General features: G+C 34.0%; 47 protein-coding genes, 6 tRNA genes and 1 pseudogene (1 of these 54 running past the window's edge). 24 read left to right on the top strand and 30 right to left on the bottom strand.

Annotation, left to right across the window (positions count from 1 at the left end; translation table 11 throughout):
- Both QL232_RS26590 and tyrS read left to right on the top strand, forming a co-directional pair.
- Positions 1-217: the final stretch of a LysM peptidoglycan-binding domain-containing protein gene (locus tag QL232_RS26590; protein ID WP_281616433.1), read on the top strand. Its footprint begins 1,928 nt before the window's first position; the window shows 217 of its 2,145 coding nt (coding positions 1,929-2,145); its start codon lies off the left edge, out of view; the stop codon is at positions 215-217.
- Between the two features lie 67 nt (positions 218-284).
- Positions 285-1,589 (top strand): tyrosine--tRNA ligase, encoded by a 1,305-nt coding sequence (tyrS, locus tag QL232_RS26585; protein WP_281616432.1) that lies wholly within the window; start codon positions 285-287, stop codon positions 1,587-1,589.
- An 85-nt stretch (positions 1,590-1,674) separates the two neighbouring features.
- On the opposite strand, the gene QL232_RS26580 is transcribed toward tyrS, so the two are convergent.
- From QL232_RS26580 to dnaG, 6 genes and pseudogenes are all read right to left on the bottom strand, one after another.
- Positions 1,675-2,490: a hypothetical protein gene (locus QL232_RS26580; protein ID WP_281616431.1), complete on the bottom strand. Its 816-nt coding sequence runs from the start codon at positions 2,488-2,490 to the stop codon at positions 1,675-1,677.
- Positions 2,491-2,716: 226 nt separating this feature from the next.
- Positions 2,717-4,474, bottom strand: coding sequence for a hypothetical protein (locus QL232_RS26575; RefSeq protein ID WP_281616430.1), 1,758 nt, complete (start codon positions 4,472-4,474; stop codon positions 2,717-2,719).
- 125 nt (positions 4,475-4,599) lie between these two features.
- Positions 4,600-5,325, bottom strand: a complete 726-nt coding sequence (locus tag QL232_RS26570) for a hypothetical protein (protein WP_281616429.1) — start codon at positions 5,323-5,325, stop codon at positions 4,600-4,602.
- A gap of 240 nt (positions 5,326-5,565) precedes the next feature.
- Positions 5,566-6,822: pseudogene (locus QL232_RS26565) on the bottom strand (GTP-binding protein); the annotation flags it as partial.
- A gap of 18 nt (positions 6,823-6,840) precedes the next feature.
- Complete coding sequence (cysD, locus tag QL232_RS26560) at positions 6,841-7,746, bottom strand: sulfate adenylyltransferase subunit CysD (RefSeq protein WP_281616428.1); 906 nt, start codon at positions 7,744-7,746, stop codon at positions 6,841-6,843.
- A gap of 146 nt (positions 7,747-7,892) precedes the next feature.
- Positions 7,893-10,016 (bottom strand): DNA primase, encoded by a 2,124-nt coding sequence (gene dnaG / locus QL232_RS26555; protein ID WP_281616427.1) that lies wholly within the window; start codon positions 10,014-10,016, stop codon positions 7,893-7,895.
- Positions 10,017-10,094: 78 nt separating this feature from the next.
- On the opposite strand from dnaG, the gene recO reads away from it, so the two are divergent.
- Positions 10,095-10,790: a DNA repair protein RecO gene (gene recO / locus QL232_RS26550; RefSeq protein WP_168883936.1), complete on the top strand. Its 696-nt coding sequence runs from the start codon at positions 10,095-10,097 to the stop codon at positions 10,788-10,790.
- Between the two features lie 64 nt (positions 10,791-10,854).
- Positions 10,855-11,199 carry a hypothetical protein gene (locus QL232_RS26545; RefSeq protein WP_281616426.1) on the top strand — a complete coding sequence of 115 codons (345 nt, stop codon included), beginning with the start codon at positions 10,855-10,857 and terminating at the stop codon, positions 11,197-11,199.
- 53 nt (positions 11,200-11,252) lie between these two features.
- Here the strand turns inward: QL232_RS26545 and QL232_RS26540 are convergent, their stop codons facing one another.
- The 8 genes from QL232_RS26540 to QL232_RS26505 form a co-directional block, all read right to left on the bottom strand.
- Positions 11,253-11,732 (bottom strand): hypothetical protein, encoded by a 480-nt coding sequence (locus QL232_RS26540; RefSeq protein ID WP_168883938.1) that lies wholly within the window; start codon positions 11,730-11,732, stop codon positions 11,253-11,255.
- A gap of 100 nt (positions 11,733-11,832) precedes the next feature.
- Positions 11,833-13,311: a sodium:solute symporter gene (locus QL232_RS26535; RefSeq protein ID WP_281616425.1), complete on the bottom strand. Its 1,479-nt coding sequence runs from the start codon at positions 13,309-13,311 to the stop codon at positions 11,833-11,835.
- An 85-nt stretch (positions 13,312-13,396) separates the two neighbouring features.
- Positions 13,397-14,797, bottom strand: a complete 1,401-nt coding sequence (locus tag QL232_RS26530; protein ID WP_168883940.1) for a hypothetical protein — start codon at positions 14,795-14,797, stop codon at positions 13,397-13,399.
- A 103-nt stretch (positions 14,798-14,900) separates the two neighbouring features.
- Complete coding sequence (locus QL232_RS26525; protein ID WP_168883941.1) at positions 14,901-15,491, bottom strand: penicillin-binding protein activator LpoB; 591 nt, start codon at positions 15,489-15,491, stop codon at positions 14,901-14,903.
- Between the two features lie 37 nt (positions 15,492-15,528).
- Entirely contained in the window at positions 15,529-15,948 is a 420-nt protein-coding gene (locus QL232_RS26520; RefSeq protein WP_168883942.1) for a hypothetical protein, read from the bottom strand.
- 106 nt (positions 15,949-16,054) lie between these two features.
- The gene (locus QL232_RS26515) at positions 16,055-19,684 is read right to left on the bottom strand and encodes a PAS domain-containing hybrid sensor histidine kinase/response regulator (RefSeq protein ID WP_281616424.1); all 3,630 of its coding nucleotides are present in this window, start codon (positions 19,682-19,684) and stop codon (positions 16,055-16,057) included.
- Positions 19,681-21,312 (bottom strand): mechanosensitive ion channel family protein, encoded by a 1,632-nt coding sequence (locus QL232_RS26510; protein ID WP_281616423.1) that lies wholly within the window; start codon positions 21,310-21,312, stop codon positions 19,681-19,683. Before QL232_RS26510 ends, QL232_RS26515 begins: the two co-directional genes overlap by 4 nt.
- A gap of 128 nt (positions 21,313-21,440) precedes the next feature.
- Entirely contained in the window at positions 21,441-23,054 is a 1,614-nt protein-coding gene (locus tag QL232_RS26505) for a mechanosensitive ion channel family protein (protein WP_281616422.1), read from the bottom strand.
- Positions 23,055-23,154: 100 nt separating this feature from the next.
- Here QL232_RS26505 and QL232_RS26500 point away from each other — a divergent pair, with 100 nt between their 5' ends.
- The 7 genes from QL232_RS26500 to QL232_RS26470 all read left to right on the top strand — a co-directional run bounded on the left by QL232_RS26500 (position 23,155) and on the right by QL232_RS26470 (position 32,227).
- Entirely contained in the window at positions 23,155-23,784 is a 630-nt protein-coding gene (locus QL232_RS26500; RefSeq protein ID WP_281616421.1) for an HAD family phosphatase, read from the top strand.
- A 123-nt stretch (positions 23,785-23,907) separates the two neighbouring features.
- A complete protein-coding gene (locus QL232_RS26495) occupies positions 23,908-27,000 on the top strand; it encodes a DUF2723 domain-containing protein (RefSeq protein ID WP_281616420.1) in 3,093 nt (1,030 codons plus the stop codon).
- A gap of 196 nt (positions 27,001-27,196) precedes the next feature.
- Positions 27,197-28,003 carry an acyl-CoA desaturase gene (locus tag QL232_RS26490; protein WP_281616419.1) on the top strand — a complete coding sequence of 269 codons (807 nt, stop codon included), beginning with the start codon at positions 27,197-27,199 and terminating at the stop codon, positions 28,001-28,003.
- Positions 28,004-28,109: 106 nt separating this feature from the next.
- Positions 28,110-29,078, top strand: a complete 969-nt coding sequence (locus QL232_RS26485) for an AraC family transcriptional regulator (RefSeq protein ID WP_281616418.1) — start codon at positions 28,110-28,112, stop codon at positions 29,076-29,078.
- 268 nt (positions 29,079-29,346) lie between these two features.
- Entirely contained in the window at positions 29,347-29,496 is a 150-nt protein-coding gene (locus QL232_RS26480) for a hypothetical protein (protein ID WP_168883950.1), read from the top strand.
- Between the two features lie 201 nt (positions 29,497-29,697).
- Positions 29,698-31,014 (top strand): serine hydrolase, encoded by a 1,317-nt coding sequence (locus tag QL232_RS26475; protein ID WP_281616417.1) that lies wholly within the window; start codon positions 29,698-29,700, stop codon positions 31,012-31,014.
- 1 nt (position 31,015) lies between these two features.
- On the top strand, positions 31,016-32,227 hold the full coding sequence (locus QL232_RS26470) for a DcaP family trimeric outer membrane transporter (RefSeq protein ID WP_281616416.1): 1,212 nt from the start codon (positions 31,016-31,018) through the stop codon (positions 32,225-32,227).
- 64 nt (positions 32,228-32,291) lie between these two features.
- On the opposite strand, the gene QL232_RS26465 is transcribed toward QL232_RS26470, so the two are convergent.
- A complete protein-coding gene (locus QL232_RS26465; protein WP_281616415.1) occupies positions 32,292-32,525 on the bottom strand; it encodes a ferredoxin in 234 nt (77 codons plus the stop codon).
- A 16-nt stretch (positions 32,526-32,541) separates the two neighbouring features.
- On the bottom strand, positions 32,542-33,822 hold the full coding sequence (locus QL232_RS26460; protein ID WP_281616414.1) for a peptidase U32 family protein: 1,281 nt from the start codon (positions 33,820-33,822) through the stop codon (positions 32,542-32,544).
- A 144-nt stretch (positions 33,823-33,966) separates the two neighbouring features.
- Here QL232_RS26460 and QL232_RS26455 point away from each other — a divergent pair, with 144 nt between their 5' ends.
- Together QL232_RS26455 and QL232_RS26450 are read left to right on the top strand one after the other, a co-directional pair.
- Positions 33,967-34,545 carry an AraC family transcriptional regulator gene (locus tag QL232_RS26455; RefSeq protein WP_281616413.1) on the top strand — a complete coding sequence of 193 codons (579 nt, stop codon included), beginning with the start codon at positions 33,967-33,969 and terminating at the stop codon, positions 34,543-34,545.
- 165 nt (positions 34,546-34,710) lie between these two features.
- Complete coding sequence (locus QL232_RS26450; RefSeq protein ID WP_281616412.1) at positions 34,711-36,582, top strand: PAS domain S-box protein; 1,872 nt, start codon at positions 34,711-34,713, stop codon at positions 36,580-36,582.
- Positions 36,583-36,659: 77 nt separating this feature from the next.
- Here the strand turns inward: QL232_RS26450 and QL232_RS26445 are convergent, their stop codons facing one another.
- The 6 genes from QL232_RS26445 to QL232_RS26420 form a co-directional block, all read right to left on the bottom strand.
- Entirely contained in the window at positions 36,660-39,752 is a 3,093-nt protein-coding gene (locus tag QL232_RS26445; protein ID WP_281616411.1) for a CusA/CzcA family heavy metal efflux RND transporter, read from the bottom strand.
- Between the two features lie 11 nt (positions 39,753-39,763).
- Positions 39,764-40,897 (bottom strand): efflux RND transporter periplasmic adaptor subunit, encoded by a 1,134-nt coding sequence (locus QL232_RS26440; protein WP_281616410.1) that lies wholly within the window; start codon positions 40,895-40,897, stop codon positions 39,764-39,766.
- A 20-nt stretch (positions 40,898-40,917) separates the two neighbouring features.
- Positions 40,918-42,192, bottom strand: a complete 1,275-nt coding sequence (locus QL232_RS26435) for a TolC family protein (protein WP_168883957.1) — start codon at positions 42,190-42,192, stop codon at positions 40,918-40,920.
- Between the two features lie 198 nt (positions 42,193-42,390).
- Complete coding sequence (locus tag QL232_RS26430; RefSeq protein WP_168883958.1) at positions 42,391-42,777, bottom strand: hypothetical protein; 387 nt, start codon at positions 42,775-42,777, stop codon at positions 42,391-42,393.
- A 139-nt stretch (positions 42,778-42,916) separates the two neighbouring features.
- Positions 42,917-43,714: a class I SAM-dependent methyltransferase gene (locus QL232_RS26425; protein ID WP_281616409.1), complete on the bottom strand. Its 798-nt coding sequence runs from the start codon at positions 43,712-43,714 to the stop codon at positions 42,917-42,919.
- A gap of 22 nt (positions 43,715-43,736) precedes the next feature.
- Positions 43,737-44,675, bottom strand: coding sequence for an NAD(P)-dependent oxidoreductase (locus QL232_RS26420; RefSeq protein WP_281616408.1), 939 nt, complete (start codon positions 44,673-44,675; stop codon positions 43,737-43,739).
- 166 nt (positions 44,676-44,841) lie between these two features.
- Here QL232_RS26420 and QL232_RS26415 point away from each other — a divergent pair, with 166 nt between their 5' ends.
- The 4 genes from QL232_RS26415 (at position 44,842) to QL232_RS26400 (ending at position 50,055) form a co-directional block, all read left to right on the top strand.
- Positions 44,842-47,235, top strand: a complete 2,394-nt coding sequence (locus QL232_RS26415; RefSeq protein ID WP_281616407.1) for a TIM-barrel domain-containing protein — start codon at positions 44,842-44,844, stop codon at positions 47,233-47,235.
- Positions 47,236-47,375: 140 nt separating this feature from the next.
- A complete protein-coding gene (locus QL232_RS26410) occupies positions 47,376-47,639 on the top strand; it encodes a hypothetical protein (protein ID WP_281616406.1) in 264 nt (87 codons plus the stop codon).
- 90 nt (positions 47,640-47,729) lie between these two features.
- Positions 47,730-48,806: a DUF1573 domain-containing protein gene (locus QL232_RS26405; RefSeq protein ID WP_168883963.1), complete on the top strand. Its 1,077-nt coding sequence runs from the start codon at positions 47,730-47,732 to the stop codon at positions 48,804-48,806.
- Between the two features lie 49 nt (positions 48,807-48,855).
- Complete coding sequence (locus QL232_RS26400; protein WP_281616405.1) at positions 48,856-50,055, top strand: hypothetical protein; 1,200 nt, start codon at positions 48,856-48,858, stop codon at positions 50,053-50,055.
- Positions 50,056-50,126: 71 nt separating this feature from the next.
- Here the strand turns inward: QL232_RS26400 and rplL are convergent, their stop codons facing one another.
- The 7 genes from rplL to QL232_RS26365 all read right to left on the bottom strand — a co-directional run bounded on the left by rplL (position 50,127) and on the right by QL232_RS26365 (position 53,344).
- Positions 50,127-50,504, bottom strand: a complete 378-nt coding sequence (gene rplL, locus QL232_RS26395; RefSeq protein WP_168883965.1) for a 50S ribosomal protein L7/L12 — start codon at positions 50,502-50,504, stop codon at positions 50,127-50,129.
- Positions 50,505-50,617: 113 nt separating this feature from the next.
- On the bottom strand, positions 50,618-51,163 hold the full coding sequence (gene rplJ / locus QL232_RS26390) for a 50S ribosomal protein L10 (RefSeq protein ID WP_168883966.1): 546 nt from the start codon (positions 51,161-51,163) through the stop codon (positions 50,618-50,620).
- A gap of 2 nt (positions 51,164-51,165) precedes the next feature.
- On the bottom strand, positions 51,166-51,861 hold the full coding sequence (gene rplA / locus QL232_RS26385) for a 50S ribosomal protein L1 (protein WP_168883994.1): 696 nt from the start codon (positions 51,859-51,861) through the stop codon (positions 51,166-51,168).
- Between the two features lie 24 nt (positions 51,862-51,885).
- Positions 51,886-52,329: a 50S ribosomal protein L11 gene (rplK, locus tag QL232_RS26380; RefSeq protein WP_168883967.1), complete on the bottom strand. Its 444-nt coding sequence runs from the start codon at positions 52,327-52,329 to the stop codon at positions 51,886-51,888.
- A 1-nt stretch (position 52,330) separates the two neighbouring features.
- Positions 52,331-52,903 (bottom strand): transcription termination/antitermination protein NusG, encoded by a 573-nt coding sequence (gene nusG, locus QL232_RS26375; protein WP_168883968.1) that lies wholly within the window; start codon positions 52,901-52,903, stop codon positions 52,331-52,333.
- A 62-nt stretch (positions 52,904-52,965) separates the two neighbouring features.
- Entirely contained in the window at positions 52,966-53,157 is a 192-nt protein-coding gene (secE, locus tag QL232_RS26370; protein WP_168883969.1) for a preprotein translocase subunit SecE, read from the bottom strand.
- Positions 53,158-53,271: 114 nt separating this feature from the next.
- Positions 53,272-53,344 (bottom strand) — tRNA-Trp (locus QL232_RS26365).
- 220 nt (positions 53,345-53,564) lie between these two features.
- Between QL232_RS26365 and QL232_RS26360 the strand changes: the two genes are divergently transcribed.
- From QL232_RS26360 to QL232_RS26335, 6 genes are all read left to right on the top strand, one after another.
- The gene (locus tag QL232_RS26360; RefSeq protein ID WP_168883970.1) at positions 53,565-54,167 is read left to right on the top strand and encodes a hypothetical protein; all 603 of its coding nucleotides are present in this window, start codon (positions 53,565-53,567) and stop codon (positions 54,165-54,167) included.
- 169 nt (positions 54,168-54,336) lie between these two features.
- Positions 54,337-54,417 (top strand) — tRNA-Tyr (locus QL232_RS26355).
- Between the two features lie 13 nt (positions 54,418-54,430).
- A tRNA-Gly gene (locus QL232_RS26350) sits at positions 54,431-54,503 on the top strand.
- A gap of 181 nt (positions 54,504-54,684) precedes the next feature.
- Positions 54,685-54,757: transfer RNA gene (locus tag QL232_RS26345), tRNA-Gly, on the top strand.
- 181 nt (positions 54,758-54,938) lie between these two features.
- A tRNA-Gly gene (locus QL232_RS26340) sits at positions 54,939-55,011 on the top strand.
- Between the two features lie 181 nt (positions 55,012-55,192).
- Positions 55,193-55,265, top strand: a tRNA-Gly gene (locus QL232_RS26335).
- Positions 55,266-55,378: 113 nt separating this feature from the next.
- Here the strand turns inward: QL232_RS26335 and QL232_RS26330 are convergent.
- Complete coding sequence (locus tag QL232_RS26330) at positions 55,379-56,290, bottom strand: DUF368 domain-containing protein (RefSeq protein ID WP_281616404.1); 912 nt, start codon at positions 56,288-56,290, stop codon at positions 55,379-55,381.
- A gap of 56 nt (positions 56,291-56,346) precedes the next feature.
- Here QL232_RS26330 and QL232_RS26325 point away from each other — a divergent pair, with 56 nt between their 5' ends.
- A complete protein-coding gene (locus tag QL232_RS26325) occupies positions 56,347-57,261 on the top strand; it encodes an exopolyphosphatase (RefSeq protein ID WP_281616403.1) in 915 nt (304 codons plus the stop codon).
- The last annotated feature ends 410 nt before the right edge of the window (positions 57,262-57,671 follow it).

The raw sequence follows: 57,671 nt of genomic DNA, 5'->3' as shown, positions 1-57,671 counted from the left end.
ACAAAAGTTGACAATTCCACCTTCACCAAGTAGTGTTTTAAATACAAAAACTACTTCAACTGGAACTGATAATACGAAATATTATACAGTAAAAAGTGGAGATACATTATGGAAGATATCTCAGAATTTAGGCATTAGCGTAAATGAGATTAAGCAATTGAATGGACTAAAAAGTAATAATTTAAAGGTAGGACAACGTCTAAAGATAAAATCTTAAGCATCTTTAAATAATGATTTGATGATTTCCTTGTAAATTGCGCATTCAAATTTGAAACAACAGAAAAATGGCAGATATAAAAACAAATCTTATCGAGGAGTTGCAGTGGAGAGGAATGCTGCACGATATCATGCCAGGTACTGAAGATCAATTAAACAAAGAGATGACGACAGCATATGTAGGTTTTGACCCTACTGCAGACTCTCTTCATATTGGTCATATGGTATCTGTAATGTTGCTAAGACATTTACAAAAGGCAGGGCACAAGCCATTAGCTATTGTAGGTGGTGCAACAGGTATGATTGGTGATCCTTCTTTTAAAGATGCAGAAAGACAACTTTTGGATAATGACGCTATCCAAAAGAATATTGCAGGAATGAAAGGACAGTTGGAAAAGTTTTTGGATTTTGATTGTGGTGAAAACTCAGCTGAGATTCTAAACAACTATGATTGGTTCAAAGACTTTAGTTTTATCGACTTCGCTCGTGAAGCTGGTAAACACCTTACTGTAAATTATATGATGGGTAAAGAATCTGTAAAGAAGCGTTTAGCAACAGGTTCAGGTATCTCATTCACTGAATTTACATACCAATTGTTACAAGGATGGGATTTCTATCATTTATATAAAACGAAAAACTGTCGTTTACAATTTGGTGGTTCAGACCAATGGGGAAATATTGTAACTGGTACTGAGTTAATCCGTCGTAAGGCACAAGGAACGGCTTATGCTGCAACTTGTCCATTGATTACTAAATCTGATGGAACAAAGTTTGGTAAGACTGAAAGTGGTGCAGTATGGTTAGATCCAGAAAAAACATCTCCTTACCAATTTTACCAATTCTGGTTAAATGTTGCTGATGATGATGCAAAAAGATATATCAAGATCTTTACTTTCATTGAGAAAGAAGAAATTGATCAACTAATTGCTGATCATGACGAGGCTCCTCATACTCGTATTTTACAAAAAAGATTAGCTGAAGAAGTAACTAAAGCAGTTCATGGACAAGCTGAATTAGATACTGCTATAGCAGCTTCAAATATTCTTTTTGGTAAAAATGTAACTGAACAGTTAAAATCTCTAGACGAACGTACACTTCTTCAAGTATTTGAAGGCGTTATGCAGTCTGAAATTTCGAAAGCTGATTTAGAGGGAATGGCTGAAATGGCTGATTTACTATCTGCTGGAACAAATAATCAACTTTTTGCTTCAAAAGGTGAGGCAAAGCGTATGATCAAAGGCGGTGGTATTTCTATCAATAAAGCAAAATTACAAGGTAGCGAGCTTCCTAAAGAAGTTGAGTTACTTCAAGGTAAATATATTCTTGCTCAAAAAGGTAAGAAGAACTATTGCTTAATTAAAGTAGTAGACTAAACAGATTTATCTGTAATAAACGAAAAGGGACTTTTTTCAAATATGAAAAAAGTCCCTTTTTTATTTCGATGGTTAGTAAATAATGTTATTTGGCAATTTGAACTTCTCCGTATTGATCTTCAAGGAACGCTTGTAAATAAATTACCCTTGGAGAATCAGTAACAATTGAAGCTTTATATAATGATAATTGGGCCTCAGGCATATTACTATTTCTGTAAGCATGTACTGCTTGATTATAGTATTGTAAACCTGCAATGTCTATGATTGATAAATCTTCATTTAAGTTCATTCCATACTTCTCATATAGTAATGAATTTTGTAAACGAGATTCGTAAGATTTTATCTTTTCATTAATATCTCTCTCATTATTGATATATCCATATACATCTGTTGACTCGATTAACGTTTCACCTAAAATCGGATCTTGTAATAGAATATAAACATGACTATTTAGTTGCTTTATTTTATACTCGTAGCCAAGTTCTTCAAAGATATGAGCAAATAATAAAGTTCCTGTTAAACAGTCATATGTTCCTGTTTCCAACATATTAGAGAAAGTACTACACTCACTGTAATTTTTGAAAAACTGTTGACGTGTTTTGTTGAATAACTTTTTAACGATAGACTTATTTGTAGAAGCCTGTTCTGTTTTCCAATATGTTATCCAATTTTCTACTTCGTCTTTTAACTCTTTAAATTCTTTTCCTTTAATGTTCTCTTCTGGAGAAAAGAAAAGATTATATCGATCAATTTTCCAAGCTTCTTTAAACTGATTTAGAGTGTAATACTCTAACATAGATTTTGACTGTTGCTTAGAAACAAGAACATCTTGAGCATACACGGCACTTCCTCCAAATAGAGTGAATAATGTAAAGTATAATATGGCCGTGTATTTTTTCATGTATTAAGTAGAAATGTATTATCTACTTCTAATATACGGATATTATTCATGTTTAGTTAACATTGAGTTCATATTTAAATGAATAAATTAAAAAAATAGAAATATTATAGTCATTTCTACGGATTCTACAATCTGTTATGTGAATTTAATGTTACAAAAAAAAGGTTCTTGATATTTTCTATCAAGAACCTTAAAGTATGTATTGTTATATGTACTATGTGATGTATTAGAAATCGTAGTGTCTATTTCCAATGTTCCAACGTACAGCTGCACCAATGTAATTTTCATCTTGGTTATAGCTGGCATTGTCATCACTACTTACTTTTCTGAAAGTGCCTCTTAAGTCCACAAATATATTATGGAATGGAGAATAAGTTAAGATCGCATCAATATAGAGTGTTGATACTTTTTCACCTTGTAATAATGAGTTACCATAAGAATCAGGAGAACCTGGGGCAGTATTATAGTCAAGGAATATATTCGAACCATAATTAACAAGAGGATTACCATTTTCGTCATAAGTGTTCATTCCTTGCTCTCTCCAAATACCTTTAACAACGGCAGAAAGTTTCGGTAAGAAGTGAGGACGATATCTTACAATTCCGATTAATTCATAAAGGTTGGCACCATTAGGATGTGCTAACTCTTGATAATAATGAGCTTGGTTACCATATAACTGACCATTTGTGATCCCTTTTTCATTTTTATGAGAATAAGTATATGGATCAATCACGTTCATTTCACCTTGTAAATCGAGGTTAGGTAAACCAAATGCATCAATATATTTAGCACCAAACTGATACGCGAATTTATTACCATAATAACCTTTTCCAAAATCAGAAACACTCATATCATCAATCATTACTTGAGTGTAAAGTTGTACTCTATTCAAGATATTCCATTTGGCATCAAAACCTAATTGAACATTATCAACATCACCTAAACCATGCTCAATTGATCTATAAAAGATTAGTGGGTTGAGGTATGAAAGGTCAAAAGAGCCATTTCCTGTAGAATCAGCTCTACTAAAGATAACTTGTTCAAATAAACCAATATTAAAGTTTTTAGTCACATTCCACCCTAAGTGATGCATTGCACTATATTTTTTAGGAAGTGGGTATCCTGGAGCAACAGCTACATTACTTGCATTCATTTGTGCAAAGATGTTTGTGTACTCTAAATGCCAAACTCTTGTATTAAGTTTTAAATATGTATAGTCATTAGCATGTGTAGATAAGAACAATGATCTATAACCATTACCAATAAAGTTTTTTCCTCTACCAAATTCTGCTTGGATATATTTATCTACAAGCATAAAGTTTACATAACCTTGTGCATTGAAGTACTCGTATTTACCACCTCCATTGTCTTTATACCATTGTTGACCTGGGATGGTTCCATTATGAGTATCTGAGTATTGTTGAACATAAAAAGGTAGTCTTTCCATGTTGTCGCTAGCCTGGAAGTAGAATCCTACTTTATTGGCAATAGATCCGTACATAACTGCGCCTCTCTGATTAACCAATGGACGAGATGCGTTCAAATTGTCATCTCCTGTACTTAGATATAAAACAGGGTTGATATGTACTTCAAAGTCTTTCTCATCAACATTAACAAAATCAATTTTACTTCTATAAAAGTATTTAAGGAAAGGCTTCTTTACGTCTGCAATAGTAGTATCAGACATATACTGCCAGTTATCTAATGCTAAGTACGACAATTGATATTTATCTGCTTCAGATAATGTTCCTGTGTATGTTGAATCAAAATTTTCAACGAAGTTGGCAATATCTTGGCGACCGTAAGGTTTAATGTTTGAATAGATTTTACCGAAATCTTTCATTTTAATTTCGTATCTATCAATTAGATGATAATATTCAGGGTCGTACTGAACTGTGGCGGTCTGAGAGAATACATTTTGTAATGAAACAAAAAATAGAAGTCCGCATAACAGACCTTTAACAGTAAAAAAATATTTATTCATTAGGTAGAAATCTTGTGGTCAAACCAAAGACGAAGAATATGTCTATAAATAACTTATATAGAAATCAAATAACTTGCCAAGCTATAATTTCTGTTAAATTATAAATAGGTCTACCGCAATTAATGTTAAGCATATTCTTTATTGTTTGAGGTTATCATACTAGATAGAAATTGTTTACAAGATGAACCTATCTCTATTATTTCTTTTTTTAATCTATTTCGGTGATAATGTTTGAATGTTTTTGAGTTGTAAAAACCACTGTCATCAACATAAAATGTATTAGGGATTTTTTTCCAAGAACTATCATAGTATCTCACATTCTTGAATTTGAATAAAGATTCCAAGTTGATAAATGGGTAACGAATTCTCTTATGGTAATCTACTATTTTACCATTGTTACAATAGAATAATGATTTCGCTTCTGTTTCAAAAATTAGATTTATTCTTGTACTTTTTTGAATCTTATCTAATCTGTTTTTATGGTTATTTTGAGTGATCAATAATTCTTCTTTATTGACTTTTAAGAGAATAGAAGAATTGTATTTTGGTAATTGACGAACAAAATAATTAAGCTGACCATATAGTAGGTTGCAACTGCCTAAAATCCAATAAGTGTACTTTTCAATAAATGAAGACTTTTGTTCACTTAAGTAGTGAAGTATCTCTTTATTATTCTTGAAGTCAATAATTACTGAACTAATATTTTGAGGTAGTTGGATTGAGATATTAAAATTTGAAATTAATAATACATCAAGATTTTTTTGAAGTGATAACTGTTTAATGAAAAGTGGAAAATGTACAGGTAAGGTATCAGAAATAGGGATAATTAAGCAAATAGAAGAGTAGTGCATTTCGTATAATTTATAGATGAGAATGTTTCTGGGGAAAGTTATTTTTCTTTACGTAATAATATTTAAAAAGGTTAACAAAAGGTGCTAAGCCTTGATAGATTTAAACAATGGTTACAATAAAATATTAGAAAACATCAATTGTAAAAAAAATAGATCTTGTATTGGTTTGTGAAAATTTTCATATAAAAAAAGGTACTCTGAATTTCTTCAAAGTACCTTTTAAGTATTAATATATTGAGATTATTTGTCTCTTCTAATCATACCTGCAGCAACAGTGTTATGTGTCGCTTCATCAACTAAGATGATTGAACCAGTTACCCTGTTTGATTTGTAAGGATCAGCCAGAATAGGTTTAGTAGTTCTAATTTTTACTCTAGCAATATCATTCATATTTAATGATTTATCACCTTCGATTCTACTCAAAGTATTGATATTCATTTTATACGTAATGTCTTTAATCATACATCTAGCCTCATTAGTAGTATGCATAATGATGTATTTTGCTCTTGGTCTAGGAGGCTGATCATCCATCCAACATAACATGACATCAAGATCTTGAGTTTGTTGAGGTTGGTTATTTGGACGAACTAACATATCACCTCTAGAGATGTCAATGTCATCTTCTAATGTGATTGTTACTGATTGAGGAGGGAAAGCCTCTTTTACCTTTTCTTCTCCTAAAAAGATATCTTTAATCTTTGAAGAAAACCCTGAAGGTAAAGCTAAGATATCATCACCAGGTCTAAAGATACCTGAAGAAATACGACCTGCATAACCACGGAAATCATGGAACTCATCAGAATGAGGACGGATGATTGTTTGAACTGCAAAACGAGGGTCGATATAATTGTTATCACTAGAAATATAAATTGTTTCTAATGTATGAAGAAGAGTTTCTCCACTATACCAAGGTGTATTTTCAGAACGATTTACTACGTTATCACCTTTTAATGCAGATATAGGTACAAAACGAATATCTTTAAGGTTTAATTTTGCAGCAAATTCTTTAAAATCTTTCTGGATTTGCTCAAACTTCTCTTCACTATAATCCACTAAGTCCATCTTGTTTACACAAACAATCATGTGAGGGATTTGTAATAATGAAGCAATGATAGCATGACGGTGAGTTTGCTCAACTAAACCGTTACGAGCATCAACTAGAATTAAGGCAAGGTTGGCAGTAGATGCACCTGTTACCATATTTCTAGTGTATTGAATATGACCAGGAGTATCTGCAATAATAAATTTACGCTTTGGTGTAGCAAAGTATCTGTATGCTACATCAATTGTAATACCTTGTTCACGTTCTGCTTTTAAACCATCAGTTAATAAAGAAAGGTCAACATGCTCTAAACCTTTTCTTTTTGATGTTTCAGAAACCTGCTCAATTTGGTCTTCAAAAATTGATTTTGAATCATATAATAAACGGCCAATCAATGTACTTTTTCCGTCATCGACAGAACCGGCTGTTGTAAATCTTAAAATTTCCACTTTTTGATGATGTTTTGTTTGATTCTAGAAATAACCCTCTTTCTTACGATCTTCCATAGATGTTTCAGAACGTTTGTCATCCGATCTGTTACCTCTTTCAGTTTGACGCATAGCTGATACTTCTTCAACTACTTTTTCAACTGTGTCTGCTTCAGACTCGATACCACCAGTGATTGTAATATCACCTAATGTTCTAAAACGAATCTTTTTTGTTTCTACTTTTTCACCATCGCGAAGTGTAGTGTATTCAGATATAGGCAACCAAGTGTTGTCTCTCCAAATCACTTCTCTTTCATGAGCTAAATACAATGATGGAATTTCAATGTTTTCTCTCATGATATATTGCCAAACATCAAATTCAGTCCAGTTAGAAATAGGGAACGCTCTGAAGTGCTCACCAGGACTGTATTTACCGTTGAATAAGTTCCATAATTCTGGGCGTTGACGTTTTGGATCCCATTGTCCAAATTCATCTCTATGTGAGAAGAAACGTTCTTTAGCTCTCGCTTTTTCTTCATCACGACGTCCACCACCAATACATACATCAAATGCTTCGTCTTCGATAGTATCTAATAGTGCAGTAATTTGAAGTTTGTTTCTACTAGCATTTGCACCAGTTTCTTCAACTACTCTACCATCATCGATTGCTTCTTGAACAGAACCAACAGCAAGACGAACACCTAAATCTTTGATTAAGTCATCACGGAATTGAATTGTTTCCGGGAAATTGTGACCTGTATCAACATGCAAAAATGTAAAAGGAATTTTCGCAGGATAGAATGCTTTCTTAGCTAAATGTGCGACTGTAATTGAGTCCTTACCTCCTGAGAATAATAGTGCAGGATTTTGAAATTGGGCAAAAACTTCACGTAATACGTAGATCGCTTCTGCTTCCAATTCGTCCAAATGTGAAAGTTGATAATTACTCATTTGATATATGTAATGTAAATAATCGTTTTTCGTATGAATTTGCTTTTCCTAAAGTATAGACGTAATACTAGGACATAAGTTACAAAGATATACCCTAGTAATTTACTATGGAAATAATCAGAACAAAATTAAGTGAATAGATCAAATTATAATTTGATTGTAATACCTAATTGATTGGCAATATCTTTACGTTGTTGAGTTAATAGAGTCATTAGGTGTAATGCCTCCATCATTTTCTCATCATCCATATTTTTTTCAGCTTTTGTTAAACCATCATGACACTTGTCAATTAGATCTGTTAGGTATGTCATTTTGTAGTGTAATAAAGAATTATAGGCTAAGCGACCTAAATTCTCATCTTTATTTGGTATAACAATCCTATGGCGCTTGAACCATTCCACACTAGGTTGATGACCACCTGTATTGGTAATTCTATTTAAGTTTCTTAGATCATTTTCACTACTATATCTTTCTTTAAAATGTTGTAGTGATGGAATTTCTCCCATGGCGGTTTCATTTTTATAATCAACAAGAATTTGTTGGCAGAATTCATCTTCCAACATCATTGATCCTAATTCATTGAAAAGGTATTCATAGATATACCCAACATTTTCATCTACATATTGGTCGCCATATAACAATAAGATACGAATAAATTCCTCTTCATGAATACCAAGTTTAACGAACTTACCTTTAGGATTAGATGAGTCTTGTTTTTTATTAGCTTTCTCATGTTCTTCACCTAATGGAGGAAGAGTAGGAGGTTGAGCATCTATAAATTCGGGAGAAAAATGAGTATCTGGTTCTATAGCCGGAGGAGGCATATCCATTGGAGGTGGCATATCCGATGGAATATCAGAAGGGCTCATTGGAGGAGGTATTGATGCTACAGAATTTCCTACCGAACCACCAGTAGGATTTTCATACGGTCTTCTTGCTCTATTCTTTTCTTTCTCAATACGCTCTATTTCTCTCTGTTTGATCTCGTTTAAGTTGTTGATCAAGCTTTCGACAGAAATATCAAATACGTCAGCACATTCCTTAATAAAAATTTCTTGTTGAATTGTGTCCGGAATAACCGCAATACTTTTAAGTACTTCACGTATCTTCTCAGCTTTATTTAAAGGATCATTTTTAGCTTCTTCGCTGTATAGTCTCGCCGTAAATAAGATAAAATCAGTTTCTTCCTTCTTAAGAAATTCAGCAAACTTTTCGCCTCCAAGTGTGTCACAGTAACTATCAGGGTCTTCTCCTTCTGGTAAACGAACGACTCTAACATTAAGCCCTTGTTGTAAGAGCATATCAACACCTCTAATTGCTGCTTTTAAACCTGCCGCATCACCATCAAAGACTGCGGTAACATTATTGGTGAATCGCTTGATCTGCTTTATTTGTCCTTCAGTCAGAGCTGTTCCAGAAGAAGCGACAACATTTTTTATACCTGCTTGATGTAGAGAAATTACATCGGTGTAACCTTCAACTAAGTAACAACGATCTTTTACTCTTATCGCATCTTTGGATTGATATATACCATATAGAGCATCACTTTTATGGTAAATTTCAGTTTCAGGAGAGTTTAAATACTTAGGTTTTCCATCCTTTTTAAGGGTTCTTGCTCCAAAGGCGATAACTCTACCAGAAAGATCATGAATAGGAAACATCACACGACCTCTAAAACGGTCATATTTTCTCCCCTTTTCATTTTCAGATCTTAACCCTGCTAGTTCTAATGCTTCAATTGTATACCCCTTTTGAGTGGCATCTTTTTCTAGTGAGTCCCAAGAGTCTAGACTGTAACCTAAATCAAAAGTATTAATAGTATCTCCATTGAACTTTCTATTTTTGAAATATCCTAAACCTAAAGACTTTCCTTCATCAGAAGTTTGCATCATTCTCATGAAATAATCTTTAGCATAGTTCATGGTTACGAAGATACTTTCTCGCCTTTTATGTTTTTCCTCTTCCTCAGGTGAACGTTTTTTCTCAACAATTTTGATCCCATATTTTGCAGCTAAGTACTTTAAGGCTTCAACATAGGATTTTCCCTCTTTCTCTTGAACAAATTTAATAGCATCACCAGAAGCACCGCATGAAAAACACTTGTAAAGGTTCATGCTTGGTGTCACATACATTGAAGGAGTATTATCTACATGAAAAGGACATAGTCCAATCCAAGATTTACCTTTCTTTTTTAAAGGCACAAAATCTTCGACAACTTCTACAATATCCAGTGTACGTTTTATTTCTTCTACGGTCTCTTGAGGGATCATTTTTTAGATTCTAAAGGGTTGAGTTACAAATTTAGGATTTTGTAGTTAACTTCATCAGTAGAATTAGTTAAGAAACTTATGATTGCATCGACAAAGGGTATAGTTTTAAGTAATATGAGGTATCAGGAGTCTTCTTTGATCGTACATATTTACACTAAAGAATTTGGAAGAAGGGATTATATAATAAAAGGAGCTTACAGTAAACGTTCGAATAAAGCATCTTTCTATCACCCTTTAAATATCTTGGATTTACAGGTGTATGAAAGACCAAATATGAATCTACAGATGGTGAAAGAAGTCCGCATTGATCAAGCTCTATTATCTTTCCAAATCCAACCTCAGAAATCGATGATTCTTACGTTTCTTTCAGAATTACTCGAAAAAGTATTAAGATCAGATGAAGTAGGTAGTGATGAATTATATGAATTTCTAAGGTATAGCTTGGTATCTCTAGATAAGATGTCTAGTAATTGGAACTGTTTTACTTTACAGTTTATGTTGAGGTTAAGTCATCATTTAGGTATAGGTATTTATTCCGCTGAAATGTTGTTGATAGAAACCGAGGTGTCTGCTCATGTAGATGAAGTATTAAAGGGACAAATAGATCAGTTGATTAAGCTGGATTATCATGAAGCTCCCGTTCTACCTTTGGTAACTAGAAGAGAAATTATGGATAAACTTGTGAAGTTTTATTCTATGCAATTACAAAACTTCGGAGAGTTGAAAACTTTAGAGGTATTAAGGAATATTGGCAATTCTCTTAAGAGGAATTAACGATGTATTTACAGTTGTGATGAAACATTTTATCGTATAAACTATTGAATTAAAATTAAATACGATGAAAATAATCACAAATCTTTCTAAGCTATTTCTAGGTGTTCTATTGTCATTAATGTCAATCATCTCTTTTGCTTCAAGTGATGATGTTGGGATTTCATCAACCATTAATACAAAAAAAGTAGACAATCCTGAGCAATTAATCACGTCATTAGAGAAAGCAATTGATACTCAATATATCTTGTCTTACAGTGATCAAGAAAAAGCAATATACAGATCTGAAAAGAATGTTGTGATATTTAATACATCAAAAGAGGAAACATCAATTCAGGTTTTATGTGGATCAAGAAAGCCAAATAAAGAATACCATTCTACTTTGGAATTCTTTGGAAAAGAGTTAGAATAAAAGTTCTTATATAGATAAAAAAGCCATTTGAGTTTAAATTCAAATGGCTTTTTTTAATATGCATTGATTACAATTTCTTTCTGATAGATTTCAGTTTCTTTGTTCTCATTACTTTTATTTCTCAAAGTAAGCGTTACAGTATGCTTTCCTTCTTCTTGTATTTTCTTATTGATTAAATTTTTAAGATTAATAATTGTAGCCCTTTGATGATTTATTAATGGAAATGTTAGCCCAATCAAATAAAGGTTAGCATTTGATTCATCATGCGAAGCAGCATGAATCGTTGCTTCATTTATAGAAACATCAAGTAGTTTAATTTCATTGGTACTTGAAATTTTAATAAACACATTATCAAACTCACCAACTTTTCCTGAGATAGCCTCAGAAAGGTTCAAATTGATACCAGAAACCCGTATGGATTCGTTATTTACTTTGTAAGAAAAGTGGTTATAAAAATTACCTTTTAAGAAGAATAAGTTTGTTGTTACGAGCCCAATGACAATACTACTCATCAAAATATGGAGTGATTTCATAGTTTGTCGTTATTAAGAAGTTAAGTATAATTCTACTATGTATATATAAAACGATTAAGAATTGCTTCTTGACAAACCATTGAGTATCAATTCACAAATATTAGCTATTTATAGCATTTTTATTAGGTTTAATAAGGCATGAAACCCAAAGGCCCAAGAAGGTAAGAAGTCCATTTAATAATAGTATCTCATAACCAAATTTATAACCATTGAACCAATTACTAGAATTTGTTTGTAAAAGATAACAAAGAATTGGAGCCACTAAGCAAGTAATAGGAATCCATCTTGGTTGGTATTTTTCCTTCATGAATATCCCAAAAGAGAACAAACCTAATAACGGACCATAAGTAAAAGAAGCTAATTTTAAAATTGTATCCATCGCATTTGAGTTATTCATAGCATCAAATGAAATAACAAAAACAAATAATATAAAAGCGATTAAGAAATGTATATTCTTTTTCGTTTTTTCCATATTTTCTTCACTAAGTGTTCCTTTCCCAAACTTCAAAAAGTCAACACAAAATGCTGTGGTTAATGAAGTAATGGCTGAGTCTGCACTAGAAAACGCAGAGGCAATAACACCTAATAAGAAGATACTCGCTCCTAAGATCCCTAATTTATGTTGGGCGATAAGAGGATATAATTGATCTGATTTTTTTGGTAATTCAAATTGAATGCTATCCGTATATAAGTATAAAATAGCTCCTAAACATAGAAATAGAGCAAACGTTACAAACAGAATAAAGCTAAAAGAAACCATATTAAGTTGTGCTTTTTTTAGCGTCTTAATTGTAAGGTTTTTTTGCATCATATCTTGATCTAAGCCTGTCATCACAATGGCAAGAAATGCACCTGAAATGAATTGTTTCCAGAAGTAGCCAGGGGAGTTGATATCCCAATTGAAGATGGTAGTATATGATGTTTCCTCATGTGCTTTATACATCAATTCAATAGGAGTAGAATCCAATACATTAGAAATGATATATATGGTAATAATCGCAGCAGCTAACATAAATGTAGTTTGAACTGTATCTGTCCATACTACCGTTTTTATTCCCCCTTTTAGAGTATATAAACTAATAATTAAGAGAAGAATAGCTGTGTTGACTATATATGATATTCCAAGAGGTTCATAAATAAAAGTTTGCAAAACTGTAGCCATAATAAATAGTTTACCGGCAGCTTGTAAAGCTCTAGATACTAAGAAAAATGACGATCCAGTTTTATATGCTGTTGTATTAAACCTTTCTTCTAAATACCCATAGATAGAAATTAAGTTTCTATTATAATAGATGGGCATAAGTACGTAAGCGATTACAAAATACCCTAGGATATAACCAAAACAGACTTGTAAATAACTAAAATTGGCAGCTTTCACCATTCCGGGTAAAGAAATAAAGGTCACTCCAGATAAAGTTGTTCCGATCATGCCATAAGCAACAGCATACCATGGAGAGTTTTTATTACCATTAAAAAAGGTGTAGGCAGTGCTTTTTCTACTTGACAAATAAGCGATCAAGAATAGAAACACTACGTACACCGTAAATATTGTTAAGCTTTGTAAAGGTGAAATTATCATTTGATTGTTAGATGTGATCTAAGCTACAAATTAGATGAAGATTTTTTTAATCCTCAAATTTCCCTTTAGTTAAAACTCAAAATTATTAGAATCCGTAAGAAGCAGTTTGCGGAGCAAAAGAAGACAATGTGTAATAAGGTAATACTACTGTTTCACCTTTTACAAATTTAGGTAACTCGATTGTTCTTTTTTCCTTACCACCTTTGATGTTGGTAAGCTCAATATCAATACTTGTTTGTCCTTCTTTTAGTGGAACTCTTACGTAAGAAATATCTTTAGGAAGCGATTGCCATGATCTAGTATCCGCAGATTCAGTAGCAGAACCAAGAATACTTAATGCGGCACCCCAACCTTCATTCTCTTGTGATACTTTTGCAGCAATACTTTGTTTCATTGCCACTCGTAATAAAGTTTTAGAGAACTCCAATAACATTCTTTCTTCTAAAACTTTAAATGAAATCGCATTAATATCTTCTGCATGAGAGAACAGATAGGTATGGTCCTGATCTGATAACTTGGCACTTTTATAAAAGCTTTTTCTTTCAACATATTTTGGGAATACAGCTTTTACCCAAGTTACAGTAGGCTTATCGTTACCACAGTAGAAAGGGAAGCTCATTCCTAGCTCTTTATTAACGAAAGTAACCCAACCATTTTTACCTTGGATGACGGCAAAGTTAACCCCCCATTCATCTTTTACAGGAGACATACCATTATTCCAAAGTAGCACTAAATTGGCATACGATTCATCTTTACCAACTTCTAATTTGAATTGTTTTGAATATCTGGCAGCATCATCATAAAGTCCAGTTTCTTGGGCTGTTCTTACAAGGTCCAATTTCAACTGTTGAGGTACTGGAGTATTAAATAATGCAGCGTATTCATTTTGGTAAATGTCTAATGCATTTCTGTAAGCGATAAATGCATTGTTTGGATCATTAAATGCTTCATAGATAATACCCATCATGACATGGATAAAAGCATCTTTCTTGTATTTTTTATCTGATTTGTATTTATCACTAAGTTGCTGAAGACGTAGGTTCATACGCTTACACTCTACTAAAGCTTCATTGTATTGTCTCATTTCAAGGTAGTTTAAGGCCTTGAAATAGTTGATCATTAGCTTTTCGTGGTCTTCTCCAGGATAAGTAGTTAGATTTGGATTGAGAAGTAGTGCCCCTCCTTCCTCAAATACATTTTTTTTGTGATCCTCTACAAATAGATCAGCTTTTTGAAAATACTGATTACTTTGATCGAAATTCTCTTGCAATGAAGCGACCATACCGGCATTTACATAGTATAGGAATTCCAAACGGCCAGAGCTCATTTTCTTTTCACTCTGCTGCATAATAACAGCTGCCTGATCGTAGTTCCCTTCTGCTAGTGCCTTGTTAAGCTCGAATGTCTTTTCATAAAAAGTAGGAGCACAAGCCACAACAATACATGCTACGATTGCACAAATAAGAATACGTAGGTAATACTTCATCTATTTTTTAATTGAGGCAGAATTACGGTAGAAAAATAAATAGTGAAATCTCCTTACTGTTCGAAAACAATAAGGAGATATCTAATTTTAAGGGTAATCAAGATTAGTTCTTGATGTATTTCTTAATTTCTTTGTCACCAATCCAAACCTTCTCAGTAGATTCTAGATCAGCTAACTCTAAGTTGATTTTGTAGTTCACCAATTTTTCTTTTTTCAATTGGTCAACTGTAGAGTTGATAGTACCGAACATGATAAAGTCAGCACCTAACTCTTGAGCGATTCTTTTTTGAGTTTCCTCAGAAGCATTTACTTGTTGAGATTGTTGCTCAGCTCTGATTTGAGCTCTGAACTGATCATTTTCAACAACTCTTACTTTACCAGAGTTAACGAATTCACGCTCGATATCTTTAATAAAAGTTTCAGCCTCGATGTGCTCATGAGATTTATTGATAACACCTCCAACAATCACTACAGGCTTTCTATTTTTTGAATTTTCAAAGTTTGGTAACCACGGACGGCTCATTACATCAGAGATCATATCTTTTGATACTTGTCTTGAGTCAGTATCATTCCATCTACCACTAATGTCGATTTGCTGATTAGGATCAACTCTTGTAACAGATCTAGAGCAAGCTCCAGCAAATAATAAAGATAGAATTGCGATAGCTAATGTAAATGTTCTAGTGAACTTCATTGTGTATAAATTTTATAAATTTAGGATTGATAGATTTTTATTGTAAAACGAATTTGCCCTTCGGTTTATCCAGTTTTTTCAAAATGATTTTACTCTCAGAAATCTTTACTATTTTGAACCTTGATGAAGCAGTATCGTTGGAACCATCACCTTTACCATGTGTTAATAAAAGTTCTTTTTTGCTTCCCATGATCCATTTTCCTGCTAAATATTCATTGGTATTGTTCTTAAAACCAAATTTCTTATCAATAGAAAAATGTAAATGATTACCTGCATCTAAAGCATATACTTCTTGTTCTGTTAGCTTGTCACGCTTTACCTCAGTAATTGTCCAATCTTTACTGATCAATATCTTTTTTCTAGTTTCAAGGTCTTGGGCCTTGCTCTCAATTGATGACAATAAGGTTAAAACAAAAAGAAGAGTAAAAACGCCTCCGAGTTTAGTAAATGTTTTCATAGTAATTGATTATTATTTTTAAAGCGAAACGGTTAAACCGCAATTATGTTACACAAGAAAGGATTATTAACGTTTAATTGTTAATATGAAGTTATTCAAGATTATGTTATTCTCCTAAATTTTTATTCCAAGTTATCTTAAACTCTTCATAAAGCGAGAAGACATCATCGATATCAGACATTAAATTTGTTTGATCATTGTTTTTAAGTTTTTGTTCAGATTGTTTCGCTTTATCTGCCAACTTCATAATACCTATGGTTGCTGCAGTACCTTTAAAGGTATGCATCACAGATCTTATTTCTTCAATGTTCAGGTTATTTTTTGCTTCTATCAAATCGTGTATTAGTTGATCACCTTCTGAGATAAAATCATCAAAAGAAAGTTGTATCAACTCTACTCCTCCATATTTAGCTAACTCTGCAGAAATAGCATAATCAATAATTACAGCACCATTTAGATCAACGTCTTGATCTGTTCTTGGACTGTCTTCTGCTACTGCTGCTAATTCTGATTCTTGAATTTCTTCGTATTCTACTTGTTCACCACTATTTATAGAAGTGCTATCGTTAGAGATAATCTCTTCTACTTTTTGTAACAGGTCATGGGCTTTAATAGGTTTTGGTAGGAATCCATCCATACCGGCATTTAAAAATTCTTGTTGCTCTTCTACCAAAGTAAATGCAGTCATTGCAATAATTGGTGTAGGAAGAGTAGGAAATAATTCATGTATTTTTTTCGTTGTTTCCATTCCATTCATATTAGGCATCTGAATGTCCATAAATATGATATCAAATGTATTCCCTTCTTCTAGAATTTCAATGGCCCTATTTCCACTATTGGCAGATGTCGTATTACATCCTGCTTTTTTAAGGATGCTTTCTGCTACCATTACATTGACACTGTTATCATCTACGACAAGTATGTTCGGCTGTTGGACAGCAATTTGGTTAGAAAATATTTCCTGAACTTCTTCTGTGGAGTTAGTAGGTGTTAGATGATTTACTTCTTTTATCTCTATGGTAAACCAGAATGTACTACCTTTTCCTATCTCAGATTCTACACCAATATCACCATTCATCATATTACATAACTCCTGTGATATTGAGAGACCTAGCCCTGTTCCTCCTTTTGTTCTATTGTAAGAATCCTCTACCTGACTAAACTGTTTAAAGAGGCGTTCTTGACCTATCTCAGAGATACCACATCCGGTATCAATGACATCAAACATAAGGGTGAAAATTCCATTAAATTTTTGAACCCCGTTGATATTAATTGTAACAGATCCATTTTCTGTAAACTTAATTGCATTCGAAGTAAGGTTAGATAAAATCTGTAGAAGACGTGTTTCATCAGCTAATATTACTTGAGGAACAGTTTCGCTTACATTCGAACTGAGAATAGTATTTTTATTTTTAGCATTCTGATGGAAAAGAGCAATCAACTTAGAAATTGTAGTTCGAATATCTATTGGTAGAGGACGTAATTCCATCTTACCAGCTTCAATTTTCGAAAGGTCTAAGATGTCATTCAGAATATTTAATAGAATCTCTGATGAACGTTTGATTGTAGAAACATATTTTTTCTGTTCTGTACTAAGAGAGGTTGTTGTTAATAAGTCAACCATACCAATGACACCGTTCATAGGAGTTCTAATCTCATGTGACATATTGGATAAGAATTGTCTTTTCACTTCAAGCGACTTTTCTGCTAAGTCTTTTGCTTCTCTTAATTCATGCTCAGATTGCTTAATAGGAGTGATGTCTCTTGCAAGTCCTTCCACTCCCATAGGCTCTTTATTTTTATTATAAATCAGACGGAAGTTGGATAGAATATACCTAACTTCTCCTTTTTTATTCCTTACTGTACTTTCATAGTTCTTTACAAAACCTCTTACAGCAAGTTCTTTCATTAGTCGAGATAAGTGAGATTCACTGATATAATATTCTGTGACGTGTTTGTCTACAACATCAATGGCCTCTTCACCTAACATATCCTTAACTGAAGGAGAGATTAGAGTGAACTTACCTTCTAAATCTGTTCTGAAATAAACATCTTGTAGCGTCTCAAAAATATTACGGAAAAGTTCCTCGCTATCCGCAAGGTGTATTTCCATTCTTTTTCTATGCGTAATATTCTGAGTTACACCGGCAATTTCTTGGATGATTTCACCATCACCACTATGCATTCTAACCGGATTTAACGTGATAGAATGCCATTGTTCATCGCCAGTGAAAGTAGTGAACTTGTATTCGAATGTTACAGATTCACCATCAAACACTCTTTTTAGAATACCTTCCCAATCGTCCTCTAGAGTTGGAGTGAACGGAATGATATTTTTTAAAAGCATCCCTTGCATCAACTCAATATTCGAATATTGCTTGATGTAATCAGAAAACTGTTGATTAAACCTAGTGATTGTACCACTTTTATTGAAAGTCCATATTGCTTGAGCTCCACTTTCGAAGATTGCTTCTAACTGAGCTCTTTGTGTACGTACTTTCAATTGACTTTGATCCCTTATAATCGCTGCAGCTAATAAACCGGTGGCTAAATCAAAAAGGTTTAAGTCAGGTTTACTAAATGCTTTTCTATCAGTAAACGATTGAACGACAATCATACCCATTTTCTGATTATTAGTAATCAGTGGGAGTCCCATCCATATTTCGGGGACCTGATTGAGCTTTATATTGTATTGTTTTGCTAACCTTTCAATCACTTCTTTGTACATAAACATAGGTCTGTTTAGTACATCTACCATGGCTAAAGCAAAATCTCCGGCAGGGATTTCAACACTTTTATTTCCTGCTCTTGTATGGCTACTGAAAGGAATGTGCATTCCAACACCTGATACTTTTCTTCTAATCAATAAAAAGCTATCCATATCCACGACCATTTTCATGGCTAGGAATACTTTTTCATAAAGCTCTTTGATATTGAAATTTTGTTGAAGCAGTTTCGCAAAAGTGATACTTACTTCTTGTTCTCTTTCTTTACGTTTCTTGTCAGTAATATCAAAGAGGTGAAGACGATAACAATTTTTAGAATCAGGACGATAATTTATATGGCAGTCAGTAATTCTCTTCTGAGAATCATTTTCCAACGTTAGTTCCATTTTGTGTTCGATAACAGATTCCTCTGCCATTTTCAACCCGACCAATAATCTTGATTGTTGTTCGGATGGAACTAAATCTATAAATCGATGTTGCTTTAATTCAGTATCTGAAAGTTTTACCAAGTTTTTAAAAGGTTCACTGGCAAAACTGATGTTTCCTTTTCTGTCAAAGACAACAACCATTTCTCTAGAAGAACTAAAGAGCTCTTTCATGAGAATATTGTTCTTCACTAATTCCTGAACGTGAAATGTCTCTTTTGTAATGTTTTGAACATTGATGTATGCGTGTTGTACATCACCATTGAAAACAGGAACACCTCCAATTTTTAACTGCAAAACTTGTCCTTTTCGGTCTTTAATTTTTGCAGGTAACGATTGCATTAAACCATTAAGAGAAAATTTCTGCTCAAAATGGAAAATATGTAAGTAGTCTGAGTAATGTTTTCCAACCGTTTCTTCTGGATAGAAATCAGATAAGTTTACCATTGCTTCATTCCAGAATACAATAATCCCATCCTTATTCAAACCAAATGTTGGTAATTCACTTGATTGATAAGCTTCCTCAAAAATTTTAAAGGTATTGGTAGAGGTGTTTAGATTGGGTGATTGATCTGTTTTATTCATTGTTGTTGATCAGCAATATGGATGTCGTTATCATGATTTTGAGCAATATGGATAGTCTGCGTAGGAAATGCAAAGTCAATTCCTATTTGCTCAGCTATACGTAAAATCTTAAGCATCAGGTACTCCCTAGCCTGTAATTCCTCGCTCCAATCTTTTGTGATAAAGAAAATATACAAAAGAATATCCAATGATGAGCTAGAAAAGTTGTTCAATCTTACTTCATAGAAATCTTTTCTTGTTTTAGGGTGGTCTTCTACAGCCTTTTTTATGGACTTGATAAACAATTCTATCTGATCCGGAGGCGTACCGTAAGGAATAGAAAGGTTTGTTTTAAACCTTCTAAACTGTCGTTTTCCAAGGTTATCAATATCACTATCTGCCATAGAACCATTAGGAATATTTAAAATGGAATTGGCAAATGTTCTAATTCTAGTTGTTCTAAAGCCAATCTCTTCCACTATACCTTCTTGTCCTCTTACATTCACCCAGTCTCCCACTTCGAACGGTTTATCTGCAAAAATCATCACAGAACCGATGAAATTTTTCAAGGCATCTTGTGCGGCGAAAGCAATTGCTACACCACCAAATGAAATACCTGTAATTAGGTGTGTAATATCATACCCAAGAAGATTCAGAATAAATAAGATCCCTAAGGAAATAGCAATAATCCTGAATATCACTTTAAGAATCGGTAGTAGGTTGGTATCTATTCTTTCAGACTTTTGTGAAAACGAACCAATTCTAATAATGATGATATCCGCTAATTGATATAATAATATTCCACAGTTTACTCCAAAAATGATTTTGAAAAGTAAGGTGAGTATGTATGATATATTGTTGGGTAATAGTAAAAATGCGATAGAATAGTAAGCAATTAACATGATACTAGCCCATGCGATTGGTTGTCTGAGTTTTGGGATAATAATATTGGCCAACTGTTCTTGTTTAATGCGAAGTAAAAGACGCTGAACAATCTGCTTTGTAAACCAAATACTAAAAAAATAATAGATGTAACTGATGATTATAAACCCTAGGAAAGACATCCATTGCCATACTTTTAAGCCAAGAAACTTTTCTTGAGATCTTTGTAATTGAAAGGTATAGACAATGACATTTCTGGTAAAAGAGGGGTAGGTATCAACAAACAATTGGTGTATTGCTTTGCAAGAATAGTTGGAATACTTCCATCTACCATTTTGATATTCTAAATAGATACTTGGAATCTTAGAACTGACCTGAAACCTTTTCGTTTTTGTCTTGGGATCTTTAAAGTCTTTTGTTAGAGGAAGCTCTATATTATTTATATAAATATTGTTGGCTAAATATATCATTTTGAGTTCTATAGCCATTTTTTTACGCTCTTCTAAAGTTCCTACAGAAAGAGGAAATACTTGTGCAGCTATTTTTGGGTAATAACTATCGTCCTCTAAATTATCAATATGTGTATGGAAAGAATGATAGGGAGTACTCAAAGAGTATTCAATACTATCCAAGGTGAGAAATTGATAGAAACTATGGTCATTAGGGTAACTTTCAATAGCATTAGCATCGTCCTTTTCGATAGGTTCTTGTGCTTGAGCTATGAATGAAAACAGTAATAAAAAGAAACTAATCAGCAATTTATTCATGTAAAATGATTGTTCGTAAAAGTTCGTTTTTTTCGTAAAGCTTCTTGAAGTAAATATACTTGCAAAAATAAAAAAATACTCTTCATTTACTCAATACTGTCATTTAAAGTAAATGAAGAGCAGAACTTCTAAACTTCTTTGTCTTCTGAGCTCAGGTGAATAGTTTGTGTAGGGAAGGCAAAATTGACACCTACTTTATCAGCTATTTCCATGATGGTAAACATGAGTTCTTCTCTTGATTTTAATTCGATGTCATAATCGTCAGTCACAAAAAATACATTGAGTAAAACATCTATCGAACTAGGAGCAAATTGATATAATCTAACTTGATACCCTTCTTTTTTTGTGATTTCATGTTCATCAATAGCAGTTCTAATTTGTTGAATAAACTCTTTTACTTTATGTCTGTCTGATCCATATTCTAACGAAAGCATAGTTCTAAATCTTCTGAAATGCCTTTTTCCCATATTATTGATGTCATTGTCTGCAGCAAGGTTATTGGGTAGACTCACTAAAGAGTTGTCGAAGGTTCTGATCTTGGTCGTTCTAAACCCAATTTCTTCAACAATTCCTGATTGTCCTTTGACAATAATTGAATCGCCAACTTTGAAAGGTTTGTCTGTAAACAACATAATGGAACCAATGAAATTCTTAACAGTATCCTGAGCAGCAAAAGCAATAATTAAACCTCCGAAAGAAATACCAGTAACCAAGTTATTGATATTGTATCCCATCACTTTTAAAATACTTAGGATACCCAACATCAATGCGACTAATCTAAATGAAGACCTTAGAACTGGTGCTAAATGTCTGTCAATTGAAAACCGCTTTCTTGAAAACATCAATTGAGCAACTAAAATATCAGCGGTTCTAAATAGGAAAGTGGCTATACAAAGTCCAAAGACAAATTTTACGGCAATAGACAGTCCCAACATAATGTAACTATCTAAAAGTAGTAATGGTAATGCTAAATGGAAGAGTAGACAGAGTAGTGCAATAACAACAGGAGAGCTATATTTCTTTATCAGTAAATGGATAATATTAGGGTTTTCCTGTTTAGAAAATAAGACCCTAATTATAACCGAGAATAGCCATTGACTGATGTAATATGTCAAGTATAATGCAAGTAGAAGCACTAAAATTGCTCCCCACTGCCACACTTTGAGCCCTAAGACATATTTTTGTCCTTTATGAACTGAGGAAATAAATTTGATGAACTCTCTGGAATAAGAAGGATAAACTTCTTCAAAGATTGACCTCACCTTTAAAGCAGAATAGCTCGAATATCTCCAACGATCTCCGACTTTTATCAAGTAGATATCGGGTATTTTGCTATCTATGATATAACGCTTTTTCTGTGTGTTTTTTTCTATATAATTCTTCTCTAATGGAAGATCTAGAGTATTCACATAAATTCCTTTTGCAGCAAAGACTAGTTTTAATTCATTGGCCAATTCGATACGATAGTCTAGGTTTCCTACTTTGGTTGGAAAAACGCGAGCAGCAACTTTAGGATGGTAATTATCTTCTTTCAGAAAATCTAAATGAGTGTGTAAAGCGTGGTAAGGAGTACTCTGGGAATACTCTACACTATCATAGATATAGAAGTTGTAAAAATCATGGTCATTGGGATAGCTTTCCATTAAAACTTCTTCTTCATCGCCTGTACTATTTTGGCCAATAGATGTGAAAGGGATAAGAAAACTTAAAACACATAAGAGTGTCAATAAATAATTAGTCATAAATATGAAAACAGTGGTATCTTTAAAGGGTTAAATAGAATTGTTTCAATTCTAACATATTGATTTTAAATAGACAATAATTTTACTTTAATATATTAAAATGACTTACGAAACGATCATTTTTGATTTGGGAGGAGTAATTCTCAATTTAAGATACGAAAATACATTAGAAAAATTCTCAGAAATTATCGGAAAACCAGTAGAACCTTTCTATACTCAAAAGGAACAAACTGAACTTTTTGATGAATACGAAAAAGGAAATATTTCTTCTGATGCATTTAGAAAAGGAATCAAAGAACTACTAAATGAACCCCTTACAGATGATCAAATAGATGAAGCTTGGAATGCCATGTTATTAGATTTACCAGTTGAAAGGGTAGAGATGTTGAAGGAAGTGGCAAAAAACTATAGAATATTCTTATTGTCAAATACCAACGATATTCATATTCAGGCTTTTGATAAAATCGTTTCAGATACTTTAGGAAATGATTTTGGAGACTTTAGAGGTCTTTTTGAAAAAGGGTACTATTCATATGAAATGTCGGATAGGAAACCTCACCCAAGTATTTTTGAAAAGGTTGTCACAGAAAATAACCTTGATAAATCAAAAACATTATTTATTGATGATTCTATTCAACATGTAGAAGGAGCCAAAAAGGCAGGCTTACATGCACATCATTTATCGGATTTAAATGTCATTGGATTTTTAAAATCTATTGGTATTTATTAATAAAGTATGTTAAAAAACTTCAAACTAGACCAAGAAACAAGCGATTTTGAATAGGTAACTGTGTGCAGGTGTTATCAACTGCAGAAATTCCCCTATTTTCGCTCATTGTAAAAAGCAAAAAGAATGAACGAATTCAAGCGACTAAACAATTTGATTGGTTGGACAGCCTTTCTAGTGTCACTAGCTGTCTATACTATTACTATGGAAGAAACTGCATCCTTCTGGGATTGTGGTGAATTTATTGCCGTATCTTATAAGTTAATGGTTCCTCACCCTCCAGGTGCTCCATTATTCTTATTGATCAATAGACTATTTTCTTTCTTAGCCTTTGGTGATGTATTAAAAGTAGCCTGGTGGATTAATTTCCAGTCTGCCTTTATGAGTGCACTTACTATTCTGTTCTTATACTGGACGATAGTAATGTTAGGTATGAAGATTCTTAAGCCTAAAAAAGAAGGATACGATGCAAAAGATAAAATTATCTTATTTGGATCAGGCCTTGTTGGTGCTTTAGCCTACACTTTCTCAGATTCATTTTGGTTCTCAGCAGTAGAGGCAGAGGTATATGCCATGTCTTCAATGTTTACAGCATTGGTATTCTGGGCTATCTTAAAATGGGAATATATCGAAGATAGTGCGTCTTCTAATAGATGGTTAATCATGATTGCATATATCATCGGTTTATCTATTGGTGTCCACTTAGAAAACTTACTTTGTTTACCGGCTGTAGCAATGATTTATTACTACAAAAAGTATCCAAATAATATTACTTGGAAAGGTACGATAGCTTCAATGGCTGCAGGTGGTGCTATTATTCTTGGTATCATTATCATTATAATTCCTGGTTTACCATCATTTGCCTTCTTTATTGATCGCATTTTTGTTAATACATTTGGAGCATCTTTCGGTACAGGTGGTTTATTCTTCTCATTTACTTTAGTTTTTGCTTTAGCTTACGGTATATATTATACTCAGAAGAATGAGATGATTACCTTGAATAACTTACTTCTAGGTACAACTTTCATTTTAGTGGGCTACATGAGTTATACATTGGTTATTATTCGTTCAAACCAATTGACTCCAATTAATGAAAATGCTCCCGATGACCTTTTAGGTTATGTATCATATCTTAAACGTGAACAATATGGTGACAGACCGTTGTTATATGGTCCAACATATGATGCTGAACATGTAGATACTGAGATTGTCGGAGATAAATATAGAGAAGCAAATAGAGCTGGTCAGGATTATTACGAAGTATATGATCAAAAGACAAAAGCTGTATATGCTAAAAAAGATATGATGCTGTTACCTAGAATGTATTCTAGACAACCGCATCATGCAGAGCTATATCGTCAATGGGCAGGTATAGAGCCAGGAAAGAAACCAAATATGGTGGATAACCTGAAGTTCTTATTTAGATACCAGATTGGACATATGTATCTAAGATACTTTATGTGGAACTTTGCTGGTAGAGAAAGTGATGAAAAAGACGCAGCTTTCTTATACCCATGGGATGATATGCAAAAACTCCCTGAATTATTAGAGGAGAATAAAGCAAGATCCAATTTCTATTTCCTTCCTTTACTTTTAGGATTATTGGGAGTAGTATTCCAATACAAAAAGGATGAAAAGAATTTCTATGTAGTAGGCATCCTATTTATTACAATGGGTGTGGCCTTGGTTGGTTACTTAAACTCACCTCCAGTAGAACCTCGTGAACGTGATTATATTTATGCGGCCTCCTTCTATGCATTTGCCATGTGGATTGGATTTGGTGCTTTTGCATTAGCAGAAATACTATCCAATAAGATGGGTAAAAATGGAGCCATTGCAGGTGTTGCAATAAGTTTCATTGTTCCAGTAATTATGGCATTTAATGGATGGGATGGTCATGATAGATCTAACCGTTGGCATTCAGTAGATCAAGCAAGAAATACTTTAGCTTCATGTGCTCCAAATGCTATTTTATTTACAGGAGGAGATAACGATACTTTCCCATTATGGTATGTACAGAATGTAGAAGGTTTTAGAACCGACGTTCGTGTAGCTGTATTAAGTTACTTTAGTACAGGTTGGTATTTAGATCAGATGAGAGAGCAACAATATGAATCTGCTCCTCTTCCATTATCGATATCACCAGAGAATTACATTGAAGGTAAAAACGATTATATACCACTAGTAGAAGATGATAGAGCAAAGAATGGTGTAAACCTAACTACGTTCTTACATTATGTAAATGAAAACAATCCTGCAGTTCAAGTTCAACTTCAAGGAGGATCATCTACTACTAAATATCTATCGAGAACATTTATCTTAGATGTTGATAGTGCTGCTGTAATTAAGAGCGGTATTATTCCAAAAGGAAAAGAAGCTCTAGTAAGACCAAAAATGGCTTGGCAGCTGAAGGGCAATAAAACGTATACATTCAAAAATGAATTAGCATTATTGGATTTAATCTCAACGAATAATTGGGAACGTCCAATCTATTTCAATAATACTTCAGCGAATACAATTAATATGGACCTAAGAAGATACTTATATCTTGAAGGTATGACATATAGATTGTTGCCAGTACCAATTGATGGTGTTGGAGGTGAAGTAGGTGAAGTGAACACTGAAGTGATGCTTGATAATATCAAGAAGTTTGCTTTCAGAGGTTTACAAGATGAAAGTGTTTATTATGATGATGAGTACCGTAAGTTTGGTGCAAATACTAGAAATAACGTTTATCGTCTTGCTGAAACACTTTACTATGATGCATTAATCGAAGACTCTCCAGAAAAGCGTAAGCAATCTAAGGAAGTATTAGACTGGATCTTAGAAATGGTGCCAGATACTACAATTCCTTATAGTTTCTATGCTCCGAAATACATGGACTTGTATTATAGATTGGGAGAAATTGAAAAGGCGAATGCCATCTTCAACCTTTTAGTAAATAGAGATGCAGAGAATGTAGCTTACTATTCACAAACAGGTAAAGGAACTGAAAACGTAGCAAGAAGAAGCTTGATTACATTACAACAACTTTCTCAAATTTTTAAATCTAATGTAAGTGATATTACAGAACGAATCAAAGCTGTAGAAAGTGGTCAGGAAGATGTTGAAGGTAAGAGCCTTACTGAATTGACGAAGTTGAAAGAAGTTTATCAAAACAACTTAAAAGTAGCTCAATCTACTTTCCAAACTAGCTATCAAGATATGATGGGTAGATAATTGATTTGATAAAAAATAAAGGAAAGACCTACTCTAATAGTATTGGAGTAGGTTTTTTTGTGTCTAATTATGAGTGATTTATGAAAGGAAGATGAAAAAAATCATCCTTTTTGTCACAAATACGAAACCTATACTGTTTTAGGGTAGAATCAGTTCATTAATTGAAACGACTTTCTGTTCCTTAAACACTATATTTATGTATGTAATTATCGCATTTTTCATAATACATTGGTACACTTCTTTATTCTTCCAAACATTTTTCTTGCATAGATATGCAGCACATCAAATGTTTACAATGTCTAAAGGGTGGGAGAAAGTATTCTTTGTACTTACGTACATTTTCCAGGGCTCTAACTATTTAAGTGCCTATGGTTATGGAATTATGCACAGAATGCACCATGCATTTGCGGATACTGAAGAGGATCCTCATTCACCGAAGTATTCACCATCGTTATTTGCAATGATGTGGACAACAAAAAATATTTACACTGATATTTGCAAAGGTAAAGTTGAGGTAGATCCTAAATTCACGAAGAATGTTCCAGAATGGCACTCATTTGATAAAATTGCAAGTAGCTGGTACTCTCGTTTAGGGTGGAGTTTTGCATACATTGGATTTTATGTATACTGTTACTCTACATTCGATTTATCTCCATGGATCTTTTTATTATTACCAATCCACTTCTTAATGGCACCAGTACATGGAGCAATTATTAACTGGTTTGCTCATATCTATGGTTACAGAAACTTTGAAGTAAGTGATACATCGACAAACTTCTTACCTTTTGATTTCCTAATGATGGGAGAGTCATACCATAACAACCACCATGCACATGGTTCTAGACCAAATTTTGGAGGTATTAGATGGCATGAAATCGATCCAACATATATTGTTATCAAAATACTAGATGCAACAGGAGTGATCCAGTTGAAAAAGAAAAAATCATCAGGCAAAGAAAAGGCAGCAGAACCGAAAAAAGGAAATGTTGCAGCAGCCGTTTAGATAATATAAAGGTCAGGTTTAAGTTTTAAGCCTGACCTTTTTTTGTTAGAGATTCAATAAACTAATTATTTTTATTAATTTCTTGGGTGAAATAGATACCAAGAAAATGAAGAATTATAATATAGAATCCAGTGAGTATACACCTCATAATAGCTATGAGATCTTAGCAGATGATTTTGAGGGTACTTGGAATGGAGAAGAATTAGAAATAGATAATGAAGACCTCAACATAAAAATAACATCCTTCAAATACATGGATGGAATGTATGTTGGTTACCTAAACTTTCATAGTAATATACAAGTTACTTTCTCTAATGAACCCAACGACGATAAACACTTTATCATTTTAAGAATTGGCTATTCTGGTACTTACTCTAAAGAGGATAAGTTTAGAAAGTTTAATCATGATGGCATTTTTATTTATAATGCTAATCAACAATTTAATATCGAGTATCCTTATCAGATCAATTGTCAGTGGGTAACAATTCGATTTCCTCTTGATGTTTTTAATTTTTTTGATGAAGGCTTTGAATCTAAACTAAAAAAACTTCTTAGCACTGAAGGGACGTGGTTTCATTACTTTACACTAGATCCTGAGATTGAAGGTTATGTCAATGAGTTAGTAAAATCGAATGAGAATAAAGTGAAACGGAAATTTTCTTTTTTCTCTAGAGCCTTAGATATTCTAGGAGCTTTAAAAGAAAAAATGGAAAATGATCTGATGACAAAATCTAATATCAAGATCCACCCTGATGATTTTAGTAGTATGGTTTTATTAAAGGATAAAATCCTAACAGATTACACCGAACCACCCAACTTAAATGACCTTAGTATGGAACTAGGTATGAGTGTGTCTAAACTCAATAGAAACTTTAAAGCTGTTTATCAATTACCAATTCTTCAATATTTCAATCAGCATAGAACGGAAGAGACCTACAGACAAGTAAAATATACGGATAAAAGTCTAACAGAGATTGCTAGTGACTTAGGCTATAGCCATGTAGGACATTTGAGTAGAACATTTAAGAAGCATTTTGGTTATGCTCCTTCTAGTATAAGAGGAACGTTAAAGTAAGGAAACCCAAAAAAGTATCAACTTAACCGTTTTGATTTTTTCATGTAAATAGATTTTTATTTTATGTAAATCATTCTATACCAATTTATTGACTTTTGTATCAAGGGAAATAAGAAGCCTCTTTAATAAAATAGAAGTCAAAAAGTAATAGAATGAAAAATCATAAAAAAAATTTCTCAGTAGTAAAGAAGCATATAGTATAGAATGGACAGGTGAAAAAGGAGAAAGAAATTCTGCACAATGGGACCATGTATGGGCAGATGGAAGTATGTTCAAACATGGAAATATGCACCAAGGTATTTATGTAGATGCCGATAGAGATTTCTGTGCCTTTGTATTTTCTAATACACCAAATGAAAGATCTGACAAAGCTCCAGGTTTTATGAGAGCAGTAGCTAAAAAAGTAGCTGGAAAATAAAATAGATTAAATGTTTAGATAGGTAAATCGCTCATTAGAAGAGGTATTCGTACTGATTTTAATGGGCTTTTTTATACAGCAATTAATACGTAGTCAAATTGCTGTAATTTGATTAATACGTGTAATTTCTATCAATTTTTGTGCAATTGATTGGTCGTTTAGAGTGAGATATTTGTTCTATCAATCAATCTTAATTACAAAATGAAAAAAACACTATTATCCTCATTGTTAGTAGGAATATCTATTTCTCAACTGTTCGCACAAGGAGCTAATATTCATGAGCAAAAAGGAGATTATAGAACTCCAATTTCAGAATTTAGAAATGGTTTTACTCAAAATCAAGTTCAAAAATTTAGAGAAAATTATAACCTGTCTCATTTATTAAAAGGTGGAGATGATGCAGTTTGGTGGGGCTTAAGAACGTCAGAATTATTTCCTACATCCATCTTGGAACCTACACAAGAAACAATGGAGCTAGGGATTAATCTAGATACTAAAATTGGAGAAGTTAAAGCCAATACAAAGCACTTCGGAGAAATATCTTTAGATGATTTTATGGTGCATCCTCACAGTTATGCGCAAGGGTTTCTTGTAGTACATAAAGGTGAAATCGTTTATGAGAATTATCAGGGGATGACTGAAAAAGACCATCATGTGTGGATGTCATGTGCTAAAATAATTCCAGGTTTAGCCGTTGATCTATTGATCTCAGATGGAAAAATAAATGAAGAATTACCTATAGAACATTATATCCATGAATTTAGGCATACTGCTTATGGTAAAATTAAAGTGAAGGATATAATGGATATGACAGCAGGGCTTAATTCAGGAGAGAATGATCTAACACGTTCAGATTCAAATTCTATTGCGACAAGGTTATTTCTAGCAGGGTTTGGTTTACCATTTAAAGGAGAGCATCAGAAAGTAAAAGATGTACTAAAAAGTGCAGAATATCAGAATCTGGCAGGGATGAAATTAGAATACAGTTCATCAAATACTGAGATGCTAGTTTTATTGGTAGAGTCTGTGACAGGAAAACCATTTTCAGCATTTGTAGATCAAAGGATTTATTCAAAAATAGGAGCTGAATCCTCTTTAAATATTCACTTATCACCTGATGGTATAGCATTAGGACATGGTGTCGTTTCAAGTAGATTAAGAGACATGGCTCGAGTGGGTATGTTGTATACGCCTAGTTGGAATAAAATAGCTACTGAGCAAGTTGTGTCATCAGAGATTTTGGAGAAAATACAAAAAGGTACAAGGTCGAAGGAATTTTATAGGAACGGATATGATGGTCCTGTTTTTATAGATCGATTAGAGGATGATAGCATGATTTCTAATTCAAGACAATGGGATGCAGTCTGGTCCAATGGTGATTTTTGGAAAGCAGGATTACAAGGTCAAGGTATTTATGTTTCTCCTGAAAAAGACCTGGTTATCGTATTTTTTTCAACAAATGGACAAGATGATTCTGTTCATAGGTATGTTCGTCAAATCGCTAATGTAATACAGTAATATGAAAAAGATTCAACTATTCATTATTGCCTGTTTACTATTCGCAGGTGATATATATGCACAAGGCTTCGTGTCTGATCAACTAAACAAAAATAAAGATACAGTAGAATGGGAAGATCCTTCTTTTCCAGGTTCTTGGTCCGTTTCAGGGAATGGAAAGGTAAGAATGAAAATCGGAGGATATATGAAAAATGATTTTGTCTATGATGTTAATGGAACTAGAGATAAAACTCAATTCCTCATGTCAACTATTCCTGTTCAAGGAGAAGCGGATTATGGTAGTTCTGGTTATATCAGTTTCTTTTCTAAAGAGACAAGAATCAACCTTGATGTAAGAAGTAAAGTCAATAATACGCCTGTCCAAATGTTTGTAGAAGGGGATTTCTTTTCTGCTACAGGAAATCAGTTTAGAATGAGACATGCTTATATAAAAGTAGGAGGGTTTACTTTCGGACAAACTTGGACCAATCTTACATTCTTAGAAACCCTTCCTTTTATTATCGATTTTGCTGCAGGTGATGCATTATTTGGAGGGAGATCAAATCAGATTAGATATGAGACTGATATCAATCAGAATTGGATGTTTGGAGCAAGTATTGAATACTTGGAAAATATGGGTATAGAAAACCCTAATTCATTACATGGTGTTGCCCAAGCACAGTTACCTCTTATCTCAATGAAATTTGTTTACCATAAGAAAAACACAAAGCTATTCTTCGGAGCAAGTGCAGCTCAATTAAATTGGACTGGAGGCCCAGAGGGAATGAATGCTTCTACTCCACAATTGGATGTAATTTTTGGCGGTAAGCGACAAATTGATAGAAAAAATTCTGTTTCTTGGAATGTAAACTATGGTATTGGCTCTGGTGAAAATATCTTAGCCTTTATTGGAAGTAATGCCAATGCTGTTTTAACCCAAGACGGGCAGTTAGTTTCTATGCAGTCTTTCTCTGCATTAGTAGGATACACCCATCATTGGAATGACAAATTATCTTCTAATTTCTCTTATGCTTACGGTTGGTTAATGGATATTCCTGATTCAAGAGATCCTTTTGCACTAAAAGCAGGTGGTATTTCACACATCAATTTAATTTGGCAACCGTTAAAGTATTTTTCAACAGGTATTGAATACATGAGAGGTACGCAGCGAACAGCCAATAGTAATTTGGGAACAGCGAATAGATTTCAGCTGATGACAAAATTTGATTTCTAAACGAATAAAAAAAAGAGGTTGATATTATCGAAATATCAACCTCTTTATATAAATCAAAACAGTTCTAAAACTCTTTGACTTTTATGATTTTTACAGGACATGCTTCTGCAGCCTTTACATTTTCGTCTAGTTCAATAGGACTTATCTTTGTAGTGTAGAACCCTTTTTTATTGACTCCACCAACCAAAGTAGCTTTCCCATCTCTTTTTGACATCACCCATCTGTCTGGAGCAAACTCCACACAATAGTTACAGCCAATGCATTTATTTCGTTGATGCGTAATTGTAATTTTACTCATGATCGTTTTTAACGAATTAAGCTTCTACAGTTTCTGCATCCACTAGTTTATACAATTTATCAGAAGGACGAATTTGTGTATCCAATTTGATACTGAAAGTATCGCCTTTTACAGCCATTTCTTTCTTACCTTCATCGTTTACATGTAATTCTTCAACCACAGTCTCAACAACTCCAGTAGTCGGTCCAGTGATTAATAGTTTATCACCTACTTTTACTTTTTGAGTTTCCAGTTGGAATTCAGCCACTTGGATATTTTTGAAATAACGACGACCGTTACCCAAGAATACTTTTCTAGTTTTGGCTTTAGAACCATGCTGGTCAGTCCACTTACCCATTTCTTGACCAAGGTAGTAACCACCCCAGAATCCACGGTTGTAAACTTCAGTCATACGCTCTTTCCACTGCTCACCTTTTTCTTTAGTGTAAGTACCATCAAAGTAGCTGTCAATTGCTTCTCTGTAACATTGAGCAACTGTTTTTACATATTCAGGTCCTTTACCACGTCCTTCGATTTTTAATACTCTTACTCCTGTATCTAATAATTGATCTAGGAAGTCGATAGTACATAAATCTTCAGGAGACATGATGTATTCGTTATCGATTTCTAACTCATGTCCGTCTTCGATATCGATTACCTTATATTTTCTACGGCAGTTTTGTACACAAGCACCTCTATTGGCTGATGAGTTTTGTGTATGTAGTGATAAGTAACACTTACCAGAAACAGCCATACACAATGCACCATGAGCAAATACTTCAACTTCTACTAATTCGCCAGAAGGACCAGTGATATTCTCATTTTTGATCGTATCACAAATAGTCTTCATTTGAACCATAGAAAGCTCTCTTGAAAGTACCATTACATCTGCAAATGTTGAGTAGAAACGTACTGTCTCTGCATTTGTAATATTTACTTGAGTAGAAATATGAACTTCTACACCTACTCTGAAAGCATAGGCAATTACTGCTTGGTCAGAAGCGATAATTGCTGTAATACCAGATTCCTTAACACGGTCAACAACTCTACGCATAATTGATAAATCATGTTCGTAGATAATTGTGTTCAGAGTTAAATATGATCTTACACCGTTTTCATTACAAATACGGGCAACTTCCTCAAGATCATCAAGAGTGAAGTTCATAGAGGCACGCGCTCTCATGTTGAGTTGCTCTACCCCAAAATATATAGAGTCGGCTCCACCTTGAATGGCAGCCATCATTGAGTCAAATCCTCCTGCAGGAGCCATTAGCTCAACGGGTCTCTTTGTTGCAGGTTTTTTAAATTTCTGATCCACTTATCGTTAATTTTAAAATTCGGAATGCAAATTTAGGTTGAATTTTTAAGGCAATCAATTTTTATTTAAATTAGATTACCTTTATTCTATGATAATCAATGCAATAGTACGAAAAACTGTTCTTGAAACCATATTTATTCACAAATGATAGACCTTTTAACCCTGAAAATCAAAAACATGGTATGCGATAGATGCATTCATGTAGTCTGGCAAACATTATTAGATATCGATGCTTCAGTAGATAGAGTAGAGCTTGGAACGGTCTATTTACAAGTGCCACTATCGAAAGATCAACAAACTTTATTAGAACAAAAATTAGGGGCATTAGGTTTTGAAATTCTTAATGATAAACAGAAAGAGGTAGTGGAGAGTGTTAAGAATTTTATCCACGATAAGTTTCAAAATCTCTCAATGACCACTTGGAATGAAAACTTCTCAGATCAATTACAAAAGCATATAGGAAAGGATTATTCTTATGTGAGTAAACTATTTTCGCTTACAGAAGGGGTGACAATAGAAAAATTCTTATCTAAGCAAAAGATCGAAAAATCAAAAGAATTGATCTCCTATGATGAAATGTCGTTAGCCGAAATTGCTGATTTATTAGGCTTTAGTAGTTCGCAGTATCTTTCGAGTAAATTCAAGCAAACAATTGGTTTAACACCTTCCGAATTTAAAAAGCAGATGCATAAACCAATGCGAAAAAGTTTGGATGAAATATAACTATTTCTTGATTACACACGTTATTATTCTTATATTAAAACTCATTAACTAGAATAGTTGCTATGAGCAAATTTTTGCCCTGATAAGAATTGAATGACTAGAAAAGATCTACTTTATAATAATCTACTTAGGTTACAACAAAGATTTTTCGAACAAAAACCTAATATGAAAGATTTCATGGAATCTTTGCTTGATAACATTATGGATTATCAACAAGCATATTATGGATCTGTTTGTCGCCTACTTACTGACGGTACAGTGGATAACTGTATCATACGGTTTAATAAAAGAAAAACTTCATCCCCTAACTTAGATCCACTTGTTCGAAAAGTATTTCATACCAAAGAAATTCTTCAAAATGAAGAAGGACAAGTGATATGTCCCATAATTAACTCAAAAACCGATGAGGTTGAAGCCTGTTTTGTATTATTAATTCCCAAAAATGGCAGCATATTAGATGATAATGCTCTATCTCAGGTAAGAGCAATTGCAGAAATGGCTCTGTCTCAAGCTTCATTAGAAATGGAGGAAGTATCAACTACAATTCATCAAAAAGGTGATTTTGAAGAAGATGATATTACTTACAAGCCATTTTTTACTGATACAGTAGGTTTATGTGCCATTGTGGAACCACATACTTGTGATTTTTTGTTCTTAAATAAAACATGGGAGAGAATCTTAGGCTATTCTATAGAAGAATTAAAGTCTTACCCTTTCATGAATTGGTTGCATGTGGATGATATCAATGATTCTTTGGCTGTTTTTCAAGAAGTATACGAAGGAAAAGCAGTGAAATCATTTATCAATAGGTACAGAACCAAATGGGGAGAATACAAATATTTTGAATGGGATATTACCCGTAACATTGATAATGGACTGATTTATTGTATCGGAAAAGACATTACGAAACAACATGAAAATCATGAAAAATTATTTTTCCAATCTACAATCCTAAGAGGTGTTCAAGATTCAGTATTAGTGATCGATTTGGAAGGAAAGGTTTCGTTCGTCAATGATTCAGTAATTCAACTTACAGGTTATCCAAGAAACTATTTACTCGGGAGATCATTAAATGTAATATTAAAGGGGCTTGATAAGAGTAATTCTTTTAGTATTTCAGCTGAGGATGTACTCAAAAATGATAATACCATCGAGCTTCAAATTCAGAATAAAAACGATGAGTTTATCTGGGTAGAAGTTAGAACGTCAATCTTATCAGATGTCTATGGTGATTCTATTGGGTTCTTAGGTATCATTAAAGATATCACACCAAGAAAGGAATACGAAGAGACACTAATGAAGAGAAATGAAGCATTGAGTAAAGCCAACAAAGAGTTGGATAACTTCGTTTATCGAGTTTCTCATGATTTAAGAGCTCCAATTACTTCTGCTTTAGGGTTGATCGAACTATCAATGGATGCATCACTAGAGCAAGTAAAAGAATACTTGGAGTTACAACAAAGAAGTTTAATGAAATTGGATAGCTTTATTCATGATATTCTTAATTATTCTAGGAATAACAGAATGGAATTGCGTCCAGTTAAGATAAATATAAAAGAGCTTTTACATTCAACAGTAGATCAGTATAGATTTATCAATCAATACATTGAAACTACTGTAAACATCAATATAGAGGTACAAAATGAATTGTATTGTGATGAGTCCAGATTGTCTGTGATTCTAAATAATATTATCTCTAATGCTTTTAAGTTTACCTCAAGAATTTTAAAACCTACGATTAATATAAAAGCATTAGTAGAACCATCTGATTTGATATTAACGATTGAAGATAATGGTATAGGCATTAAAAATGAACATATAGAAAAGATCTTTGATATGTTCTATAGAGCTACTGATATGAACAATGGTTCTGGTTTAGGACTTTATATTGTTCAAGAAGCGGTTAAAAAATTAGGAGGAGATATCACTGTTGATTCTGTGATTAACGAAGGGACTACTTTTCAGATTGTGATACCTAATTTATGGAGTATTTTTCCAACCGGCATCATGGTATCAAAAGAAAAGGCCACCAACTAGGTGACCTTTCTAAATAGATTTGTGATAATTAAACAGTAGTTAGAATAAATAGTAAAAGAGGCCTTTATATACCGAATTTAAATTGATTTCTTTTTGTAGAATACACTGAAAATAACAGGGAAGACGATCAGTGTTAGAATAGTGGCTGTCAAAATACCCCATACAATTACTACGGCCAGGGGCTTCTGTGATTCAGAACCAATACCCGTTGACATCGATGCAGGCAATAAGCCTACGAAGTCAGTAACGGCAGTCATTAACACTGGTCGGATTCTCGATTTTACACCTTGATGAACTGCATCATCTAAGGACATACCTTCCTGTATATTTGATTTGAATTTGGAGACAAGTAATACTCCATTTTGTACACAAATACCGAATAATGCGATAAATCCTACTCCTGCTGAGATACCAAAGTTTATAGTAAAGAATGTTAGTCCTAGAATACCACCTACTAAGGCAAAAGGTACATTCATCATGACTAAACTAGCATCTTTTACATTGTTGAAAGTCGTTAATAAGACAAGGAAAATAAGTACCATAACAATAGGCACAACTTGCTTAAGACGATTTTGAGCTCTTTCCATATTTTTGAACTCACCATCCCAAGAGTAGTACATTCCTTTGTCTAGTTGTAGAGTACTTTCTACTTTTTCTTTTGCTTCGGCTACTGCACCGCCAAGGTCTCTACCTCTAACAGAGAAGGTAATGGCTACGAATCTCTCACCACCACTTCTGTAAACAAAAGCAGGTCCTGTTTGAGTAGTGATATCAGCAATTTCCCTTAATTGAACCATTCCGCCATCTAGAGTTGGTACTTTAATATTTCCAATCTCTTGAATGTCTGAACGATATTCTTCTTTATATCTAATACGGATATCGAATCTTCTTTCTTCTTCATATAATTGTGTTGCAGCTTTACCTCCAATGGCCATTTCAATAACAGATTGGGCATCAGCAGTCGCTACACCATACATGGCAAGGCGTTCTTGATTTAAATCGATACGTAATTCAGGTTGCCCAATGAGTTTAATTACATTAAGGTCGGCGATACCTTCTACTCCTTCCATAATGTCTTTTGCCTCTTCGGCTAATTCTTCTAATTGGAAGAGATCATTACCATAGATTTTTAATGCTAGGGCTCCTTTTACACCAGTAACGGCTTCCTCAACATTATCCATGATAGGTTGTGAGAAGTTAAATGAAACTCCTTGGTAGTCGTTTAATTTTTCTTCTAGCTCACTAATTATTTCTTGCTTGGTTAAACCTCTATTCCATTCTTCTTGAGGATATAAGTCGACATGGAATTCAATATTAAAGAATCCTGTTGGGTCTGTTCCATCATTAGGTCTACCAGTCTGAGATAATACGCCTCTAACTTCAGGTATAGTTCGTATTTCTTCTCTTAACTTCTGTGTCATATCATAAGACTCAGTAAGACTGACACTGATAGGCATAAATGCTCTAATGTAGATAGCACCTTCATTTAATTGAGGAAGAAACTCTGTACCTAGTTGAGAACCGAAGAACATTCCGATAGAAAATACAGCTCCTGAGATCATTAAGGTTAATTTCTTGCGAGCATATGCCCAGGAGAAAGCACCATAGAATATTTTCTGCATGAAGCGGGTAAAGAAATTCTCTTTTTCTGAGACATTTTTATTCAATAACACACTTACCAAAACAGGTACTAACGTTAATGACATGATCAATGCACCTAACAAGGCAAAGCCAAATGTAAATGCAAGAGGAGAGAACATTTTACCTTCTACTTTTTGGAAGGCGAAGATGGGAACTAATGCTAGAATCGTAATCATCTGAGAAGAGAAAAGATTAGCACCTAATTTCGATCCAGCTTCCTTAATTAATCCAAGTTTAGAAAGTTTATTAAACCTTTCCATCCCTAAAGATTTTGCCTTTCGGTCTAATATGACAAAGAGTCCTTCTACCATTACAACGGCACCGTCAATGATAATACCAAAATCTACTGCACCTAATGATAATAAGTTGGCAGACATACCTTTGATACGCATACATACCAACGCAAATAAGAGCGATAATGGAATTATGATGGAGACAATGAAAGTAGTTCTCCAATCTGCCATAAATAGAAGTACAAAAACAACGACGAAGAAGATACCTTCAGCAAGGTTTTTTGTAACAGTATTCGTGGTAAAATCAATAAGCTCTGAACGGTCATAGAACGGATCAATACTTGTACCTTCAGGTAAAACTCTTTCGTTGAGTTCTTCGATTTTAAGTTTTAATCGTTCGATGACTTCACTTGGATTTTCACCTCTACGCATGACCACAATACCTTCAACCAAATCGGGGTCATCATTTAGTCCAACAATACCTAATTTTGGAGCAAAAGTTTCTTTTACTTGTGCAACGTTCTTTACAAGTACAGTCGTATTGTTATTTCTCTCGATGATAACATTTTCGATTTCAGCTTTATTGTTAAGTAATCCAAGGCCTCGAACTACATAGGCTTGATTTCTTTTTTCGATAACATCACCACCAACATTTACATTACTTCTTTCTAAAGCTTCAAATAGCTCTAAGGAAGTAATATCGTATTGCTGCATAAGATGTGGATCCGCAGAAACCTCAAAGATCTTTACTTCACCACCAAAACTGACAATATCAGCTACCCCTGGAACGGCACGAAGTTTACGTTCAATGGTCCAATCTTGTAATGTTTTCAGTTCTCGAACACTTAATTTATCAGACTTTAAAGTATACCTGTAAATTTCGCCTGTGGGGCCAGAAGAAGGTTCCATTTCTGAATCCACTCCTTCTGGTAAGTCCACATTCATAATTCTATTAGCAACTAGTTGCCTAGCTTTAAACTCGTCTACATCATCACCAAAAGCAATAGTTACTACAGAGAGACCAAATAACGAAATAGATCTCACTTCGGTTTTTCCTGGAGTAGAATTGACTTCAATCTCAATAGGCAGGGTGACTAATTTTTCAATTTCTTCGGCACTTCTACCTGGCCATTGAGAGATAATTCTTACTCTTGGATTGGTAACATCTGGAAAGGCTTCTATTGGTGTATTCTGATAGCTAATTACTCCTGAGACAATTAGTATCAAGGTCATAAAGAAAACAAAGAATCGATTTCTTAATGAAAACCCAATTATATTCTGAACAAAGTTTCTCATGATCTAAAGGTCTAGTTATTAGCGATATCTTGGTTTTGAATTAACTCATTGAAAAGCAATAGTGCTTTTTCAGATACAACAAAATCTTGGGCTTTAAGGTCCCCTCTAACTAGAACTTTTTTATGATCGTTTTCACCTAAAACGGTAACAGGTAAAATACTGTACTCATTGTTTTTTGCTTTTACTACAAACTCTTTATTGTTATGAAAAACGACAGCATTTTCAGCAACAGCAAAAACGTTTTCTTCTTTATCTTCCGTAACGGTGATATTCATGGCCATATTTGGCATCAATAATCCATGTTGATTATTCACAGCTACTCTTGCAGACATGACTTTAGTTTCGGGGTCAATAAACTTACTTATTTTTTTGATTTCCCCTTCAAACACCTCATCAGGATACGCCATTGCTTGTGCTTTTACATTCGCTCCTAATTTTACTTTTTTGATGTCCGACTCAAATACATTGATTTTTACCCATACATCACTTAAATCTACTACAGTGAATAATGCCTCTTCGAAGTCTTCTCTCAATAGCATATTTGTAGTAATATTTCTTTCAGTGACAGTACCTGAAATAGGAGCTCTTACGATATGAGTAGCATTATTAGACTCACCCATTAATTTTAATTTCTGGTTAACCTTGTCTAATTGTGCATTAGCTGCTTCTAATTCACTTTTTGCTTGCTGTATTTCTAATTTAGAACTTAATCCAGCTTCAAATAGTGATTCTGCAACTTCAAACTCTTTAGTTTCACGATCTACATTTGCCTTGGCTTCAATCCATTCTTGCTTTACTTCTGCCATATCAGAAGAATAAATTTTGGCTAAAATCTGACCTTTTTTCACTTGGTCTCCTTGGCTAGCATAAACGGCAGTAACTCTACCTGATACAATTGCAGGAATACTAATTTGTTTGTTTGGTAAAGCTTCAACAGTTCCTGTTAACTTAACCTTATTAGTTAGAGGAGCCAAAGAAACAGCTTCTGTAGTAACAATTTTCTCCATACTTTTCGATAAAGAATTCGAAGAAGGTTTGTCTTTACCTCCACTGTCCTTTGCTGTTGAATTGTGATTTGTGATAATTAGTAAACCGATTGTAGTAGTTAGAATTATACTGAAAATAACTTTATATATTGATTTCATGATTTCGTCTTTTATAATGATTATTGGATAGGATAGATGTCTTTGCCCACTGTGTAGTTTACATTCTCTTGGGCATTGAATAAGGACATTTCAGTATCAAACCATTGTCCTAGATTGTCTCTGTAGCTTTCAAAAAAGTCAATAAATTCGAGTAAACTCAATTGTTTGCTTTGGTAACTTCTAGTTACAGAATTCATCACTTCTTTCATTTCTGAAGAAAGTTCTGGATCCAATTGTTCATACAATGTTCTTACTTGATTTAACTTTTGAGCTGCAGTATAAACATCAATAGTTAACTGCTTTTCTGCTTCATTTAGCTTTACTTGTTGTTGCTCTTGCTCTATTCTTGCAGCTTGAATGCCACCTTTATTTCTATCCCATACAGGAAGATCAAAAGCTATTTGTAAAGCCCAATAATCACTTTGGTGAGCACCCCTTCTGTCGTACATTGTTCCGATATGAAGGTCTGGTACTGCTTCGGCTTTAGCTAACGCAAGACTTTCGGCAGATTGATTCAATCGAATATTTTCAATTTTAAAATCTACTCGATGATCCTGCGCTAACGTCGACCAAAGTTCTGGGTTTGGTGTAGAATCATTCGGTTGGATTGTTGGTATAATAATGTCTAAGGAAACATTTGGCTGAACATTGAGTAACATTTTAATGTGAGCTTCAATGTCAGCGGACTCTTGGACAATATCTAGCCACCCTTTTCTGGCATCTAGTAACAAGGCTTTTAATCGAACTAATTCTGCTCTTGCTACATTACCTTTTTCAGCTTGTTCTTTGTAGACTTCAACTAATTTCTCAACAGGCTCGATAGCGATTAAATAACTATCTGCTTTTTGTTGGGCATAATGAAGCTCTACTAACTCTGTTCGTAATTCCGAACGAAGTTCTCTGAGAGTATTGTAAAACTCATATTCTGTAATTTCGGCTTCTATTTTTGCTATGTTGGTACGCTTTCTTCTTTTTCCAGCGGTTTCAATCATTTGAGAGATATCAACAACCCTTTGAGCATCTGTATCAGTTCTAAACCAGATATTGTCTTGGTTGTCATACATGGCGATTTCAATTCCTACTTCAGGATTTGGCCATGCTTTAGCCTGAATAATTTCGGCTTTAGAAATTTCGATGTTTTGTTTTTCAGCAATTAACTGTAGGTTGTTTTCTAAGAATATTTCCTCTGCCTGAGGAATCGTTAATTGCATTGATAATGTATTTTCCCCGTTATCTTGAGCGACTACAACAATGTATAGGAACGTCAAGATTACTCCAAAAATGAACTTTTTCATGAACGTTAGAGTAAGGAGCTAAGGTATAGTTACTAAGAATCGTAGTCTATTATAAAACAGACTTATCCTAATAAGAATCCATAACTCGATTGGATAGATTATTTTAGTATAGGAGATAATCAACCGTCAGAATAGACGGTCCATAAAGATGAAATATGAGTAACGAGAATATAATCGAACTATATTTCAAGAAACGTTCTAAGCCACTTTTGGTGGAGGGGTATCAATAGAATAGGAAGGATTTGTGTAGAATAACGGACGAGAAATAGGGAGTGCTTCATCCGTAGGTAAATCAATAGGGTCTACTTCTGGTGCAGGAGCAACCAAGGGAGTAGAATTCATAAACCATGTAATATTGATTGTACCAACTACTGTTTGATGTTCGTCGTCCATAGGGTTATCTGGGAGAGCTCCCTCTGCATCAAAAAACATTAATGACACAAGTTCGACGATACTTTCAATTTCGTTATCAAGATCATTAGGCAATTGACTGTCATTTACGTTTACACTGACATTAAGTAAGTGAAACGTCATCAGCATACAAATGCTTTGTAAAATGATGCTATGTGACAGAAATTTCTTCATTGTTTGATTTGAAACGAAATGCTTCTTATACATACAATCTTACGGAAGAAATACTATTAAGGTCAATACAATTAACAGCTGTTTAAAAAAAACTCCTCGAAATCAATGAGTAACATTGTTTACGAGGAGTCTTGTTTACTTATTTTTGAAATTTCACTTCTAATAAGTAAGGTATATTGACTTTAACATCTTTAAAAACAAACTCATCTTTAGCTCTTTCTATCATGTTATCAAAGCAATTATAAGTTTGGTAATCATGCTCTCTAAATTTTGTCATGGAGAGTCCTTTCTTCATTAAAGAATTGATGATTTCATCTACAGAATGTACCCAGAAGTATTCCGTTAATTCCATAGGAGTATCATCAGCATAACTTGATGTCACTGTCTCTTTGTAAACTCCTTTATTGTAGTAGTGATATTCAGGTGTAAAGCGATCCCAATCTAATGTATAGATGTATGGATGCATTTCTACCATATAAAACTCACCACCCTTTTTTAAGTATGAAGCAATTATATCTGCCCATGCAGTAAGATCTGGTAACCAACAAATTGCACCATATGAGACAAACACTAGATCAAACTGTTCTTCAGCTGGTAAGTGTTTTTTAATATCGTATAGGTTGGCAGTGATAAATTTAGTATTTAACCCTAGCTGTTGGTTTAACTCTTCAGCTTTTTCAATAGCAGTGTCTGAGATGTCTAATGCTGTAACATCAGCACCCACTCTTGCCATAGAAAGTGAGTCCAAGCCAAAATGACATTGAAGGTGAAGGACTTTTTTACCTTCTAGGTTCTTTAATTCAGTTAGTTCAACCTTTTTTAATGAAGTATCACCAGAAATAAAGCCAGGTACATCATACATTTTTGATGCAACATGACTTTCTACTCTAGCATTCCATTGTAAACGATTGGCTTCAAATTCTTCTTGGAAGTTCATGTGTTTAAATAATTAATTTGAATTATAGTGTTTTTAATAAGTTCACTATTTTTCGCCCTAATACAAGACTAATTTTTTCATAAGATTCAAAAGACCATCCTCCAACATGTGGAGTAAATAGTACTCTCTCGTCGTTTGTGATTTTTGTGAAAATACGTTCTTGCTCTTTTGTTAGGGTATGTAGTTTTTCATTTTCAAGTACATCTAGTCCAGCAGCAAGGATCTTTCCATTATCTAATCCCCATTCTATAGTTGAGAAAGGAATCACTTCACCTCTTGCTAAATTGAGTAAGTAGATAGGTTTCTTAAAGCCGTTTAAATACTCTTGAGAGACCAAATGCTTATTATCAACATTTAATGGAATATGAAAACTAAGAACATCTGCTCTTTCTTGAATTTCTTCTAAACTTGCTTCTTGGGCATACTCATCTCCATATCCACTTTTACCATTGTCAAATGCCAATACTTCGCATCCAAAACCAGTTAGCCTTTGAGCAAAAGCTCTACCCATATTACCGTACCCGATAATACCAACAGTCCTAGTAGAAAGCTCATGTCCTCTATTTTCTTCTCTTAGCCAAAGCTTCTTACGAACCTCAGCATTACCCACATGAAGATAGTTCATTAGGCACAATAACATCGCGACTGTATGTTCACCTACAGCATCCATATTACCCTCAGGAGCATTGAGGAGAGTAATCTTTCTTCTTTGAAGATAATCTTCGTCAATTTCATCTACGCCAGCACCCGCTCTAGCAATAAACCTTAGTTTTGGTGCTAAATCTAGTAAATCGACACCTACTTTAAGTTTACTTCTTAATATTAAGCCATTGTAATCCTTAATATGATCTGCGACCTCAGAAGGTTTAATATCTGGCAAGTATGTTACTTCTACACCTTCGTCTTCAAGAAGTGAAAAAATAGACTCATGTAGTTTATCTATTATAAGAACTTTTATCATCGTATCTTAATCTTGTTAGATTTATCTAAATCATCATTATAAAATTCCCAATAAGTTTATATTTGTATAAGATGATTTTCTTACTGTTAGCTAAATAATAAATTTCATATATATAATGAAAACCCCAACGAAGATAACCTTACAATTCTACTTATTTCTGTGTTTTATGATTTTTTCTTCATGGTCAATGGGGCAAAGGTCATTCAAAAGCTACCAATTAAATGGACAGAACCTAGAAATAACAACTTCTGACGGTAAAGTTGTTTTAAGACCTTTTGATCGTCAAATAATAGAGACACAGTTTTATCCTAATGGTGTGGATGTATTGCCATTATCTGAAGCAGTGATTATGGCTCCGAATAAAGTAGAAGTGTCTGCAAAAGATAATGGAACAAGTATATCTTTTCAATTGGAAGATGGGATAAAGGCAGAAATAAAGAAAAAGCCTTTCCATATAAGTTACTTCTACAACCAAGAAAAAATTCTATCAGAGTCTAAAGGATATTTTGATGCTGATACTTTAAAAGGATTCAAGTTTGAAATTCAGGAAGATGAAGCTTTGTATGGTGGAGGTGAAAGAGCGTTGGATTTAGATCGAAGAGGACATCGTTTACCATTGTATAACAGAGCACATTATGCCAATGAAGAGTTTGCGATTCAGATGAATTATGGAATGCCTTTAATTATTTCATCAAAGAAATATGCATTACTGTATGACAACGCACCTATTGGGTTTATTGATGTTGGTGAAAGAAAAAGTAATGAACTATCGTTCGAAACGATTGGAGGAAGGTCATGTTATGTTGTTGTGGCAGGCAGTGATTTTAAAGATTTACTTTATCAATTTACAACCTTAACAGGTAGACAACCATTACCTCCAAGATGGATGTTTGGCAATTTCTCTTCTAGATTTGGTTACCATACAGAAGAGGAAGTACTATCAACTATCGCGGAGTTTAGAAAACAAGAGGTTCCTGTAGATGCAATCATTTTAGATCTATATTGGTTTGGACCTGATGTGAAAGGTTCAATGGGTACATTAGACTGGTACAAGCCAAACTTTCCCCATCCTACACAAATGATAGATTCTTTAAAGAAGGAAGGAGTGAAGACAGTTCTAATAACAGAGCCATTTATTACAACAACTTCAGGAAAATGGGATGAAGCGGTAGAGAAAGGTGTATTAGCAAAAGATAAGTTTGGAAAAACATATGTATATGATTTCTTCTTTGGGGAAACGGGTTTAGTAGATGTCTTTGATCCGAAAGCTGAAGATTGGTTTTGGAATATTTATAAAGGATTAGTCGACCAAGGTGTTACTGGTTGGTGGGGAGATTTGGGAGAGCCAGAAGTTCACCCAACAGAAATAATGCATAAAACCGGCACAGCAGATGAGTTACATAATGTTTATGGCCATCAATGGGCGAAGGTAATTTATGATGGATATAAGAAAGATTTCCCTACAGAAAGACCATTTATCTTAATGCGATCAGGTTATGTTGGATCTCAACGATATGGAATGGTTCCTTGGTCTGGTGACGTGAATAGAACTTTTGGAGGTCTTACTCCACAATCACAAATTAGTATGACCATGGGTTTGAGTGGAGTTCCATATATGCATTCAGATTTAGGTGGATTTGTTAATTCAGATCTTACACAAGAAGAAGTAACAGAGCTTTATATCCGTTGGCTAGAGTATGGAGTATTCCAGCCTGTATATAGACCACATGCGCAAGAAGCAATTCCATCTGAAGTGATTTTTTATAAAGGAGAAGCTCATGATATCGTAAAAAAATACATTGAGTATAGATACAAGATGTTGCCTTACAATTATACCTTGGCCTACGAAAATGCTAAAACTGGGATTCCTCTATTAAGGCCATTATTCATGGAAGAAACAGACAATCCAGAATTGAAAAATATCTCTGATACCTACATGTGGGGCGATGCTTATGTAGTAGCTCCAATAACAAAGAAAGGACAAAGAAATAGAAAACTATACCTTCCTAAAGGAAATAACTGGTATCACTTATGGACAGGAAAATCCTTCAAAGGGGGGGAGTGGGTGACAGTTGATGCTCCTTTAGACCAACTGCCGGTATTTGTAAAAGGAGGAAGCATTATTCCTTTAGCCTCAAAGAAACTTCAAACTATAGAAGATTACCATGGTGAAGAGATTACCTTACAAATTTGGAGAGATAATTCTGAAGCGACTACTTCAAGAACAATTTATGATGATGATGGTATCACATCTGGAAATATAGAGAATAAAAACTTCCAATTAATTGATGTGATGTCTGAAGTATCTAAGAAAGGTATGACAGTGTCGTTAGCTTTATCTGGTAATTATAGTGGAGCACCAAAAACTAGAGAGATAACATTAGAAATACACAATGTTGATCATTATCCTAAATCAGTAGGTATTGGTAAGAAAAAGCAACCTACAGAAAATTGTGATATGGGATACGATAAGAAAAACAAAGTATTGTATGTCACCATTCACTGGGACGGAACAGATCAAAAAGTGTATATCATTGATGGTAAAGTGAAAAAGAAATAAACATATTTAAATGAGTAATTAATATTGTTTATCCTGAAATCAATTTTCAGTTTTTTAACCAAATAAGCATTATCAAACTCAACGGATCCCCATTGTTATTAGTTGAATAGAATACTATTATCATTTTAAATTCAACAACAATGGGGATCTTATTTATTTATCTTATGATTATTAATATCATAGGAGTAACAGTTGTACTGTTAGATTATTATCACTTAATTCCAAGAGTACCATCTTTAGTACTTCACCTTTTGGAGTTGATGGGAGGAGTTATTATGATGTTGCCCGTTTTATTTATTCTAAAACATAATAGAGTATTTAGAGAAAGCTACTATTTAGTCAGCTTTTGGACGCTAACAATTTGGTTTTTTATTAGCTATATCAAATTCGAATTTCTAGGTTAAATTATATTGTTAGTTTATTCGATTTATCTTCATCATATACATAATAAAAGAGTATATTTGAACTTCTAAATGCTCAAGATTCCCCATAAAATGATCAAGAAGTTTTTAATTCTCTTTTTGTACTTAGCCTTTTTTACAGCACTAACATCAAGTGCACAAAATTCCCTAAAGTTCAATCAAGACAGTGTTTTTCTAGGAAAGTTATCTTATGCTCAAGATACGATAGAACATACATTTCCTTTTAGTGTAGTAAGTGCCTCCGAAATCAAAATTGATACTGTTGTTTCGGATTGTGCTTGTCTTGAGGCTATTTATCCTACAAATAGTCTGTCATCTGGAGCTTCAGGTGAAATCACTGTGAGGTATTTGCCATATAAAGCAGGCCCTTTTTCAAAAACGATAAGTATAAAAATTGTAGGGAAATCCACTGAACAAGAAATAAAGTTGGCAGGGTTTATCAGACCTTACAAACTGAATGCTGAGCAGATGTACCCGTACGAAAATAATGGGATTAGATGGGCTCATAAGAAAGTGAGTTTTGGTATTCTAACAGCACAAGGGATTGCATCTAAAACGGTATACTTTTATAATAACACAGAAGACACTTTAAGATTTGAGAAGCCTGCTCTTTTACCAGATTATCTTGGTATTTTAATTGATAGTTCTAGATATACTGTTCCTCCACAATCAGAAGGCTCATTTGAGTTGTTTATCAAACCAGAGGATAGAGAAGAATATGGTTATGCTCAAGATACCTTTTCTATTCTTTTAACCAACGGAGATCAAGATATTGAAAGTAACTGTGTCGTTTCAGCCTCTATTCATTTTCCAGAGTCTCAAGGTGACGGACCTAAACCAAAAATGGGTTTATCTAGTACATATATGAATTTGGGTAATGTGAAAAATGATGGGAAGAAAATTGTGACACTTTCTGTGATGAATACTGGGAAGGTGCCCCTCAAGATATTAAAAGTAGAAGCGAATCATGGTTTAGAATTACTCAGTATTGAAGACGAGGAAGTACAACCATTTGAAACATCCAATATTAATATTCGATACTTAGAAACAGCAAGAACAGGAAAAGAGGTAAGGTCATTCACTTTGTTTACCAATGATCCAACAGATCCAGTGACGATTATTACGGTTAAAGCGAATGTAGTAAAATAAGTACCATACTATCTAGTGGTACACATAGAAAGTCGGTTCATATTATAAAATGAGCCGACTTTTTTTTATTCCTTTTATAGTTTGGGAGAGTGAAATGAAAATGAGACAGACTATGAAATGTATTAAACTATTCTTCTTCCTAACTATCTTACCTATTTTTAATATTACCGCTGCTAGCTATTATCCCAATGGGGTAGTAACCATTAATTCCTATACGGATTGGCAAAATGTAGCCAATTGGATTAATGCAGATGGCGGAACAGGGTACCCTTCTGATACAGATAAGGTCATTTTATCCAATGCTAAAGAGTTAAGGTTAAACGATGATATAACCACTCATATTTCTGGGGTGTATTTGGAGTTTGAAGCAGATGGTAGGTGTTCAATTCTAGAACAAGGAAAATTGTTTGTATTGGACAATTTATTACTTCAAAATAGTAATGTACAATTAGAAGTATATGGGTACCTAGAGATTGAAAATAACCTACAGTTGGATAATGGTAACCTACTTATTAAAAACGGTGGAGAACTGATCGTTAACAACCACTTTACAAGATCTGATATTGGTAGTGGACAAATTAATATTGAACATGATGAATCAGCTTTTAGAGTATATGGAGACTTCACTGATGATCATTATAGACCCAGTGTAACCAATAATCCAACGATAGATATTCAGGGAGCTTGCTATACCAAAGCTGGAGGGTTTTGTGATTTAAATTTACCAGTGGAACTAGTATCTTTTACTGCAGAAGCTAATCATAAAAACATATATATAGAATGGAGTACAGCACAAGAAATTAATAATGACTTCTTTATTCTACAACGATCTATTGATAAAAGAGATTGGTTTGATCTCTCAAGAATAAAAGGAGCGGGGAACTCTAATCAGACTAACTATTATGAGTATATAGATGAGATAAAAAGTTTGAATAACAATGTTTATTATAGACTACTACAAGTAGATTTTGATGGATCAACTACGGTATATGGACCATTAGCAACTAGAGTAAATAATATTGAAGAGAACCTAAAGATATTAAGTAGGGAAAATAGTTATCAGGTTATTATACAAGTAGAGAGTGATGAGATGATACGATATTGTTTGTTCTCTTCAACTGGAAAACAAACAATTTTTAGAGAAGTAGAATCCAATAGTTTTATAATTGAATCTAAATTTCTTTTTGAAGGGATAAATATATTATTCGTTCAGCAAGGGCATAAGATATTTTTAAAAAAGATCATGTAATAAAAAAGGGTGAAACCTTACGGAATCACCCTTTTTATTTATATCGATTAATTTAAGCGCTAAGGCTAAAATTATTTAATTTCGATTTCAGCACCTTCAGCTGCTAAAGCGTCTTTTAATGCTTCAGCCTCTTCTTTAGAGATACCTTCTTTGATTGGAGCAGGAGCAGAATCAGCTAATTCTTTAGCTTCTTTTAAACCTAAACCAGCAGCAGACTTAAGAGCCTTAACTACTTTTAATTTAGCTGAACCAGCTGATTTTAAGATCACGTCGAATTCAGTTTTTTCTTCAGCAGCAGCACCACCTTCAGCACCACCTGCAACCATTACTGGAGCAGCAGCAGCAGCTGGCTCGATACCATGCTCTTCTTTCAAGATCTCAGCAAGTTCTTGTACTTCCTTTACTGTTAAGTTAACTAACTCTTCTGCGAATTTTTTCAAATCTGCCATTTTTGTAAAATTAAAATGTGTTTTTTAAAATAATGTTACGATATATATATGGAAGCAACTAGGCGTAACTTTCAAATGCCATGTTGCAAGAGGTTTTTTTAGAAAGGGCTATATTACTCTCCTTTCTCCTCAAGCGTTTTCAACAAGCCAGATAATGTTTGACCTGATGATTGTAATGCTGAAACAACGTTCTTAGCAGGAGATTGTAACAATCCTAAGACGTCACCAATAAGTTCTGCTTTTGATTTTACCGCTGTTAAAGCTTCTAAGTGTTGTTCACCTACGTATAATCCACCGTCAATTGAAGCTGCCTTCAATGCAGGAATTTTACGGTCTTTAGGCATACCCGCTTGGAAGTCTTTTAAAACTTTCGCTGGAGCTGCACCCGACTCTGGTGAAAACAAGATACCTGACATGCCTTTTAAAGCTGAACCTTTCAATTCAGAATAATCAACATCAGTATCTAATTTGTCAAGAGCTTTCGCAATTAGCGTGTTCTTGACTACTTGATATTTAATACCCTTTGCAAAGCAAGCCTTACGGAAGCCGTTTACTTCATCAACAGTCATAGTAGCACTGTTTACAATGTAGAAGTAATCACAAGCTGCCAGTTGTTGGCTTAACTCTTCAACGAGTTGTACTTTCTGATCTTTTGTCATAATTAGCTATCGATTGAACTCTTGTCAACTTTGATACCAGGACCCATAGTTGTAGAGATCGTTACGCTCTTAAAATATGTACCTTTAGCTGAAGAAGGCTTCAATTTAGATAAAGTTGAGATCAACTCAGCTGCATTGTCTTTCAACTGCTCAGCAGAGAATGATGCTTTACCTACTGAAGTATGAATGATACCAGTTTTGTCAACTTTAAAGTCGATTTTACCAGCTTTCACTTCTTTTACAGCTTTACCAACTTCTAATGTTACAGTACCCGCTTTAGGGTTTGGCATTAGACCACGAGGACCTAAAACTCTACCTAAACGACCTACTTTAGCCATTACTGTTGGCATAGTGATGATTACGTCGATATCAGTCCATCCACCTTCGATTTTCTTGATGAATTCGTCTAAACCTGCGTAGTCAGCACCTGCTGCTTTTGCTTCTTCTTCTTTGTCTGGAGTAACTAGAGCAAGAACTCTTACTTCTTTACCAACACCGTGAGGTAATGAAACCACACCACGAACCATTTGGTCAGCTTTACGTGGATCTACACCTAAACGGATGTCAACATCTACTGAAGCATCGAACTTCTCGAAAGAAATTTCTTTCACAAGTTCAGTAGCTTTCTCTAGCGTGTATTCTTGAGTTCTATCGTATTTTGATAGAGCCTCTTTCATTTTCTTTGATACTGCCATGATTAAAAACTAATTTACTTGTAGAAATTAAGCCTCCCAAGGAGCTGTTCCCTCTACTGTGATACCCATGCTACGAGCTGTACCCGCAACCATTTTCATACCTGATTCAACTGTAGAACAGTTTAAGTCTGGTAATTTTGTCTCTGCAATCGTTCTTAATTGATCCCAAGTAACTGACGCTACTTTCTTACGGTTAGGCTCAGAAGAACCTTTTTTAATTTTTGCCGCATCCATGATCAAATTAGCCGCTGGAGGAGTTTTAATTACGAAATCAAAAGACTTGTCTTTGAAAATTGTAATTAATACAGGCAATAATTGCCCTCCTTTGTCTTGAGTACGAGCGTTGAACTGTTTACAGAAATCCATAATGTTCAATCCCTTCGAACCTAACGCAGGACCTACTGGCGGCGACGGATTGGCTGCTCCACCTTTAATTTGAAGCTTTAGGAAACCTTCGATTTCTTTTGCCATCTTATTCTTCTTTTTCTACTTGTTTATAATCGAGTTCCACTGGCGCATTACGACCAAAGATCTTCACCATGACATTGAGTTTTTTCTTCTCTTCGAAGACTTCCTCTACGCTTCCGGAGAATCCAGAGAATGGACCATCCATAACACGTACTGTTTCGCCGACAGAGTAAGACGTGTCATGTTTAACTTCGCCTTCGTCCGACTCATCGACTTTGCCTAGGATCTGATTAATCTCTGACTCGCGCATTGGTTTTGGAAGCACTGTGGGATCCTTAGTATCCGCATTCAGAAATCCAATGACACCGGGAACACTATTAATCGTGTGTTGTACCTCACCGTTAGTTAAATCAGCTTGGACGATAACGTATCCAGGAAGTAAGTTTTTTTCAACAGCAATCTTTTTCACCTTGCCGTCTCTTTGCTTTCTTGCCTGATATACTTTTTCTGTAGGTACTATAACTTCAGTGATAAATTTTTCAAGCTTCTGATTTTCTAACTCTTTAAGTAAGTAATCTTTCACTTTCTTCTCTTGACCACTTACAGCTCTAACTACATACCATTTAAGCTCACCCATCGCTTTTTAGTTTAATCTGTTGAGGTTTCTTAACTAAATACAAATTCTTTTGTGACTGCTCCTTAGTAAGCGTTGTAGAAAAATGTTAGTGCTTCGTTGAAGCCTAAATCTACAAGACCGATTACCAATGCAAACACAACTGAAGCTACTAGCACTAAAATAGAGCTATCTTGAGCTTCTTTAAACGACAACCAAGATACGTTGTCTGTCATCTCTGTGTATGACTCTCTTAAGAATTGCATTAATTTATTCATAATTCTTTCGAATTTTGCACACAAAAAAAGTTGCCTTTGCGGTAACAACTTTGGATTGTGTAAAAGTTTATAATCAATTGAACGGCTAAATATAGTAAGTTCAATTTAAATTTGCACGGGCAGTAGGATTCGAACCCACGACCTGCGGTTTTGGAGACCGTAACTCTACCAGCTGAGCTATGCCCGTAAATCGTCTATTCTCAGTGTTTTAGATAATCACCTTGAATTTCCGAGATGCAAAGGTAGATACTTGAAATAATAAAACAAATAAGAATCTAAAAATTTTTCTTAATTCATATTAATATACAGTGAGTTAGACGATATAAATGTATATTGCAATCATTATAATAGGCCATATCACTGCTTATAGACGTATTTACTGTGCTATTTTATCATTTTATTATATAATGAGAATTTTTTTATTTTTTTCTATAATACTGTTGTACTGCCATAAAATAACAGCTCAAACATCACTTTCTGAAAGTTTAGCTTTCAATGATGGAACCTTAGAAATAAATGCTTCAGCGAAATCAGGTGAGGATTCTTTTTTCCAATTATCAAATTCGAGCTCTAATAAAACGGTCTTTTGGGAGGTGTTTAGAGAAACAGGAACCCTAAAAAGAAAGTATGAGCTGAATAGACTTCCTCAAGGGTATTATAAATTTCAGTTTGCTTTAGATGGAAAAGCAGTCTATGGAGAAGTATCTAACCTTAGTTCTGGTGTGAACATTAAGATATATGATAAAGATACTTTTTATAAGAGACCTTATTTTAATGTAACTGTAGAAGGTGATACATTAAATGTAGACGGTTATTTCGGGAAACATGCAGAGGTGACTTTATCCATAAAAAATGAAACAGAAGAAGAAGACGCCTTCAATTCTAAAGTTTCTTTAAAAGATGGAGCATTAAAAACACAATATATTCTATCCGATTTTCAAAATGGATTATATGTGATTAGAGCTAGTATGACCGATAAAACCTTTGTTAGAAATTTTAATCTAAAATAATTTTACATTTAATATTCTAACACTCAAATCGTTTACATTTCTTTAAAAAACTTTTTTGAGAAATTCTTTGCAGTTAAAAAAAAGTGCTATACATTTGCACTCGCAATCGGGACAAACGGTCACGATAAAAACAATGAAGTGTTGGTTGAGTAAACAATAAAAAGCATTTGGGAAGGTTCCAGAGCGGTCAAATGGGACGGACTGTAAATCCGTTGCTTCGGCTTCGCAGGTTCGAATCCTGCCCCTCCCACACAACATTGTATGCGGGTGTAGCTCAGTTGGTAGAGCGACAGCCTTCCAAGCTGTAGGTCGCGGGTTCGAGCCTCGTCACCCGCTCAAAGGATCAATCAGAAATGGTTGATCCTTTTTGCTTTTATATACTTTTTGAAAATTGAATTTTTAAAAGCAGAGTATATTTTCATCATTCATAGACAATCACTTATCAATTAAAATAAAAACAATATTCTATTTTAGTTGGAAATGTGGATCATTCAGTGTTTAATTTGTAACACAATATGCGGGTGTAGCTCAGTTGGTAGAGCGACAGCCTTCCAAGCTGTAGGTCGCGGGTTCGAGCCTCGTCACCCGCTCAAAGGATCAATCAGAAATGGTTGATCCTTTTTGCTTTTATATACTTTTTGAAAATTGAATTTTTAAAAGCAGAGTATATTTTCATCATTCATAGACAATCACTTATCAATTAAAATAAAAACAATATTCTATTTTAGTTGGAAATGTGGATCATTCAGTGTTTAATTTGTAACACAATATGCGGGTGTAGCTCAGTTGGTAGAGCGACAGCCTTCCAAGCTGTAGGTCGCGGGTTCGAGCCTCGTCACCCGCTCAAAGGATCAATCAGAAATGGTTGATCCTTTTTGCTTTTATATACTTTTTGAAAATTGAATTTTTAAAAGCAGAGTATATTTTCATCATTCATAGACAATCACTTATCAATTAAAATAAAAACAATATTCTATTTTAGTTGGAAATGTGGATCATTCAGTGTTTAATTTGTAACACAATATGCGGGTGTAGCTCAGTTGGTAGAGCGACAGCCTTCCAAGCTGTAGGTCGCGGGTTCGAGCCTCGTCACCCGCTCAAAAGGTTAATCAGAAATGGTTAACCTTTTTTGCTTTTATAAACTCCAGTAACTAAAAAAGCATCTAAATGAATTATTCACCTAGATGCTTCTTAATATATATAAATAATGTTTACTGCTCTTCTTTTGTAGCAAACCTTTCAATTCCCCAAACCAAAAAGAATCCAACAATGGCTAGTACTATTGCTAAGACTAGTTGGTTATCACCTTCAAAGTGTTGTGGTAAGATAGATTTTTCAACCAGAGGTTTTATAGCTCCATGTCTATCTGTGTATGTTTCTAATACTTTTTTCCAAGGCCATACTTTATTCAATGAGCCAATCATTACACCAGATAATAAGGCAATAGTAAAGTCATGGTATCTATTTAATAAGAAGGTTAGTACTCTCGAGAATGCAGTAATGCCAATTACTGCACCTGCCCCAAAAACTGCAATCACATCCAATTTGAAACTGCTAATAGCTTCTAAGATATGGTTGTACTGTCCCATCAACAATAACATAAAAGAACCTGAAATTCCTGGAAGAATCATCGCACAGATTGCAATCATACCTGCTCCGAAAACGTAAATTAAACCTTCCGGGGCTTGAGATGGGGTGGCTATAGTTATATAATAAGAAAAGATAGCTCCTATAATTACAGCTACTATACTACTAATATTCCAAACCTTAACTTGTTTGCTGACTAATAATGTAGAGGCGATAATTAAACCAAAGAAGAATGACCATAGACCAATAGGTTCATTAGCCAGTAGGTATTTCATTAGTTTAGCTAAAGAAAAAACGGCTGTTCCTATACCTATTAGTAGTGGTAGAAGAAAATTCAGATCTAGTTTTTCCCATAGTTCTTTGATCTTAAACTGAAATAAAAGTTTGATTGCATCTAGGTCAACAGCACTAATAGCATTTAATAATCTTTCATAAATACCAGTAATAAATGCTACGGTTCCTCCTGAAACTCCAGGAACAACATCTGCAGCACCCATAGCTACTCCCTTTAAGAAGATAAAAAGTTTTTCTTTCATGAATTGAATCTTATAATTTCGGGTAAATATAAGAGAGGAAAACAAAATTATACGAAATGGCTCATATAAAAGCGTCAATTGATATGGGGACGAATACGTTTCAATTATTAATTGCAGAAGTAGAGAATGATACGATAACAAATAAGCTGTATACAAAAGATATTTTTGTGAGATTGGGGAAAGGAGGTATCTCCAATGGAGAGATTATACCTGAAGCACAAGAAAGAGCATTTAATGCTTTCGCTGAGTTTGATGAAGTAATTAGAAAATACAAAGCCGAGTCGGTAGCTGTGGCAGCGACAAGTGCTGTTCGAGTGGCAAATAATGGAGCTCAGTTTATTCAGGATATTAGAAATAAGTTTGGGTTTGAGGTGAGTATTATTCAGGGAGCTGAAGAAGCAGAAGTTATCTATTATGGAGTCAGATCTGATGTGGCCATGAATACTACTTCTATAATAATGGATATAGGTGGAGGTAGTGTTGAATTTATTATTTGTGATGCTCAACAAGTTTTGTGGAAGCAAAGTTTTGAGATTGGAGCACAAAGGTTATATGATATGTTTTGTAAAACAGATCCTATGGAACAATCTGCAATTGAAGATTTAAAGGAGTATGTTAATAATGAATTGCAGAGTCTTTGGGAAGCAGTCAATACATATCAGCCAAAACAGTTGATTGGTGCTGCAGGGACATTTGAAACATTGCAAGATATTTATGGGGCAATGAATTCCATTTCTCCTGATCAGGTAAAAAGTATAACTAGCTCATCTTATTCAGATATGTATACTATGTTTATCGGTTGTGATGAAGAGGCGAGATTGAAAATACCGGGCTTAATTAGACAAAGAGTAAATATGATAGTTCCGGCTTCTTCTCTGTTAAAAACTGTAGTAGATCAATTGTCTTTTGATAAAATATTCATATCTTCAGCATCGCTGAGAGAAGGTTTGTTACTGAGGAAAAATAAATAAAAACCCAAGTACAATTTGAATATCAACCATTTTAAACACGTTTAATTAATCTTAAAATGGTAAAAAAGCTGAAAATCTACAGATTAGAAAGGTTTGTTTGCATACTCTTAACAAAGATTTAAAATTAAAAGAAAAATCATTTATTTTATTGATAATCAGTGTTTTTATAGGTGTTTAGGCCTGTTTTAGGGTGTAAACTAATATATGTCATTGTAAATTATTATAGATTAATCGATCTATTTTTCAAGTAGATGTTTGAAGTTTTTGAAAATCAATTTACCTTTGCATCTCGAATAGATACGGGATGAATTTTATTAGTCTCAAATTCTATTGCTGGGAAGGTTCCAGAGCGGTCAAATGGGACGGACTGTAAATCCGTTGCTTCGGCTTCGCAGGTTCGAATCCTGCCC

It is taken from the genome of Flammeovirga sp. SubArs3 (genome assembly GCF_947387565.1).
Taxonomy (GTDB): Bacteria; Bacteroidota; Bacteroidia; order Cytophagales; family Flammeovirgaceae; genus Flammeovirga; species Flammeovirga agarivorans.
Note: the sequence above shows the minus strand (reverse complement) of the source record. Positions and strands in the feature narration are given on the sequence as shown.

Coding starts and splice junctions, on each gene's coding strand:
- tyrS (WP_281616432.1), top strand. CDS start 285: ATGGCAGATATAAAAACAAATCTTATCGAGGAGTTGCAGTGGAGAGGA.
- QL232_RS26580 (WP_281616431.1), bottom strand. CDS start 2,490: ATGAAAAAATACACGGCCATATTATACTTTACATTATTCACTCTATTT.
- QL232_RS26575 (WP_281616430.1), bottom strand. CDS start 4,474: ATGAATAAATATTTTTTTACTGTTAAAGGTCTGTTATGCGGACTTCTA.
- QL232_RS26570 (WP_281616429.1), bottom strand. CDS start 5,325: ATGCACTACTCTTCTATTTGCTTAATTATCCCTATTTCTGATACCTTA.
- cysD (WP_281616428.1), bottom strand. CDS start 7,746: ATGAGTAATTATCAACTTTCACATTTGGACGAATTGGAAGCAGAAGCG.
- dnaG (WP_281616427.1), bottom strand. CDS start 10,016: ATGATCCCTCAAGAGACCGTAGAAGAAATAAAACGTACACTGGATATT.
- recO (WP_168883936.1), top strand. CDS start 10,095: ATGATTGCATCGACAAAGGGTATAGTTTTAAGTAATATGAGGTATCAG.
- QL232_RS26545 (WP_281616426.1), top strand. CDS start 10,855: ATGAAAATAATCACAAATCTTTCTAAGCTATTTCTAGGTGTTCTATTG.
- QL232_RS26540 (WP_168883938.1), bottom strand. CDS start 11,732: ATGAAATCACTCCATATTTTGATGAGTAGTATTGTCATTGGGCTCGTA.
- QL232_RS26535 (WP_281616425.1), bottom strand. CDS start 13,311: ATGATAATTTCACCTTTACAAAGCTTAACAATATTTACGGTGTACGTA.
- QL232_RS26530 (WP_168883940.1), bottom strand. CDS start 14,797: ATGAAGTATTACCTACGTATTCTTATTTGTGCAATCGTAGCATGTATT.
- QL232_RS26525 (WP_168883941.1), bottom strand. CDS start 15,491: ATGAAGTTCACTAGAACATTTACATTAGCTATCGCAATTCTATCTTTA.
- QL232_RS26520 (WP_168883942.1), bottom strand. CDS start 15,948: ATGAAAACATTTACTAAACTCGGAGGCGTTTTTACTCTTCTTTTTGTT.
- QL232_RS26515 (WP_281616424.1), bottom strand. CDS start 19,684: ATGAATAAAACAGATCAATCACCCAATCTAAACACCTCTACCAATACC.
- QL232_RS26510 (WP_281616423.1), bottom strand. CDS start 21,312: ATGAATAAATTGCTGATTAGTTTCTTTTTATTACTGTTTTCATTCATA.
- QL232_RS26505 (WP_281616422.1), bottom strand. CDS start 23,054: ATGACTAATTATTTATTGACACTCTTATGTGTTTTAAGTTTTCTTATC.
- QL232_RS26500 (WP_281616421.1), top strand. CDS start 23,155: ATGACTTACGAAACGATCATTTTTGATTTGGGAGGAGTAATTCTCAAT.
- QL232_RS26495 (WP_281616420.1), top strand. CDS start 23,908: ATGAACGAATTCAAGCGACTAAACAATTTGATTGGTTGGACAGCCTTT.
- QL232_RS26490 (WP_281616419.1), top strand. CDS start 27,197: ATGTATGTAATTATCGCATTTTTCATAATACATTGGTACACTTCTTTA.
- QL232_RS26485 (WP_281616418.1), top strand. CDS start 28,110: ATGAAGAATTATAATATAGAATCCAGTGAGTATACACCTCATAATAGC.
- QL232_RS26480 (WP_168883950.1), top strand. CDS start 29,347: ATGTTCAAACATGGAAATATGCACCAAGGTATTTATGTAGATGCCGAT.
- QL232_RS26475 (WP_281616417.1), top strand. CDS start 29,698: ATGAAAAAAACACTATTATCCTCATTGTTAGTAGGAATATCTATTTCT.
- QL232_RS26470 (WP_281616416.1), top strand. CDS start 31,016: ATGAAAAAGATTCAACTATTCATTATTGCCTGTTTACTATTCGCAGGT.
- QL232_RS26465 (WP_281616415.1), bottom strand. CDS start 32,525: ATGAGTAAAATTACAATTACGCATCAACGAAATAAATGCATTGGCTGT.
- QL232_RS26455 (WP_281616413.1), top strand. CDS start 33,967: ATGATAGACCTTTTAACCCTGAAAATCAAAAACATGGTATGCGATAGA.
- QL232_RS26450 (WP_281616412.1), top strand. CDS start 34,711: ATGAAAGATTTCATGGAATCTTTGCTTGATAACATTATGGATTATCAA.
- QL232_RS26445 (WP_281616411.1), bottom strand. CDS start 39,752: ATGAGAAACTTTGTTCAGAATATAATTGGGTTTTCATTAAGAAATCGA.
- QL232_RS26440 (WP_281616410.1), bottom strand. CDS start 40,897: ATGAAATCAATATATAAAGTTATTTTCAGTATAATTCTAACTACTACA.
- QL232_RS26435 (WP_168883957.1), bottom strand. CDS start 42,192: ATGAAAAAGTTCATTTTTGGAGTAATCTTGACGTTCCTATACATTGTT.
- QL232_RS26430 (WP_168883958.1), bottom strand. CDS start 42,777: ATGAAGAAATTTCTGTCACATAGCATCATTTTACAAAGCATTTGTATG.
- QL232_RS26425 (WP_281616409.1), bottom strand. CDS start 43,714: ATGAACTTCCAAGAAGAATTTGAAGCCAATCGTTTACAATGGAATGCT.
- QL232_RS26420 (WP_281616408.1), bottom strand. CDS start 44,675: ATGATAAAAGTTCTTATAATAGATAAACTACATGAGTCTATTTTTTCA.
- QL232_RS26415 (WP_281616407.1), top strand. CDS start 44,842: ATGATTTTTTCTTCATGGTCAATGGGGCAAAGGTCATTCAAAAGCTAC.
- QL232_RS26410 (WP_281616406.1), top strand. CDS start 47,376: ATGGGGATCTTATTTATTTATCTTATGATTATTAATATCATAGGAGTA.
- QL232_RS26405 (WP_168883963.1), top strand. CDS start 47,730: ATGATCAAGAAGTTTTTAATTCTCTTTTTGTACTTAGCCTTTTTTACA.
- QL232_RS26400 (WP_281616405.1), top strand. CDS start 48,856: ATGAGCCGACTTTTTTTTATTCCTTTTATAGTTTGGGAGAGTGAAATG.
- rplL (WP_168883965.1), bottom strand. CDS start 50,504: ATGGCAGATTTGAAAAAATTCGCAGAAGAGTTAGTTAACTTAACAGTA.
- rplJ (WP_168883966.1), bottom strand. CDS start 51,163: ATGACAAAAGATCAGAAAGTACAACTCGTTGAAGAGTTAAGCCAACAA.
- rplK (WP_168883967.1), bottom strand. CDS start 52,329: ATGGCAAAAGAAATCGAAGGTTTCCTAAAGCTTCAAATTAAAGGTGGA.
- nusG (WP_168883968.1), bottom strand. CDS start 52,903: ATGGGTGAGCTTAAATGGTATGTAGTTAGAGCTGTAAGTGGTCAAGAG.
- secE (WP_168883969.1), bottom strand. CDS start 53,157: ATGAATAAATTAATGCAATTCTTAAGAGAGTCATACACAGAGATGACA.
- QL232_RS26360 (WP_168883970.1), top strand. CDS start 53,565: ATGAGAATTTTTTTATTTTTTTCTATAATACTGTTGTACTGCCATAAA.
- QL232_RS26330 (WP_281616404.1), bottom strand. CDS start 56,290: ATGAAAGAAAAACTTTTTATCTTCTTAAAGGGAGTAGCTATGGGTGCT.
- QL232_RS26325 (WP_281616403.1), top strand. CDS start 56,347: ATGGCTCATATAAAAGCGTCAATTGATATGGGGACGAATACGTTTCAA.